Origin of the sequence: Kribbella catacumbae DSM 19601 (assembly GCF_000372465.1) — a bacterium.
Classification (GTDB): domain Bacteria; phylum Actinomycetota; class Actinomycetes; order Propionibacteriales; family Kribbellaceae; genus Kribbella; species Kribbella catacumbae.
The window spans coordinates 1-56,982 of the sequence record NZ_AQUZ01000022.1; the positions used below are offsets into that span (position 1 = coordinate 1).

At 67.8% G+C, this 56,982-nt stretch carries 52 protein-coding genes, 1 tRNA gene and 1 rRNA gene (1 of these 54 only partly in view); 18 read left to right on the forward strand and 36 right to left on the reverse strand.

Annotation, left to right across the window (positions count from 1 at the left end):
* From A3ES_RS0122295 to rpmG, 3 genes are all read right to left on the reverse strand, one after another.
* Positions 1 to 173 (reverse strand): 16S ribosomal RNA (locus A3ES_RS0122295); the annotation flags it as partial.
* 563 nt (positions 174 to 736) lie between these two features.
* Entirely contained in the window at positions 737 to 1,042 is a 306-nt protein-coding gene (gene rpsN / locus A3ES_RS0122300; protein WP_020389062.1) for a 30S ribosomal protein S14, read from the reverse strand.
* Between the two features lie 3 nt (positions 1,043 to 1,045).
* Entirely contained in the window at positions 1,046 to 1,213 is a 168-nt protein-coding gene (gene rpmG, locus A3ES_RS0122305; RefSeq protein WP_020389063.1) for a 50S ribosomal protein L33, read from the reverse strand.
* A 55-nt stretch (positions 1,214 to 1,268) separates the two neighbouring features.
* On the opposite strand from rpmG, the gene A3ES_RS0122310 reads away from it, so the two are divergent.
* The 3 genes from A3ES_RS0122310 (at position 1,269) to A3ES_RS0122320 (ending at position 4,276) form a co-directional block, all read left to right on the forward strand.
* Positions 1,269 to 2,408, forward strand: a complete 1,140-nt coding sequence (locus A3ES_RS0122310; protein WP_020389064.1) for a CobW family GTP-binding protein — start codon at positions 1,269 to 1,271, stop codon at positions 2,406 to 2,408.
* Positions 2,405 to 2,650, forward strand: a complete 246-nt coding sequence (locus tag A3ES_RS0122315; RefSeq protein WP_020389065.1) for a type B 50S ribosomal protein L31 — start codon at positions 2,405 to 2,407, stop codon at positions 2,648 to 2,650. The genes A3ES_RS0122310 and A3ES_RS0122315 overlap by 4 nt, the downstream gene beginning before the upstream one ends.
* A 204-nt stretch (positions 2,651 to 2,854) precedes the next feature.
* Positions 2,855 to 4,276: an aromatic amino acid ammonia-lyase gene (locus tag A3ES_RS0122320; RefSeq protein WP_237745026.1), complete on the forward strand. Its 1,422-nt coding sequence runs from the start codon at positions 2,855 to 2,857 to the stop codon at positions 4,274 to 4,276.
* On the opposite strand, the gene A3ES_RS0122325 is transcribed toward A3ES_RS0122320, so the two are convergent.
* Complete coding sequence (locus tag A3ES_RS0122325) at positions 4,273 to 5,247, reverse strand: NADP-dependent oxidoreductase (RefSeq protein ID WP_202806559.1); 975 nt, start codon at positions 5,245 to 5,247, stop codon at positions 4,273 to 4,275. The genes A3ES_RS0122320 and A3ES_RS0122325 overlap by 4 nt on opposite strands.
* Positions 5,248 to 5,304: 57 nt before the next feature.
* On the opposite strand from A3ES_RS0122325, the gene A3ES_RS0122330 reads away from it, so the two are divergent.
* Positions 5,305 to 6,285: a DUF5937 family protein gene (locus A3ES_RS0122330; protein ID WP_020389068.1), complete on the forward strand. Its 981-nt coding sequence runs from the start codon at positions 5,305 to 5,307 to the stop codon at positions 6,283 to 6,285.
* Here A3ES_RS0122330 and A3ES_RS0122335 read toward each other — a convergent pair.
* From A3ES_RS0122335 to kdpF, 9 genes are all read right to left on the reverse strand, one after another.
* On the reverse strand, positions 6,261 to 7,112 hold the full coding sequence (locus tag A3ES_RS0122335) for a prenyltransferase/squalene oxidase repeat-containing protein (protein WP_020389069.1): 852 nt from the start codon (positions 7,110 to 7,112) through the stop codon (positions 6,261 to 6,263). The genes A3ES_RS0122330 and A3ES_RS0122335 overlap by 25 nt on opposite strands.
* A gap of 134 nt (positions 7,113 to 7,246) precedes the next feature.
* On the reverse strand, positions 7,247 to 7,579 hold the full coding sequence (locus tag A3ES_RS0122340; protein ID WP_020389070.1) for an SAM-dependent methyltransferase: 333 nt from the start codon (positions 7,577 to 7,579) through the stop codon (positions 7,247 to 7,249).
* Positions 7,580 to 7,625: 46 nt separating this feature from the next.
* Complete coding sequence (locus A3ES_RS0122345) at positions 7,626 to 8,642, reverse strand: magnesium and cobalt transport protein CorA (protein WP_020389071.1); 1,017 nt, start codon at positions 8,640 to 8,642, stop codon at positions 7,626 to 7,628.
* A 13-nt stretch (positions 8,643 to 8,655) separates the two neighbouring features.
* Positions 8,656 to 9,333: a response regulator gene (locus A3ES_RS0122350; protein WP_020389072.1), complete on the reverse strand. Its 678-nt coding sequence runs from the start codon at positions 9,331 to 9,333 to the stop codon at positions 8,656 to 8,658.
* A gap of 13 nt (positions 9,334 to 9,346) precedes the next feature.
* Positions 9,347 to 11,932 (reverse strand): sensor histidine kinase, encoded by a 2,586-nt coding sequence (locus A3ES_RS0122355; RefSeq protein WP_020389073.1) that lies wholly within the window; start codon positions 11,930 to 11,932, stop codon positions 9,347 to 9,349.
* Positions 11,933 to 11,948: 16 nt separating this feature from the next.
* Positions 11,949 to 12,536 (reverse strand): potassium-transporting ATPase subunit KdpC, encoded by a 588-nt coding sequence (gene kdpC, locus A3ES_RS0122360; RefSeq protein ID WP_020389074.1) that lies wholly within the window; start codon positions 12,534 to 12,536, stop codon positions 11,949 to 11,951.
* Positions 12,537 to 12,551: 15 nt separating this feature from the next.
* A complete protein-coding gene (gene kdpB, locus A3ES_RS0122365; RefSeq protein ID WP_202806562.1) occupies positions 12,552 to 14,555 on the reverse strand; it encodes a potassium-transporting ATPase subunit KdpB in 2,004 nt (667 codons plus the stop codon).
* Positions 14,556 to 14,632: 77 nt separating this feature from the next.
* Positions 14,633 to 16,294: a potassium-transporting ATPase subunit KdpA gene (kdpA, locus tag A3ES_RS0122370; RefSeq protein WP_020389076.1), complete on the reverse strand. Its 1,662-nt coding sequence runs from the start codon at positions 16,292 to 16,294 to the stop codon at positions 14,633 to 14,635.
* Complete coding sequence (kdpF, locus tag A3ES_RS52200; RefSeq protein ID WP_020389077.1) at positions 16,294 to 16,383, reverse strand: K(+)-transporting ATPase subunit F; 90 nt, start codon at positions 16,381 to 16,383, stop codon at positions 16,294 to 16,296. Before kdpF ends, kdpA begins: the two co-directional genes overlap by 1 nt.
* Before the next feature lie 298 nt (positions 16,384 to 16,681).
* Here kdpF and A3ES_RS0122385 point away from each other — a divergent pair, with 298 nt between their 5' ends.
* Positions 16,682 to 17,320, forward strand: coding sequence for a hypothetical protein (locus A3ES_RS0122385; protein ID WP_020389078.1), 639 nt, complete (start codon positions 16,682 to 16,684; stop codon positions 17,318 to 17,320).
* Here the strand turns inward: A3ES_RS0122385 and A3ES_RS0122390 are convergent.
* Positions 17,317 to 18,198: a PhzF family phenazine biosynthesis protein gene (locus A3ES_RS0122390; protein ID WP_020389079.1), complete on the reverse strand. Its 882-nt coding sequence runs from the start codon at positions 18,196 to 18,198 to the stop codon at positions 17,317 to 17,319. The two genes, A3ES_RS0122385 and A3ES_RS0122390, sit on opposite strands and share 4 nt — an antisense overlap.
* Positions 18,199 to 18,315: 117 nt before the next feature.
* On the reverse strand, positions 18,316 to 18,711 hold the full coding sequence (locus tag A3ES_RS0122395; protein WP_020389080.1) for a RidA family protein: 396 nt from the start codon (positions 18,709 to 18,711) through the stop codon (positions 18,316 to 18,318).
* A 114-nt stretch (positions 18,712 to 18,825) separates the two neighbouring features.
* On the opposite strand from A3ES_RS0122395, the gene A3ES_RS0122400 reads away from it, so the two are divergent.
* A complete protein-coding gene (locus A3ES_RS0122400) occupies positions 18,826 to 19,947 on the forward strand; it encodes a TIGR03118 family protein (RefSeq protein ID WP_020389081.1) in 1,122 nt (373 codons plus the stop codon).
* Between the two features lie 32 nt (positions 19,948 to 19,979).
* On the opposite strand, the gene A3ES_RS0122405 is transcribed toward A3ES_RS0122400, so the two are convergent.
* The 5 genes from A3ES_RS0122405 to A3ES_RS0122425 form a co-directional block, all read right to left on the reverse strand.
* The gene (locus A3ES_RS0122405; protein WP_040455259.1) at positions 19,980 to 20,858 is read right to left on the reverse strand and encodes a MarR family winged helix-turn-helix transcriptional regulator; all 879 of its coding nucleotides are present in this window, start codon (positions 20,856 to 20,858) and stop codon (positions 19,980 to 19,982) included.
* 13 nt (positions 20,859 to 20,871) lie between these two features.
* Positions 20,872 to 21,468, reverse strand: a complete 597-nt coding sequence (locus A3ES_RS0122410) for a hypothetical protein (protein ID WP_020389083.1) — start codon at positions 21,466 to 21,468, stop codon at positions 20,872 to 20,874.
* Positions 21,461 to 22,273: a class I SAM-dependent methyltransferase gene (locus A3ES_RS0122415; RefSeq protein ID WP_020389084.1), complete on the reverse strand. Its 813-nt coding sequence runs from the start codon at positions 22,271 to 22,273 to the stop codon at positions 21,461 to 21,463. Before A3ES_RS0122415 ends, A3ES_RS0122410 begins: the two co-directional genes overlap by 8 nt.
* 724 nt (positions 22,274 to 22,997) lie before the next feature.
* Positions 22,998 to 23,561, reverse strand: coding sequence for a cysteine dioxygenase (locus tag A3ES_RS0122420; RefSeq protein ID WP_020389085.1), 564 nt, complete (start codon positions 23,559 to 23,561; stop codon positions 22,998 to 23,000).
* A complete protein-coding gene (locus A3ES_RS0122425) occupies positions 23,558 to 24,463 on the reverse strand; it encodes an amidohydrolase family protein (RefSeq protein ID WP_020389086.1) in 906 nt (301 codons plus the stop codon). The genes A3ES_RS0122420 and A3ES_RS0122425 overlap by 4 nt, the downstream gene beginning before the upstream one ends.
* Before the next feature lie 145 nt (positions 24,464 to 24,608).
* Between A3ES_RS0122425 and A3ES_RS0122430 the strand changes: the two genes are divergently transcribed.
* Complete coding sequence (locus A3ES_RS0122430) at positions 24,609 to 25,622, forward strand: LacI family DNA-binding transcriptional regulator (RefSeq protein WP_020389087.1); 1,014 nt, start codon at positions 24,609 to 24,611, stop codon at positions 25,620 to 25,622.
* A gap of 96 nt (positions 25,623 to 25,718) precedes the next feature.
* Here the strand turns inward: A3ES_RS0122430 and A3ES_RS0122435 are convergent, their stop codons facing one another.
* On the reverse strand, positions 25,719 to 27,167 hold the full coding sequence (locus A3ES_RS0122435) for a GAF domain-containing protein (RefSeq protein ID WP_020389088.1): 1,449 nt from the start codon (positions 27,165 to 27,167) through the stop codon (positions 25,719 to 25,721).
* A 114-nt stretch (positions 27,168 to 27,281) separates the two neighbouring features.
* Between A3ES_RS0122435 and adh the strand changes: the two genes are divergently transcribed.
* The 4 genes from adh to A3ES_RS0122455 all read left to right on the forward strand — a co-directional run bounded on the left by adh (position 27,282) and on the right by A3ES_RS0122455 (position 33,341).
* A complete protein-coding gene (gene adh, locus A3ES_RS0122440) occupies positions 27,282 to 28,805 on the forward strand; it encodes an aldehyde dehydrogenase (protein WP_020389089.1) in 1,524 nt (507 codons plus the stop codon).
* Positions 28,806 to 28,825: 20 nt separating this feature from the next.
* On the forward strand, positions 28,826 to 29,203 hold the full coding sequence (locus tag A3ES_RS0122445) for a DUF779 domain-containing protein (RefSeq protein ID WP_020389090.1): 378 nt from the start codon (positions 28,826 to 28,828) through the stop codon (positions 29,201 to 29,203).
* A 142-nt stretch (positions 29,204 to 29,345) separates the two neighbouring features.
* Positions 29,346 to 30,353 (forward strand): hypothetical protein, encoded by a 1,008-nt coding sequence (locus A3ES_RS0122450; protein WP_020389091.1) that lies wholly within the window; start codon positions 29,346 to 29,348, stop codon positions 30,351 to 30,353.
* A 117-nt stretch (positions 30,354 to 30,470) separates the two neighbouring features.
* Positions 30,471 to 33,341: a M36 family metallopeptidase gene (locus A3ES_RS0122455; protein ID WP_237745027.1), complete on the forward strand. Its 2,871-nt coding sequence runs from the start codon at positions 30,471 to 30,473 to the stop codon at positions 33,339 to 33,341.
* Positions 33,342 to 33,403: 62 nt separating this feature from the next.
* Here A3ES_RS0122455 and A3ES_RS0122460 read toward each other — a convergent pair whose 3' ends face one another.
* Complete coding sequence (locus A3ES_RS0122460; protein WP_020389093.1) at positions 33,404 to 34,066, reverse strand: winged helix-turn-helix transcriptional regulator; 663 nt, start codon at positions 34,064 to 34,066, stop codon at positions 33,404 to 33,406.
* Between the two features lie 64 nt (positions 34,067 to 34,130).
* On the opposite strand from A3ES_RS0122460, the gene A3ES_RS0122465 reads away from it, so the two are divergent.
* Positions 34,131 to 34,964, forward strand: coding sequence for an alpha/beta fold hydrolase (locus tag A3ES_RS0122465; RefSeq protein WP_020389094.1), 834 nt, complete (start codon positions 34,131 to 34,133; stop codon positions 34,962 to 34,964).
* Positions 34,965 to 35,269: 305 nt separating this feature from the next.
* Here A3ES_RS0122465 and A3ES_RS0122475 read toward each other — a convergent pair.
* Positions 35,270 to 35,343: transfer RNA gene (locus A3ES_RS0122475), tRNA-Gly, on the reverse strand.
* A gap of 234 nt (positions 35,344 to 35,577) precedes the next feature.
* Here A3ES_RS0122475 and A3ES_RS0122480 point away from each other — a divergent pair.
* Together A3ES_RS0122480 and dcd are read left to right on the forward strand one after the other, a co-directional pair.
* Complete coding sequence (locus A3ES_RS0122480; protein WP_020389096.1) at positions 35,578 to 36,018, forward strand: MarR family winged helix-turn-helix transcriptional regulator; 441 nt, start codon at positions 35,578 to 35,580, stop codon at positions 36,016 to 36,018.
* A 119-nt stretch (positions 36,019 to 36,137) separates the two neighbouring features.
* Positions 36,138 to 36,713 carry a dCTP deaminase gene (gene dcd, locus A3ES_RS0122485; protein ID WP_020389097.1) on the forward strand — a complete coding sequence of 192 codons (576 nt, stop codon included), beginning with the start codon at positions 36,138 to 36,140 and terminating at the stop codon, positions 36,711 to 36,713.
* A gap of 66 nt (positions 36,714 to 36,779) precedes the next feature.
* Here the strand turns inward: dcd and A3ES_RS0122490 are convergent, their stop codons facing one another.
* From A3ES_RS0122490 to A3ES_RS0122505, 4 genes are all read right to left on the reverse strand, one after another.
* A complete protein-coding gene (locus A3ES_RS0122490; protein WP_020389098.1) occupies positions 36,780 to 38,294 on the reverse strand; it encodes a hypothetical protein in 1,515 nt (504 codons plus the stop codon).
* Positions 38,295 to 38,418: 124 nt separating this feature from the next.
* Positions 38,419 to 38,637 carry a hypothetical protein gene (locus A3ES_RS0122495; protein WP_020389099.1) on the reverse strand — a complete coding sequence of 73 codons (219 nt, stop codon included), beginning with the start codon at positions 38,635 to 38,637 and terminating at the stop codon, positions 38,419 to 38,421.
* 46 nt (positions 38,638 to 38,683) lie between these two features.
* The gene (locus tag A3ES_RS0122500; protein ID WP_020389100.1) at positions 38,684 to 39,511 is read right to left on the reverse strand and encodes a DUF4097 family beta strand repeat-containing protein; all 828 of its coding nucleotides are present in this window, start codon (positions 39,509 to 39,511) and stop codon (positions 38,684 to 38,686) included.
* Positions 39,508 to 40,263 carry a hypothetical protein gene (locus A3ES_RS0122505; RefSeq protein WP_020389101.1) on the reverse strand — a complete coding sequence of 252 codons (756 nt, stop codon included), beginning with the start codon at positions 40,261 to 40,263 and terminating at the stop codon, positions 39,508 to 39,510. The genes A3ES_RS0122500 and A3ES_RS0122505 overlap by 4 nt, the downstream gene beginning before the upstream one ends.
* Before the next feature lie 110 nt (positions 40,264 to 40,373).
* Between A3ES_RS0122505 and A3ES_RS0122510 the strand changes: the two genes are divergently transcribed.
* Complete coding sequence (locus tag A3ES_RS0122510) at positions 40,374 to 41,168, forward strand: SDR family NAD(P)-dependent oxidoreductase (protein ID WP_040455262.1); 795 nt, start codon at positions 40,374 to 40,376, stop codon at positions 41,166 to 41,168.
* Between the two features lie 787 nt (positions 41,169 to 41,955).
* Here the strand turns inward: A3ES_RS0122510 and A3ES_RS0122520 are convergent.
* Together A3ES_RS0122520 and A3ES_RS0122525 are read right to left on the reverse strand one after the other, a co-directional pair.
* Positions 41,956 to 42,753 carry a hypothetical protein gene (locus A3ES_RS0122520; protein ID WP_157630679.1) on the reverse strand — a complete coding sequence of 266 codons (798 nt, stop codon included), beginning with the start codon at positions 42,751 to 42,753 and terminating at the stop codon, positions 41,956 to 41,958.
* Between the two features lie 86 nt (positions 42,754 to 42,839).
* Complete coding sequence (locus A3ES_RS0122525; protein WP_020389105.1) at positions 42,840 to 45,002, reverse strand: (Fe-S)-binding protein; 2,163 nt, start codon at positions 45,000 to 45,002, stop codon at positions 42,840 to 42,842.
* A gap of 304 nt (positions 45,003 to 45,306) precedes the next feature.
* On the opposite strand from A3ES_RS0122525, the gene A3ES_RS0122530 reads away from it, so the two are divergent.
* Positions 45,307 to 47,811, forward strand: a complete 2,505-nt coding sequence (locus A3ES_RS0122530; RefSeq protein WP_020389106.1) for a polysaccharide lyase family 8 super-sandwich domain-containing protein — start codon at positions 45,307 to 45,309, stop codon at positions 47,809 to 47,811.
* Positions 47,812 to 47,815: 4 nt separating this feature from the next.
* On the opposite strand, the gene A3ES_RS0122535 is transcribed toward A3ES_RS0122530, so the two are convergent.
* From A3ES_RS0122535 to A3ES_RS0122550, 4 genes are all read right to left on the reverse strand, one after another.
* Entirely contained in the window at positions 47,816 to 49,471 is a 1,656-nt protein-coding gene (locus A3ES_RS0122535; protein ID WP_026163109.1) for a DUF8094 domain-containing protein, read from the reverse strand.
* Positions 49,472 to 49,699: 228 nt separating this feature from the next.
* Positions 49,700 to 49,993: a hypothetical protein gene (locus A3ES_RS0122540; protein ID WP_157630680.1), complete on the reverse strand. Its 294-nt coding sequence runs from the start codon at positions 49,991 to 49,993 to the stop codon at positions 49,700 to 49,702.
* A 69-nt stretch (positions 49,994 to 50,062) separates the two neighbouring features.
* Entirely contained in the window at positions 50,063 to 51,250 is a 1,188-nt protein-coding gene (locus tag A3ES_RS48010) for an MFS transporter (protein ID WP_020389108.1), read from the reverse strand.
* On the reverse strand, positions 51,247 to 52,293 hold the full coding sequence (locus A3ES_RS0122550; protein ID WP_020389109.1) for a DNA polymerase III subunit beta family protein: 1,047 nt from the start codon (positions 52,291 to 52,293) through the stop codon (positions 51,247 to 51,249). Before A3ES_RS0122550 ends, A3ES_RS48010 begins: the two co-directional genes overlap by 4 nt.
* Positions 52,294 to 52,380: 87 nt before the next feature.
* On the opposite strand from A3ES_RS0122550, the gene A3ES_RS0122555 reads away from it, so the two are divergent.
* The gene (locus tag A3ES_RS0122555; protein WP_237745028.1) at positions 52,381 to 52,854 is read left to right on the forward strand and encodes an AAA family ATPase; all 474 of its coding nucleotides are present in this window, start codon (positions 52,381 to 52,383) and stop codon (positions 52,852 to 52,854) included.
* Between the two features lie 5 nt (positions 52,855 to 52,859).
* Here A3ES_RS0122555 and A3ES_RS0122560 read toward each other — a convergent pair whose 3' ends face one another.
* Entirely contained in the window at positions 52,860 to 54,044 is a 1,185-nt protein-coding gene (locus A3ES_RS0122560) for an anhydro-N-acetylmuramic acid kinase (protein WP_020389111.1), read from the reverse strand.
* 1 nt (position 54,045) lies between these two features.
* A complete protein-coding gene (locus tag A3ES_RS0122565) occupies positions 54,046 to 55,344 on the reverse strand; it encodes an MFS transporter (RefSeq protein ID WP_020389112.1) in 1,299 nt (432 codons plus the stop codon).
* A gap of 258 nt (positions 55,345 to 55,602) precedes the next feature.
* On the opposite strand from A3ES_RS0122565, the gene A3ES_RS0122570 reads away from it, so the two are divergent.
* Positions 55,603 to 56,523 carry an endo-beta-N-acetylglucosaminidase H gene (locus A3ES_RS0122570; protein WP_020389113.1) on the forward strand — a complete coding sequence of 307 codons (921 nt, stop codon included), beginning with the start codon at positions 55,603 to 55,605 and terminating at the stop codon, positions 56,521 to 56,523.
* 1 nt (position 56,524) lies between these two features.
* On the opposite strand, the gene A3ES_RS0122575 is transcribed toward A3ES_RS0122570, so the two are convergent.
* Positions 56,525 to 56,982: the 3' portion of a histidine phosphatase family protein gene (locus A3ES_RS0122575; protein WP_020389114.1), read on the reverse strand. The gene runs 64 nt beyond the window's last position; 458 of the gene's 522 nt are visible here — the last part of the coding sequence; its start codon lies beyond the right edge, outside the window; the stop codon is at positions 56,525 to 56,527.

Consider the following 56,982-nt stretch of genomic DNA (forward strand, 5'->3'; position numbering starts at 1 on the left):
ATCCGGTATTAGACCCCGTTTCCGAGGCTTATCCCGAAGTTGAGGGTAGGTTGCTCACGTGTTACTCACCCGTTCGCCGCTCGTGTACCCCCGAAGGGGCCTTACCGCTCGACTTGCATGTGTTAAGCACGCCGCCAGCGTTCGTCCTGAGCCAGGATCAAACTCTCCGTTGAAATCCATATGTCAACCACACACAAAGGCGTGGATAACAGACTACTTCGAGTGATCCTTTGATATCTCAGAAACAATCAAACTGACTTGAATCATAATTTCTCAAAGGAATCCGAACACGAACAACAGACAACCCAACACCCAAAATCCCGAAGGGACCAGGGCGGACAGGATCATCCAATGCCGTGAAACGGGTTAATGCTAAATTTCGGCATTGACTTTCGGCACGCTGTTGAGTTCTCAAGAATCGGACGCACACCGCGCCTGATTCTTCCGAACCAAGCTCCGGGGCAACCCGCCGAACATTACTGTTTCGTGCTGAGCCAGTCAAATCGGCTCTTTCCGAACCAGCCTCCCCACAAAACGCAGTGACCGAAACCCGCACGAGGCGTGCTTCAGCTCCTGGGACCTTCAGGGAGTTCGGAGCACCCGGCCGCTTTCGCGTCCCGCACTCGCTCCGACAAAGAGAACAATACACGCTCCGGAGAGTGCTTCTGCACGGGGGTACCTACGACAGCGCGGCGCCGGCCGGAACCACCTGATCCCGGCCGGCGCCGTGCTCGGATCACCAAGACGATTTGGTGATCCCCGGCAGTTCCCCACGGTGGGCCATCGTGCGGAACCGGACTCGGGAGATGCCCGCCTTGCGGAGGAAGCCGCGGGGGCGGCCATCGGCCACGTCGCGGTTGCGGACCCGGATCGGGCTCGCGTCCCTGGGCAGCTTCTGCAGCCGCAGTTGCGCGGCGCCGCGCTCCTCGACGCTCGACGCCGGGTCGGCGATGATCCGCTTCAGCTCGGCGCGGCGTTCGGCGTACAGGGCGACCGTTCGCTTGCGCTGTTCGTTCTTCGCGATCTTGCTCGTCTTCGCCATGGTTTACCGCTCTTCGGAGAAGTCGACGTGCCGGCGGACCTTCGGGTCGTACTTGCGCATCACCAGCCGGTCGGGATCGTTGCGGCGGTTCTTCCGGGTCACATAGGTGAACCCGGTCCCCGCGGTACTCCGCAGCTTGACGATCGGGCGGACATCGTTGCGCTTAGCCATGCCGGGGAGTGTACTCTGTACTGGTTATCATTTTCAATAACCATTGAGGGGTGCCATGCCGAGCCACCTGCCGATCACCCTGCTGACCGGCGTCGACGAGTCGTCCCGCGCCTCTGTCGCAGCCGAGTTGCTGGCAGCGCACGGCCGCGCCGTCCTGGTCGAGTACGACGTCGGCGCACTAGCAGGCGGGTCCGTACTGCGTATCGCCCGGACCGCCGGCGGCGTGATCGACCATGAGGTGATCCGGATGGGCCACCCGTGTGTGTCGTGTGCGATGCGCGGCACGCTCGTCCCGTTGCTGGTCAGCATCGCCGCGACCGAGAAGTACAACGCGGCGATCGTCTCGGTCCCCGGCGCAGGCGACACCCAGGCATTGGCCGAGGAGATCGCCCGCGATGCCGGCGACGAGCTCCGAGTGGACGCCGTACTGGCTGTGCTCGACTCGGCCACTTTCGCCGAGGATGTGAGCGGTGAGGATCTGATCCAGGACCGCGGCATTCCGACCGCCGCCGAAGACGGCCGGGCGATCGCGGAGGTACTGATACGGCAGGTCGAGTACGCGAACGCCGTGATCCTCAGCAGCGCGGATGCCGCTGAGGAATCCATCGCCACCACGCGCGCATTGGCCCTGGCACTGAATCCGCAGGCGCTGGTCCGGACTGCCGCGGCGGCGCGGGAGCTGTTCGGAGTACGGCTGCATGATCCGGATGCGGCTGAGGCGTGGATGGAGCCCGGCTCGATCAGTGCTCCGCTGCAGATCGACGAGCGGGCGCAGACCCTGGTCTGGCAGTCGGACCGGCCGTTCCATCCGGAGCGGCTGTACGACGTACTCGAGGAACTGGTCGTCGGATCGGTTCGCGGCAAGGGAACGGTCTGGCTCGCGTCGCAGCCACACGCGCGCCTGGGCTGGGACAGCTTCGGTGCCAACATCGCTCTCGGCGTTCTCGGTCCGTGGCTCGCCGATCTCCCGGTGGAGCGGTGGTCCGAGGTCGGCCAGACCCATCAGGCCCGGTCGGCCCTGGAGTGGCATCCCGAGCACGGCGACCGCGCGTCGTACCTGTCGATCACCGGTGTCGAGCTGGACGTCGGGGAATTAGCCAGGCTCCTCGATGGTTGTGTCCTTCGTGCGGGTGAGTCGGCCAAGAAGCTGACGGACCCGTTCGCCCCTTACCTGGAAGGAAGTACCGCAGCATGAAGAACGACATCCACCCCGACTACCGCCGGGTCGTCTTCCGGGACAAGTCCGGCGACTTCAGCTTCCTGACCGGCTCGACGCGCCAGAGCACCGAGACCATCGAGTGGCACGACGGGAACACCTACCCGGTCGTCGACGTCGAGATCTCGTCCGCCAGCCACCCGTTCTACACGGGCCAGCAGCGCGTGATGGACACCCAGGGCCGCGTGGAGAAGTTCAAGAAGCGCTACGGCCAGTCCTGACCCACTAAAACCTCCCCAAGCCCGCCGATCCCACCGGATCGGCGGGCTTTTTTCGTCCCCTTCAGCCGACCTTGAGCACCGGCCAGCCACCTACCCGCCAGTAGGCCGGCTGGCCGGTGCTCAAAGTGGTGGTGTCTCGGGTTTCAGACGGGCGCGGGCGTTGCGGGGCTCCGCGGGAGAGTGGGCGGGGGCCACACTGGGCGGGTGGAGCCCGTGGAGATTGTCGGGGTGGGGTTGTCGCCCCTGGATGCGGTGGCGCTGGGTCAGCGGCGGACGGCCGTGCGGCTCGGGCACGACGCGCGCAAGCGGATGGCCGAGTCCGCCGAGGCGGTCGCCGAGATCGCGTTGCATCGGCCGGTCTACGGGCGGACCACGGGCGTGGGCGCCAACCGGGACGTGCTCACCGCCGACCCCGAGCACGGCGCCCGGTTGCTGGCATCGCACTCGACGACGGGGACGACCTCGTACCCGAAGGACGTCGTGCGGCTGGGGCTGCTGATCCGGGTCAACCAGCTGGCCTCCGGGGGTTCCGGACTCGCGCCCGAGGTGGCCGACGCGATCGTTGCCCTGCTCAACGATGACGAGCTGCCCGATCTGCATCGCGGTGGCGCGATCGGCACCGGCGACCTGGGTTCACTGGCCGAACTCGGCCTGGCCCTGGGCGATGTCATCGACGGCACCAGCGCCCTCCCCCTGCTGTCTAGCAACGCGATCACGCTGGCCGAGTGCTGCCTCGCCTTTGTCGAAGCCGCGACGCTGATCAACGTCGTACCGCTCGTCGGCGGGCTCTCCCACGTCGCCCTGCGCGGCAACGCCGAGGTGTACGACGAACGCGTCCACGCGGCCCGCCCGCAACCCGGCCAGGTCCGGGTGGCCCGGCGGATGCGCGGGCTCCTCGACGACCTGCCGACCCCGCCGGCTCGCGTGCAGGACCCGTTCGGTCTGCGCGCTTTCGCCCAGGTGCTCGGCCCGGCCGTCGACCATGTCGATGCCTTGGGCAACGCTCTGGCGATCGACATCAACGCCTCGGCGGAGAACCCGCTGGTGGCCCGCGACACCGTGCTGCACAACGGCAACTGGCACGCGATGCCGATCGCGCTCGCGCTGGACTCGCTCCGGCTCAGCCTGCACTCGGTCGCGACGCTGTCCACCTCCCGGGTGGCGAACCTGGTCGATCCCGACTTCACCGGCCTGAGCCGCTTCCTGGCCAGCGGTTCGGAGGCGAGCTCGGGCGTGATGATGATCGAGTACGTCGCCCACGACGCCCTCGCCTCCGTCCGCTCGACGGCCCAGCCGGCCACACTCGGCACTGCGACGCTCTCCCGGGGCGCCGAGCATCACGCGAGCTTCGCGCCACAGGCCGCAGTACTGACTGGGCAGTTGCTGGACGCATTGCGGGATGTCTTGGCCTGCGAACTCGTAACGGCCGTACGCGCTGTGCGATTGGCCCGGCTGGATCCGGAGAAGCTCGCGCCGGCCGCGATCGGGCCGTGGCTCGCCGATGCGCTGGGCGCGCTCCCCGACGTGCTGACCGACCGCTCACTGCGCGACGACCTGGAGATCGCCCGAGGTCTCCTCACCCAGTGGGGCGACCGCCAAGTAGCCCACCCAGCCGAGGCGGATTAGAGCTCCACGAGCATCTTGCCGACGTTCTCACCGCGGAGCATGGCGAGGAAGGTCTCGACCATCGAGTCGAAACCGGGCACGATCGTCTCGTCCGAGATCACCTCGCCGGATCGCAGGTAGGGCGTCAGGAAGTCGTAGAGCTCCGGTCGCGCGTCCAGGTGTTCGCGGACCAGGAAGCCTTCCAGCCTGAGCTCTTTGCCGACGATCTCAAACAAGTTGCTGGGGGCAACTGGCGCCTGATGGTTGTACGACGAGACGGCTCCACACCATGCGATCCGGCCGCGCGGACGCAGTACGTCGATCGCCGCGGCCAGGTGCTCACCGCCAACGTTGTCGAAGCAGACGTCGATGCCGTCGGGAGCAGCCTCGGCGAGCAGCTCGCCGATCGACCCCGACCGGTAGGAGAAGGCCGCGTCGAAGCTGGCTTCTTCGGTGAGGTACTTCGCCTTCTCGGTCGTGCCGGTACTCCCGATCACCCGGCCGGCGCCGAGCAACTTGGCGATCCGGCCGGCCGCGGTACCGACTCCGCCGGCCGCGGCCGTGATGAAGATCGTCTCGCCGGGCTGGAGCGTCGCGATCCGGGTCAGGCCGACATACGCGCTCAGCCCGGTGCCGCCGAGGATGCCGAGGTGGGCGGACAGCGGTACGCCTGGGATCTCCTCGATCTTGCGGCTCTCTGCCGGCGTCACCAGAGCATGCGTGCGCCAGCTCTTGCGGTGGAAGACGATGTCGCCGGGCGCGAGGTCCGGCGTACCGGACTCGATCACCCGGGCGATCGCGCGTCCCTCCAGGCCCGCGTTGAGCTCCCAGTCGTCATCCATGCACTCGCGCATGTAGGGGTCGACGGACAGCAGCAGGTTCTCCACCAGCGCGGTACCCGGCTGAACCGACGGCGGCTCGATGTCGACGAAGGCGAACAGGTCAGCGGTGGGGACGCCGGACGGACGCCGTACGAGCTGGATCTCAGTCATGCCCATGATGAGAACCGGACGCCCTACGCCGGAGCCAGAGAGTTAGCCTGGAGCTAAATGATCAGCTACCGGCTCGGCGTCGACGATCTCGCGGACATGCGCTTCGCCTGCTCGCCGTTGCTGGAGACCGCGACGAGTTTGTGGGCCCTGTACGAGCCGTCGGCGCATGTTCTGCATCTGCCCTGGATCCGGCAGACCAAAGCGCTGCTCCAGGACTGGCCGGATCGTGAGCTGCTGATGTCGCTGGTCGCGCCGCAGGTCCAATGGCTGCCCGACTTCCTCACCCCACGACCGACCTCACCGCTACCGGACGTCGACGACGAACTCCGACGCGTCCGGTCGACGCCTCCTCGCCGGGCGGTCGCGGACGTCCGCAGCGCGTACTCCGGCCGCCCGCTGCCCGTCGAGTTGGAGCGGCTCTGCGCCCGGCCCCGCTTGTTGCGGGATCGGCTCGCGGATCTCCTCACGTCGTACTGGACTTCGGCGGTGGAGCCGCACTGGCCGCGTATGCGCGCAGTACTCGAGGCCGACATGGTCTATCGCGCCCGGCTGCTCGCGCGCGATGGTGCCGGCGCAGTACTGACCGGGCTCGACCCGAGTGCCCAATGGTCAGACGGAGTACTGCGGCTCCGCGTCTCGTCGTACGAGCTGGACTACGACGCGGAGGTGCAGGGGCGCGGGTTCTGGCTGGTGCCGACGGTGTTCGCCAAGCACGCGATCAGCCCGGTAGGCGCGGACGAGCCGCCCACTGTCGCGTACCCCGCCCGCGGCATAGGCACGCTCTGGGAACAAAGGCCATCCGAGCCGGGCGCGCTGGACAGCCTGATCGGACCGGCGCGCGCTGCGCTGCTGATCGCACTGGAGTGTCCTGCCTCCACGCTCGAACTGGCTCGTCGACGGCAGGTGACGCCGGGCGCGATCTCACAGCAACTGGCGACCTTGCTGACCAATGGCCTGGTCAGCAAGGCCCGCGCCGGCCGGGTCGTGCTCTACGCCCGCACCGAGCTAGCGGATCAGTTGATCGGCAAGCGGCCGTAGGCCTTGAGGGTGCGCAGCGCGTTGACTGTCAGGATTCCGCGGTATTCGAGGGTTGCGGCGGTGCCCGGGGGCTCCCAGGTGATCGCCCAGCCGCCGTCGTCCTGCTGATCGGCGATCAGGCGGTCCAGGTGGCCGTTGATCTGGTCGTCGTCGAACAGTTGCCGCCAGAAGCTGTCCGGGGTCGAAGCGAAGTGCAGCGGCGTCACGCCGTACGACGGGTCGGCGGCGTCAGCGCGGTAGTGGCTGAGCTTCGGCAGCCAGTCCCTCACCTTCGCCACGTCCGCTTGCTCAGTGTGCTCGAGGAACACCATCGACTCGTGCATCGCGTGGGCATCCTCGGGAAAGCCCTCGGTCAGGGCCGTCTTGCACCAGGCTTCGGCCTGGTCGCGCCACGGGTGCTCGACGCCCAAGTCGTACAGCCGCCCGACCAGACCGGCGGTCGGGTTGAGCCCCGGGACGTAGGTCCACTCGGCCACGTGCTCGGCTCGCGGGTAGCCCTCGATCACCGGCGAGGTCAGCGAGACGGCGCCCTCGGGTGTCGCGACCGACTGCAGCCAGTCGCAGGCCCGGCGTACCATCTCGTCGTCCCGGGCGCCGGCGGCGAGCAGGGTGTCGAACGCGGTCTCCACATCCAGCGCCACGCTGTCCGGGCACCGCTTGTCGGGCTCCAGCCCGTGGCCGAACCCACCATCGGCGTTCTGATAACCGCGCAACGCGTCCACCACTCCGGCCGGATCAGCGCCCTCGAACACGGTCGCGAACAAGCGGCGCTCCACCAGCCGCGCCTCGGTCCGGACGAATTCACGTGCAGCATCAAAAATCTCCATACGCCCACCATGCCCCGCTCCGGCCGGTCACGTCTTGAAGAAATCGGACATGCACCTGACTGCCGGCCACTTCGAGCCATGCCTGCGCGAGGGCGACATTCTCGACGAGCTGCTCAGCCGCTAGTACGCCGGCCTCAAGGCTTGACGGCCAGCACTGCGCCGATCAATCTTCCCCAGGCGGTCAGCTCTTCGGGCGCCCCCACGGGCCGCCATGCGTTGGCCGGGACCAGCCCCGGCGGAAGGACCGTGACGCCGTCCGGGAGGAGGGCGAGAATCTCCTCGTCGGTGCGCCAGCGACCTCGACCGATCGACTGCTGGACGACCTCCTGCAGCCGGGCGCTGCGAGCGTCGTCCGCGCTGCGGAAGTGGCTGACGAAGAAGTAGCTGCCGGAGGGGACGCGGTCGTACCAGAAGCGGACCAGGTCGGCCGGGTTCTCGTCTTGTCCCTCCGGTCCCTTGGCGTGCAACTGCAGTCACTCTATGTCGAGCACGGCACCAACCGCACTAGACGCACTAGAGCCAGCCGCGCTTCTTGAAGACGGTGTAGAGGCCGAGGCTGACGAGCAGCATCAGTAGTAGGGCGAAGGGGTAGCCGACCCGCCAGTGCAGCTCGGGCATGTCGGTGAAGTTCATCCCGTAGACGGTGCCGACCAGTGTCGGGGCGAACAGGATCGCGGCCCAGGACGAGATCCGCTTGACCTCCTCGTTCTGCCGCAGACTCAGCTCGGACAGCCGCTGGGTCTCTTCGTTCTGGCGCTGGGCGACCATGGTGGCGTTGACCCCGATCAGGTTGATCAGCAGCACCTTGAACGCGGCGGCCTGCTCCACCACCCGCTCGACGTGATCGGCGACGTCGCGCAGGTAGCGCTGCAGTTCCAGCTCGACGCCGTACTTCTCGAAGCCGGAGCGCAGATCGGCGAGCATGGCCGGCATCGGCTGGGTCGCGCGGAGGAACTTGACCACCTCCCGGAGCAGTTCGTAGATCCGCCGCGACACCTCGGGATCGGCGCCGAACACCTCGTCCTCGATCTCGTCGATGTCGCCCTGCAGCCCCTCGATCACCGGCTGGTACTCGTCGACCACCTGGTCGAGGATCGCGTAGAGCACCGCCTCGGGCCCCAGCTTCAGCAGCTCGGGCGAGGTCTCGAGGCGCTTGCGGACCAGGCCGAGATCCGGCGACTCGGCGTGCCGGACCGTGACGACGAATTCCTTGCCGGTGAAGATGTGCAGCTCACCGAACTCGACCCGTTCGAGGTCGTCGCGGTAGCGGGCGGAGCGCAGCACGGTGAAAAGCACCTCGCCGTAGCGCTCCAGCTTGGGTCGCTGGTGCGCGGAGATCGTGTCGTCGACCGCCAGCCGGTGGAAGCCGAACTCGTCACCGACCGACTCGATCTCCAGCGGGTCGGGCCGGTACAGGCCGATCCAGGCCATCCCCTGCCGCGCGCGGATCTGCCGGTAGGTGTCCTCGAGCGTGTCGGGTTCGGAGACCCGCCGGCCGCCGACATAGATGGCGTTGTCGATCACCGTCACGGCCAAGCCCCCTCTACGGTTCGAAGCGGTAGCCCATGCCGGGCTCGGTGAGCAGGTGAACAGGTCTGGCCGGGTCGGCTTCGAGCTTGCGGCGCAGCTGCCCCATGTAGAAGCGCAGGTTGCCGCTCGCCGTCTCGTACCCCGGCCCCCAGACCTCGGTGAGCAGCTGCCGCTGGGACATCAACTTGCCGGGGTGCCTGACCAGCACCTCCAGCAGGTGCCACTCGGTCGGTGTCAGGCGAACGTCCTCTCCTGACTCCAGTGTTACTCGCTTCGCCGACAGATCCACCTGAGCACCGCCGACCGTCACGATCGGCTGGTCCTGCGCGAGGTTGCTGCGCCGCAGTACCGCGCGCATCCGCGCCAGCAGCTCGTCGATGCCGAACGGCTTGGTCACATAGTCGTCCGCGCCCGCGTCGAGCGCCTCGACCTTGTCCGTACTGTCGGTGCGCCCGGACAGCACCAGGATCGGCGCCTCGGTCCAGCCGCGCAGCCCGCGGATCACGTCGATGCCGTCGAAGTCGGGCAGCCCGAGGTCGAGAATGACCAGGTCAGGCGGGTACTGCGCCGCCACCTTGAGCGCCGCCGTACCGCTGCCCGCGACATGCACCTCGTACCGCCGGGCCTTCAGGTTGATCTGCAGCGCCCGCACGATCTGCGGTTCGTCGTCGACCACCAGGACTCTGGTCATCCCCGCACCTCGGTCATCCCTGCGCCTCCGGTCCGGACGCGGAACGCTCCCGGCTGCCCGGTACCGGCGCGTCATCCGGCCTCAAGGTTGCCACTGGCAATGAAACGACCATCGTGAGGCCGCCACCCGGCGTGTCCTCCGGTTGCAGTGACCCGTTCATCGCCTCGGCCAGTCCACGGGCCAGTGCGAGTCCGAGCCCGACGCCGGTCGTGTTGTCGGTGTCCCCCAGCCGCTGGAACGGCGCGAACACCCGGTCGCGGTGCTCCTTCGGAATGCCCGGGCCCCGGTCGATCACCCGTACTTCGACGATGTCGCCGAGCGAACTCCCCGTCACCAACGGCGGCCGCCCAGCCGGCGAATAGCGGACCGCGTTGGCCAGCAGATTCGCGAGCACCCGCTCCAGCAGAGCCGGGTCGGCCTCGACGAGCGGCAGCGTGTGCGGGATGTCCACGGTGACGTCGCCGTTGCCCTCGCCCAGCTCGGCCAGCGCACCCGGCATGATCTCGTCGAGCGCCATCGGCCGCGGGAAAACAGGCAGTACTCCGGCCTGCAGGCGACTCAGGTCGAGCAGGTTGTCCACCAGGCGCGTCAGCCGGTCGAGGGATTCGTCGGCCGTCTCCAGCAACTCGTCGCGCTCGTCGTCGGTCCAGTCGACATCCGAGCTGCGCAGGCTGGTCACAGATGCCTTGGCCGATGCCAGCGGCGAGCGCAGATCGTGGCCGACCGCGCGAAGGAGCGCAGTACGGAGCTTGTCCGCCTCGGCGAGCGGCTTGGCCTCCGCGGCTGCCTCGCTCAACCGGGCCTTGTCCACCAGAGCCGCCGCGTGGGCCGCGAAGGCACCGACCAGTCGACGTTCGTCCGCCGCGAGTGACCGTCCTTGCAGGACGAGCACCAGGCCGTCCCTGCCCGGGATCTCCGCGTCGCCATCCTCCGGCCGCCGGCAGGTCGGCGTACCGGCTGAGGCCAGTGGGCGCCAGGTCTCGGTCAGCTCATCGGTGTCGATGCGTTCCATCAGGCACGCGCTCGTCATCCCGAACGCCTCGCGGACCCGCTCGAGCAGCGCGGCCAGGGCGGTTTCGCCGCGTAGTACGGAGCCGGCGAGGGTCGCCAGCGTCTCGGACTCGGCCGCCGACCGCGCCGCCTGCCTGGTACGCCGGGCCGCCCGGTCGACCACCGAGGAGACCAGCGCGGCGACTCCGACGAAGATGCCCAGGGCCAGCACGTTGTTCGGCTCGGCGATCGTGAAGGTCCTGGTCGGTGGCGTGAAGAAGTAGTTCAGCACCAGGGTGCCGGCGATCGCCATCACCAGGGCCGGCCACAGACCGCCGACCAGAGCGACAACCACCACGGCGAAGAGGAACGCCAGAACGTTGCTGGTCAGGTTCAGCGTGTCGCCGCCGAGGTCGAGCAGCAGCGCCAGGAGCGGGGGCAGTACCACCGCGAGTGCGAAGCCGTAGCCGAGCCGGCGCCGGGACAAGCTGCCCTGTCCACGCGGAAGCCGGCCGCGACCCATCTCCGAGTGCGTAACGATGTGGACGTCGATGTCGCCGGAGTCGCGGATCGAGCTGGCCCCGATGCCTGGACCGGTGAGCAGCGCGGCCAGCCGGGAGCGGCGGCTGCCGCCGAGGACCAACTGGGTGGCGTTCTCGGCGCGGGCGAAGGACAGCAGCGCGTCGGGGATGTTCTCGCCGACGACCTGGTGATAGCTGCCACCGAGGCTCTCGACCAGCCGGCGTTGCTGAGCCAACGCGGTCGGATTGGCGCCGGTCAGTCCGTCGGACCGGGTGATGTGGACCGCGAGCAGATCCCCTCCGGAGGAGCGGGCGGCGATGCGGGCGGCACGCCGGATCAGGGTCTCGCCTTCGGGTCCGCCGGTGAGCGCGACGACGACCCGCTCGCGCGCCTCCCAGGTGGAGTCGATGTCATGTTGGGAACGGTACTGCTGCAGGCCGGCGTCGACCCGGTCGGCGAGCCAGAGCAGCGCGAGTTCGCGCAGGGCGGACAGGTTGCCGACCCGGAAGTAGTTGCCCAGGGCAGCGTCGATCTTGTCCGCCGCGTAGACGTTGCCGTGTGCCATTCGCCGGCGCAGCGCCTCGGGCGTCATGTCGACCAACTCGATCTGGTCCGCGGCCCGGACCACCCGGTCGGGCACGGTCTCCTGCTGCGGTACGCCGGTGATCTTCTCGACGACGTCGTTGATCGACTCCAGGTGCTGGATGTTGACCGCCGAGATGACGTCGATGCCGGCCGTCAGCAACGCGTCGATGTCCTCCCAGCGCTTCGCGTTCCGGCTGCCCGGAACGTTGCTGTGGGCAAGCTCATCGACGAGTGCGACCTCGGGCCGGCGGGCGAGGACGGCGTCGAGGTCCATCTCGGTGAAGCTGCTACCGCGGTAGTCGATGATCCTGCGCGGCACCACTTCGAGGCCGTCGAGCATGGCGGCGGTGTGCTCACGGCCGTGGGGCTCGATATAGCCGACCACCACGTCCGTACCGCGCTCATGCCGGCGCTGCGCCTCGCCCAGCATCTTGTAGGTCTTGCCGACGCCGGGCGCGGCACCCAGGTAGACCCGCAGGTGCCCGCGACCGCTTGTGCTCATAGGTTCATCGTCTCAGTTAGTTCATGGCGGCAAGGTCGGCGTTCAGGGTGACCACGTTCACGCGCGGTTCGCCGAGGAAGCCGAGGGTGCGGCCTTGGGTGTTCTCCTTGACCAACTGTTGCACCTTCGCCACGTCCAGGCCGCGCTCCCGGGCCACTCGGTTGACCTGCAGAGCGGCGTACGCCGGGCTGATGGCCGGGTCGAGCCCGCTGCCACTGGCCGTGAGCGCGTCGGCCGGCACCTGCGACGGGTCCACACCCTCGAGCTTGGCGACAGCCGCGCGGCGCTTGGCGATCAGGTCTTCCAGTTCCTTGTTGTTCGGCCCGTACTGCGAAGCGGCGCTGCCCGCGGCGTCGTAGTCGACCGCCGATGGCCGGGTCTGGAACAAGGAAGGATCCTTCGAGTAGTCCTGGCCGATCAGGTCGGACGCCACGTCCTTGCCGTCGACCTGGATGACCGAGCCGTTCGCGTTGTCGTGGAACAGCACCTGCGCGGCACCGGTCATCGCCAGTGGGTAGATGACGCCCAAGGCGAGCGTGAAGATTGCGATTGCCCGCGTAGCGACCCCGAACTGACGGAAGGTCGCGGGAAGTCTGCTGGACATTTGTCTCTAAGCCCTTCAGCCGATGCCCGGGATGAGCGAGATCAGCAGATCGATGAGTTTGATGCCGATGAACGGGCTGACCAGCCCGCCGACGCCGTAGATCAGCAGGTTGCGCCGCAGCATCGCCGACGCCGAGGACGGCTTGTACTGCACGCCCCGCAGCGCCAGCGGTACCAGCGCGATGATCACCAGCGCGTTGAAGATGACCGCGGACAGGATCGCCGACTCGGCCGAGTCCAGCCGCATGATGTTGAGCTTGTCCAGCCCCGGATAGGCCGTCGCGAACAGGGCCGGCAGGATCGCGAAGTACTTGGCCACGTCGTTCGCGATCGAGAACGTGGTCAGCGATCCGCGGGTGATCAGCAACTGCTTGCCGATCTCAACGATCTCGATCAGCTTGGTCGGGTTGGAGTCGAGGTCGACCATGTTGCCGGCCTCCTTGGCGGCCGACGTACCGCTGTTCATCGCGACACCGACATCGGCCTGCGCGAGCGCGGGAGCATCGTTGGTGCCGTCACCGGTCATCGCGACGAGCCGGCCACCCTCCTGCTCCTGCTTGATCAGCGCCATCTTGTCCTCGGGCGTCGCCTCGGCCAGGAAGTCGTCGACCCCGGCCTCCTCGGCGATCGCCTTCGCGGTCAAGCGGTTGTCACCGGTGATCATCACGGTCCGGATGCCCATCGCGCGCATCTGGTCGAAGCGCTCGCGCATCCCTTCCTTGACGACGTCCTTGAGGTGGATGACACCCAGCGGGCGAGCCACCCCTTCTTTGCTGATGGCAACGACCAGCGGAGTACCACCGGAGGCGGAGATGCCGTCGACGAGCTCGCCGAGCTCGGCGACCACCGTGCCGCCCTGATCGTGGATCCAGGCGGTGATCGCGCCGGCCGCGCCCTTGCGGATCTGCCGGCCGTCCACGTCCACGCCGCTCATCCGCGTCTGCGCGGTGAACTCGACGAACGTTGCGTGCGGCAACTCTCCGGTGTGCCGCTCCCGCAGCTCGTACCTCGTCTTCGCCAGGACGACGATCGAGCGGCCCTCCGGCGTCTCGTCGGCCAGGCTGGACAGCTGGGCCGCGTCGGCCAGCTCCGTCTCGGTGACCCCGGCGAGCGGGATGAACTCGGACGCCTGCCGGTTGCCCAACGTGATCGTGCCGGTCTTGTCGAGCAGCAGCGTGTTGACGTCACCCGCTGCCTCGACCGCCCGGCCGGACATCGCCAGTACGTTGCGCTGGACCAGCCGATCCATCCCCGCGATCCCGATCGCCGACAGCAGCGCGCCGATCGTGGTCGGGATCAGGCAGACCAGCAACGCGACCAGCACGACGATGCTCAGGTCGATTCCGGCGTACTCGGCGAACGGCGGCAGCGTCACGGTGGCCATCAGGAACACGATGGTCAGGCTGGCGAGCAGGATGTTCAGCGCGATCTCGTTCGGCGTCTTCTGCCGGGAGGCACCCTCGACCAGCGCGATCATCCGGTCGATGAAGCTCTCCCCCGGTTTGGTGGTGATCTTCACGACGATCCGGTCCGACAGCACCTTCGTACCGCCGGTGACGGCGCTCCGGTCACCGCCGGACTCCCGGATCACGGGAGCCGACTCACCGGTGATGGCCGACTCGTCGACGCTGGCGACGCCTTCGACCACATCGCCGTCGCCAGGGATGATCTGACCGGCCTCGACGACCACGAGATCGCCGAGTTGCAGCGAGGCGGCCGGGACCTCCTGCTCGCTGAGGCGATCCGCGGACAGCTTGCGCGCGGACGTCTCGGTCTTCGCCCGGCGCAGCGTGGCCGCCTGGGCCTTGCCACGTCCCTCGGCAACGGCTTCGGCGAGGTTGGCGAACAGCACGGTCAGCCACAGCCAGACCACGATCCACCAGACGAACACCGAGGAGTCGGTGAAGGCGAGGATCGTGGTCGCGAACGCGCCCACCTCGACCACGAACATCACCGGGTTCTTCACCATCACCCGCGGATCGAGCTTGCGCAGCGCGTCCGGCAGCGAGGTCAGCAGCATCTTCGGGTCGAACAGACCGGAGGCTGCCTTCTTGGGGGTTACCGCCGCCTTGGGTGCGGGCGGCTTCGTCAGGGTGGTCACAGTCCCTCCGCGAGGGGTCCGAGAGTCAGTACAGGGAAGTAGGTGAGGCCGGTGACGATCAGGACGACGCCGACCAGCATCGCCACGAACAAGGCCTTGTGGGTGGGCAGCGTGCCCTCGTTCACCGGTACCGGCTGCTGCCTGGCGAACGAGCCGGCCAGGGCGAGCACGATGACGATCGGGACGAACCGCCCGAGCAGCATCACCAGCCCGAGAGTGGTGTTGAAGAAGGGCGTGTTGGCACTGAGGCCGCCGAACGCGCTGCCGTTGTTGTTACCGGCCGACGTGAACGCGTAGAGCACCTCGGAGAACCCGTGCGGGCTGTCCGCGTTGAAGATCGAGGCTCTGGCACCGGCCAGTCCCATCGCGATCGCCGAACCGGCGAGCACCAGGCTCGGGGTGCTGAGGATGTAGAGCGAGACGAGTTTCATCTCGCGCGCGGTGATCTTCTTCTTCAGGTACTCCGGGGTCCGGCCGACCATCAACCCGGCCACGAAGACCGCCAGCACGGCGAGCACGAGCATGCCGTACAAGCCGGTACCGGTACCGCCCGGGCTGACCTCGCCGAGCATCATGTGGAACAGCGCCGTGCCGCCACCCAACGGGGTGAACGAGTCGTGCGCGGAGTTCACCGCGCCGGTCGACGTACCGGTCGTCGAGGTCGCGAAGAGCGCCGACGCCCATTCGCCGAACCGGGTCTCCTTGCCCTCCATGGCGGCGCCGGCCGCTTGCGTCGCAGTACCGGCGCCCTGGTTCTCGAACAGGGTCGCCGCGAAGGTGAACGCCGCCCAGAGCGTGCCCATCACGCCGAGGATCGCGTACCCCTGCCGCTTGTCCTTGACCATCAGGCCGAACGTCCGGGTCAGGCTGACCGGGATGAGCAGCAGCAGGAAGATCTCGAACAGGTTCGACAGCGGGTTCGGGTTCTCGAACGGGTGGCCGGAGTTGGCGTTGTAGAAGCCACCACCGTTCGTACCGAGCTCCTTGATGACTTCCTGGCTGGCGACCGGGCCGCCGGGCAGGTGCTGGGTCTGGCCTACCAGCGAGGTCACCTCGTGGCCGCCGGACAGGTTCTGGACGACGCCCATCGCGACCAGGACCAAGGTGCCCAGGACCGCGATCGGCAGCAGTACGCGGAACACCGTCCGGGTCAGGTCGACCCAGAAGTTGCCCAGCCGATCCGTCTTGGACCGGGCGAAGCCGCGGATCAGCGCGATCGCCACGGTGATGCCGGCCGCGGCGGAGAGGAAATTCTGCACGGCCAGGCCGGCGAACTGGACCAGGTGACCCATCGTCGCCTCGGGCGAGTAGGACTGCCAGTTCGTGTTCGACACGAACGACGCGGCCGTGTTGAAGGCCAGCCCCTGCTCGACGTTCGGCAGCCCCAGCGACAACGGCAGGTGCGACTGGAGCCGCTGGACCAGGTACAGGACGATCAGGCTGACGGCCGAGAAGGCCAGCACCGACCGGGCGTAGGTCGCCCAGGTCTGGTCGGCCTTGGAGTCGACTCCCAGCAGTTTGTAGGTACCGCGCTCGATCCGGGCGTCCTTGTCGGACGTGTAGACCCGGGCCATGTAGCCGCCCAGCGGGCGGTAGACGGCGGCCAGCAGCGCGACCAGCAGGCCGACCTGGAGCAGGCCGGCGGCGGTGTCGGACATCAGAACCTCTCGGGGAAGATCAGCGCGGCGATCAGGTAGAGGACCAGGCCCGCGGCCACCACGAGGCCGGCGATGTTCTCGGCGCTCACAGCTTCTCCACCCCTCGCAGTGCGAACCAGACGGTCGCGAAGGTGGCTACACACAGGGCGAGGTACAGCACGTCCTTCACGGCCGGTCCAGCCTTTCGGCAAAAGTACTCATGAGTTCACTGAACTGCGCTAATTGCTGCGTCAGGGGTCTTCTCGCAGGCCTCTCACACCTGCTGGGATACCTCTCACGCGCCTCTCATGGCGGCTGTTCCTGGACCCGACTTCGCGCCGCCGCTCCGAATGCGCATACTTACGCCTGGCAATGAGCAGCCCCCGACCAGAGTTAGGGACGACCGCAGTGACTGAAGTGGACAACCAGGAGTTCTCCGCCACCGGGGAGCAGTTCTTCTCCGAGGAGAGCCGCAAGGCGCTGGCCGAGGCCAGCCGCCAGCTGGCCGAACGCCTGCAGGCCCACACCGAGGCCCTGCTGGCGATGACCGGTGACGAGGACCAGAACAGCCTCTACGAGCAGAACTCGGCGCTGGAAGAGCTCGTCGAGGGCTGGAACGACGCCGTCTTCGAGCACACCGGGACCGCGCCGCTGCTGCTGGACGACGAGGTCGGCGAGGACGAGGACGAAGAAGAGGCCGAGGAGCAGGACCAGGTGATCAGCGTGGTGTCGCGGTTCGACCTGCGCGTGGTCGACCTGGAGGCGCTGCTCGAGGCCGGACGGGCCGCGCAGGAGCGGCACCCGGCCGAGCTCGACGAGACCGGCGAGCGCGAGCCGGTCGAGTCAGCCGAGCAGGCGATCTACGAGATCAGCCGCGAGGTCGGCGAGGCGTGGTTCGAGCTGCCCGGTGTCGACCTGGTCGCCGGCGCCCGCGCGTACGTCGTACCGGAGTGGCCGTTCGAGCCGCTGGAGGCGGACGCCGAGGACGTGCTGACCGAACTGGGTGCGCCGAACGGTGCGATCACCCACGCGGAGACCTGGGCCTAGACCTTCAGCTCTCCGTCGATGACGGTGACGGCGTGGCCGGTGAGATGAACGCGATCACCGGCCAGCCGGACCCGCACGAGCCCGCCGCGAGCAGAAGCCTGGAACCCCACCAGTTGCTCCCGCCCGAGCCGCCCCGCCCAGTACGGCGCCAGCCCGGTATGCGCGCTACCGGTCACCGGGTCCTCGGGAATCCCGTGCGCCGGAGCAAAGAACCGCGAGACAAAGTCGTACGCCGCTGGCGCGCCCGCTTCCGCGGCGGCCGCAGGCTCGCCGGGCTCGGGGGCGGCACCACCTTCCCCCTGCCCCTCCGCTCTTGCGGTGAGGATTGCGCCTCGGAAGGCGTGTTGTTCGGTGAGCTTGGCCAGGGCGTTCAGGTCCGGCGTGGCTGAGCGGACGGTTGCTTCGTCCGCCAGGACGACCAGCAGATCGCCGAGTGGCTCGGTGCGGTAGGTCTCCTTCGGCTGCACGCCGAGCGCTTCGGACAGGCCGGCCGGTACTGCGATCTCCGTCGGCGGCGACGCCGGGAAGTCGAGCGTGATCGTCTCGCCTTCGACCGATGCGACCAGCACCCCACTCAGGCTGTTGAACCGGACCGGCCCGGCCAGCAACCCGTCGGATGACAGCGCGTGGGTGGTCGCGAGGGTGGCGTGGCCGCACATCTTCGCCTCGACCTTCGGCGTGAACCAGCGCAGCTCCCAGTCCGCGTCCGGGTCGCCGGGCAGCGGACGGGCGAACGCGGTCTCAGACAGATTCACCTCCGCGGCGATCTGCAGCATCCGGCTGTCCGCCGGCCAGGGACCGGCTTCCAGCAGGCACACTCCGGCCGGGTTCCCGGCGAACGGCTGGTCGGTGAACGCGTCGACGATTCTGATCCGCATGCCTCGACGCTAGGTGCACGAGCGGCAAGGGATCCATAACCAATCGGCGACGAGTGGCCCGCGGTTCGCAGTACGAGGTGCGGCGACCGCAGTACGGACGGCAGGTCGCAGTACGGGTCAGGCGGCGGCGACGGCCTCGATCTCGAGCAGCCATTCCTCGGCGTAGATGTCGCAGATGATGATCGTCAGCGCCGGCGCGTGCTCACCGAGGATCTCCTCGCGGATCTTCGAGTTGAGCGCCCGGTACTGCCGGTCGGACAGATAGGTGGTCACCTTGACCAGGTTCTGAACGCCGAGCCCGCCCTCGGCCAGGACGGCGAGCACGTTGCGCCACACCATCCGGCACTGCTCCTCGAACGAGTCCGGGACCTTGCCCTGCGCATCACCCCACGGCACCTGACCACTGACGAAGACGAGCCGCCCGGCGCCGTCCACCTGGACGCCGTGCGTGTAGTTCCCCGTCGCCGCCGGCAGGATCTGCGGGTTCAGCGGCTGGATCGAGAGCTGTGGCATCGGGTTCTTCCCTACGTTCGCGGTTTGCCCATGTCTATCGCGCGAACGGCTGAACCGGCCAGCCGATTCGGCCGTATGGACAGTGTTCGCCTCCTCAATCGATAGGGAAGTGTCATGTCGCTTCGCTTCAAGGGACGCCCACTCACCGCCGCCACCGCTCTCGTCGGCGGACTGGCACTGGTCGCCCCCAGCATCGCCAGCGCACACCAGTCCTACGGTCCCGACTCGCGCGACAGCCTCGCCGTACACCAGGTGAACCTGGTCTCGGACGTACCGGGCAAGGCGGCGCTGCTCGATCCCGACCTGGTCAACCCGTGGGGCCTCGCCCTCGGCGCGACCTCTCCGCTCTGGGTCTCCAACCAGGGGACCTCCTCGTCGACGCTGTACTCCTCGGCCCCGGGCGCGACGACCGCGACCAAGGTGCCGACCGTGCGCGTCACCGTCCCGGCCCCGACCGGCCAGGTCGCGAACACCGGTACCGGCTTCGTGCTCACCAACGCCACCGCCAGCACGCCGGCCCGCTTCATCTTCTCCACCCTGACCGGCCAGATCGCCGCCTGGGGACCGCCCGCGACGCCGCTGATCGGCGCCGCCCAGCTCAAGGCGACCGTGCCCGGCGCGGTCTACACCGGCCTGGCCATCGCGACCGCGGCGACGGGCGACCAGCTGTACGCCGCCAACTTCGCGCAGGGGCGAATCGACGTCTTCGACTCGGCTTTCGCGAAGGTCGAACAGCCGGCATGGGCCTTCCGGGACGCGCGCCTGCCGAAGGGGTACAGCCCGTTCAACGTGCAGACGCTGAGCGGCCGCATCTTCGTCGCCTACGCGAAGGTCGACCCGCAGACTGGCCGCAGCGTCAGCGGTCGCGGGCTGGGCTTCGTCGACGAGTACACGGTGGACGGCAAGCTGGTCGACCGGATCGTCTCCCGGGACACGTTGAACGCGCCTTGGGGTCTCGCGCTAGCGCCTGCTTCGTGGGGTAAGCAGGCCGGTGCGCTGCTCGTCGGCAACTTCGGCGACGGCAGGGTCAACGTGGTCGAGGCCAAGAACCACGGCCGCTTCCAGCACAAGGTCGCCAGCCAGCTCCGCGACGCGGCGACCGGCCGCACGGTGGTCATCCCCGGGCTGTGGGCGCTGACCAGCGGTACGGCCACAACGGGCGGTACCGACGCCATCTGGTTCTCTGCCGGCATCGATGACGAGAGCCACGGGCTGCTCGGCGTACTGCGCAAGTAGTAGCGATAGAGCTGAGGATGCAAGGGGGATCCTCAGCTCTTCAGCTGCTTCTCGAACCAGTGGTGGGCGTAGGGCTCGTCGTTGAAAGCCGGTACTTCGGCGTAGCCCGCGGCTCGGTACAGGGCGATGGCCTCGGTGAGATTGCGGTTGGTCTCCAGGCGCAGTACTGCGGAGCCGTTGGCGGCGGCATGTTTCTCCAGCTCCGTAAGCAGGCGGCGGCCGAGCCCGAGGCCGCGGACGTCGCGGGACACCCACATGCGCTTGACCTCGGCCGGTGCGTCGTCGTGGAACTTGAGCGCGCCACAGCCGACCGGCTCCGAATGCAGTGTCGCGAGGAGGAGCAGTCCGGTGGGTGGCGTCAGCTCGTCCACGCCGGCCGAGATGCTGCGAGCGTGTTCGAAGCCGCCGTCGAAGCGTTCGGCCAGCTCGTCGAAGTACGACTGCACGCAGAACTGTGCGTCCTGGTGCCGCGGATCGGCGATGCTGACGTCGACTGTCGACGCGATCAGCAGGCGTTCGACCTCACCCATCGCGGCGATGAGCCGGGCGCGTTGCCGCTCGCTGAGCGGTTCGAGAATCGACGCGGCGAGGTCGTCGGAGCGGCGGTCCAGGACGGCCCGTTCCGCCAGGCCCCGGGCGGTGAGACGAGCCGTGCGCACCCGGCCGTCGTCACCGCTCTGCTCGACCTCCACCAGGCCGTCGCCTTCGAGTGTCCTCAGCAGTCGGCTCAGATACCCGGAGTCGAGATCGAGCCTGCTCCGCAGCAACCGCACGTCGCAGCCGTCCGGCCCGATCTCCCACAGCACCCTCGCCTGCCCGAGCGGCCGGTCGCGCGCCATGTAGCTGTCACTGAGCGCGCCGATCCGCTGGGTCACCGTCCGGTTGAATCTTCTGACATCTCCTATCCCCATTCTCTGACTATAGTCAGAGAAATATCTGATCGATCGGATCCCGGCGTTGATACGGCTGCCACCCGGTCAGATAAGGCTGCACGAGCCACCGGATCCGCCCGGTCTCCTCCAGCCACGTCCCCGGCGCCGGCACCCAATCGCCTTCCCCAGAACGCAGTACGCCGCCCGCGGCCAGCACCTGCTCGCGCGGAACCGATCCGCGGTTGACGAAGAACCACCAACGCCGCCGGGCCGGCGCCATCGCGGTTGGACAGGTCGCCTTCAGCTGATGATTCAAGAGCGCCCCGTACTCCGGCGGCAACTCCATCACGTCAAACCACTCCGCCATCAACGCGATCCCCAACCCGCTCGCGCCGCCCGCTGCCGCCTTCCGGGTGCCCCGGCCAGTCGCCAGCTCCCGGCTGTCCGCAGTACGGCCTAGGTCGGCCCAGACCTCGGCTGCGCGGTAGCCGTCGCGGACCACCTCACCCACGAGATGCGGGTCCACACATCCCTTGCCACACGGGCAGACTCCGCGATTCGGTACTGCGAGCGGCGCGACCGGCCAGCCGTTGGCGGCGTACCGGATGGCTTCCTCGTAGACCTGGCGCCGGCGACGCCGCTCAAACACACTGACCGACCGCGAACAGCAGCGAGCTCGACGGAACCAGCTCCGGGTGCCGATCAGCAAGCCGCGAACATTCCAGCGCCGTCTCCATCGGATCCGGCTCGCTGAGTGTGTCCGGCAACTCGATCTCGTGGAAGTGCCGATCGATCGCGACCGTCAGCCAACCACCCGGCCCGGTCAGCCCGTGCAGCGTCACGGATCGCAGTCCGACGTTGGTCAGCTCGGTCCGCAACTGATGGGTGGTGTGGTAGGTCGTCTCCGCCATCCGCTCGTTGTCCGCACTGAACCCGGTCTCGAGAATGTCCGACACCACCCGCTGCCGTCCCAGCAACGTGTTGGCCAGCGTCGACCCGATCAGATTGGCCGCCCGATTGATCGCCACCACCGCGATGAACCCACCCGGCCGCACCACCCGGATGGCCTCCCGCAACGCCAGCCGCCGATCCGACGCCTCGGTGAGGTGATAGATCGGCCCGGCCAGCAGCGCCGCGTCGAAGTAGTCGTTGTCCCACGGCAACCGCCGCGCATCTCCTTGTACTGCGCTGATCCCGGCCGCCGTCGCCTGCTGCACATGCCGCTCGACTGGATCCAGCAACTCGACCGCGTAGCCGCGTTCCTTCAACCAGCGCGCGTGAATCCCCGGCCCGCCACCGATGTCCGCCACGTCAGCAGGGGCCTCCGGCAAGTACCTGCCCAGCAGGTCCTGCATCCGCGCCAGCTCGAACCGCCCGCGCAAAGTCGAACTGAGCCGAACCTCCTCGTCATGCAGAGAGGTGTAGTGAGTCTCAACATCAACCTGAACCGTCATACCAGCCGAGTCTGCTGATCCCGACACCCCAGCCACAGGCCAGATCGCGGGGCAACCAAGGGCAACCTGGGGCAGCTGCCCACCACCTCCCTCTACCCACAGCCTCGACCCGCCTGGGCACAACTTGACCGATTCCGGCCGTGCGCGAATCCCCTTACAAACAAGACCTTCCAGCCGTCGAAGCTGTCGGCGCCCCCGCCCGCCTACTACGCCCACCCGGTACCCAAGTCGGCCGCCTCAGCCGCCTTGCGCACCGGCTTGCCACCCAACAGCTACCCAACGCCAAAGCCAGTTAAGGTTTGTGTGCTGTCCCGACCGACAGGACATAGTCGGCCGTTCGACCGGGCACCACGCTTACGGCAGCGGCAACCGGCCCCAATACGAGGACTATGTCCTGTCGGTCGGGACAACCAGCCCAGCCGAGACGGCGTGCCCAGCAACCAGCCTGCCCCGACTGGCCGCCGCCTTCCAGCGACCATTCGGTGTACTCCGCCCCGCCCGACAGGCATCACCCCCTGGCAGAGCAGTGGGCTAACCCCACAACGAGAAGCGAACCCCTCCGAAGTACCGCCAACCCCACACAGCCCAGGCACCCAAGCCCCAGGTTGCGGAGGGAAATGTCCCGAACAGGGGGCAAAGTCCTCCGCGAGTCCAGAGAAAATCCTCCCCAACCCCGCCAGTGGCCGCCCTGCAGCGCTGACCACACGACCGAGAGGTGGTGTGGTCAGTCCAGGGGGCGGAGTTCGTCGGCGTAGGAGACGGAGACTCGGCTTAGGACGCCGTCTTTGACGGAGTACTGGCCCATTCGCCACAGCGGTGGGCTGTAGGCGTGGATGGTGACGCTGCCCTTGTCCAGGCCTACGACGCGGTGGATGTGTTCGGGGCCGAAGCCGTAGACGTCGCCGGCCTCGATCTCTGTCTCGATCGATTCCGTGCCGATCGCCAGGTTGTGTTCGACCAGTTTGCCGCGGGCGACTGCTACGGCGCCTGAGGAGACGTCGTGGTCGTGCCAGCCGGTGTCGTTGACCGGGGTCCAGCAGATCAGCCAGATGTCGACGTTGGCGTCGCGGTGCAGGGAGGCGAAGACGCGTTCGTCGTCGCTGTAGGCGACCTTGTCGTCCCACAGGTGCGGCTGGGCGGCGAGGCTGCCGGCGAGCTCGGCCAGTTCGGTGGGGGTGAGATCACGTCCCGGAAGGTTGTCGAGCGACCGACAGTTGTTGAGCTCCACGAGCCGGCTGGCCTGGCGCGCGGGTACGACGGGTGCGTCGGAAACGGGCTGAGCAGTCACTGCACTCCCCTCTCAGGAGGTGGCACCGGTCCGAACAGGAGCCGGTGCGGGTTGTCGTGGCGGATCACCGCGGTCGCGGCGTCGCCTTGCCGGAGGTCGACGGTCCCGGCGTACGGCCGGTCGGTGCCGTGCACGAGCTGGTCGATGCCGAGGACCCGGGCGACCGCGTCGATGCCCTGCGGGCCGTAGCTCGAGGTGTCGACGTACAGGTTGGGGTCGATGGTGCCGAGGCGGCCGCCGCGGGCGGTCAGCCGCTCGTGGTGCACGGGGGCCAGGCCGGCCGCCGCGACGAAACAGAGCCGCAGCCGCGGGTACGTCGTACGGCCGCCGAATGCGTGCCAGGCCCACCATGCGGCCTGCAGCTGGAGCGTGTAGTCGACCACTGGCGGCCACCACCCGGGCAGCTCTTCACTAGGCGGCGCAGGCGTCCCGGGATGGACCAGGATCGGCCTGTTCAACCGCTCCGCGAGTGCCAGCAGCGAGCCGACGGCGGCCCAGCCGGCCGGAGTACCGATCACTTGGGCAGGCAGCTGCAATCCCAGGAATCCCTGTGACAGCAGGCTTTCCAGCCCATCGAGATCCGGCTCCAGCAGGTTGACGCTGGCCCAAGCTTCGAAGGGAGCAGGCAATGACGCAGTACCGGCGTGCCACGCATCCAGAAGAGCGAGATCGCCGAGGTGCTCGATCCCGAGCGGGCTCGACAGCGACAGACCGACCAGCGAAGTCCCTTCGTCGAGCTCCTGGGCGACGCGCTTGTCGACGGCGTGCGCCGCCGGGTCCACGTCGTACGGCGCTTCGCCGGTCGTGTGCAGGGTCCAGCCAGTCAGGTACGGCGGCTCGGTGCGAGCCCGGAGGCGGTCGACGAATTCGGCTGGCCAGAGGTGCTGATGTACGTCGATCACGAGCTTCCCTCCTCCGCCAGCCGATCTTTGAAGCGCTTCAAGACACCTGTAGTGAAGCGCTTCAAAGATCTCTTTGTCAAGCGGCATCTCAGCGAAAAGCCCCAAGGGCGACTTTTTGTCCCACCCGTGCCCTAGGGTCGATCCCATGTCTGGAACCGGCCGCAGGCCGACCCTCAAGGACATCGCGGCCGAGACCGGCCTTTCGATGGCGGCCGTCTCCTACGCGTTGCGAGGTCTGCAAGGAACGCCGGAAACACAGGCGCGAGTCCAGGAAGCCGCCGAGCGCCTCGGCTACCAGGCCGACCCCGTGGCCCGCGCGCTCGCGTCCGGCCGGAGCGGTTCGGTCGGCGTCCTGTGCGCCTCTCTCGAAGACCTGTGGCAGCAACGCCTGGCCGCCGCACTCGGCCGCGAACTGCTCGCCCCGGACCGCAACGCCTGGATCATCGACTCCGCCGGCGACGCCGACCGGCAGCTCCAGCTGGCCCAGCATCTGGTCGACCACCGCGCCGACGCGATCGTGGTGATCCCGATCGACCCGGCCGCCAAGGGCTGGGCCGCGATTGCCCAGCAGGCCCCGGTGATCGCGATCGGCGACGCACTGCCGGCCGCGAAGGCGAAGTCCGAGGTGCTGTTCGACAACGAGACCGGAGTCAGTACTGCGCTGCGCCGGCTGGCCGACGCGGGCCACCGCAACGTCGCAGTACTGAGCCCGTCGCGCAGGTTCGAGGTCGAGCGGCCGGCCGAAGAGATCGCCCAGCGGGTCGCGTCGGGACTGAAGCTGAAGGTGCGGATCGTCCCCTGCCCGCACGACCTGGCGGGCGCGACCGAGGTCGCGCGTGAGCTGCTGACCTCGAGCAACCGGCCGACCGGCATCCTGGCGCTCGCCGACTCGATGGCCTTCGGTGTGTACGCCGCCTGCAAGGAGCTCGGCATCCAGGTCCCCGACGACCTGTCCCTGCTCGGGTACGACGATCAGCCGATGTCCCAGCTGCTCAGCCCGCCGTTGTCCACCTTCCACTGGCCACTCGACGACCTGGTCGCCGACGTGGTGAGCCGGGTGACCTCCGCCGTCGACACCAACCGGCGCGTCCGCCGGACCACGGTCGAGCCGACCCTGATCGAACGCGGCTCGGTCGCCGCCCCGCCCGCGAAGGCGTGACGACGACGCTGAGTCACCCACGACGGCCACACCGGCGAAACTAGACTAATTCACTGCACTTAAAATCCATTGTCCACGATGTGAAACTGTGCGCCACTAGCCGGTCAGGCGGTCCAGGCGAGCCGTGACGGCCGGGCGGCGGTGGTCGGTGGCAGGCAGGTCCCGCTCCAGAACCTCGAACACCTCGAGGTCCTCGGCTCCCGTGGAGGTCTGCGCAAAGCGCCAGAGCAGGTCATGATCAGACGAGTCCAGTACTGCGCGCCGCAGCGTCGCGTCGAGCTCGTCCCGCTCCATGCGCAGCGCCGGCGCATCCGACCGCCCGAGCAGCGAACCGGAGTACAGGTCCATCGCCTTGGCCAGCGCACCGATCCGCAACGCATCCTGTACGTCGGTGACGTCGCCCGACACGTCGGCGATGATCCGGTACGGCTTGGTGTCGAGCACGCCTTGACCCAGCAAATTCCGCAGCCGGTGCATCTCCGCGCGGACCGTCGTCGGATTCCCCTCGTCGCCATAGAGCTGCAGCATCAACTGCTCGGCCGTGAGCCCAGCCGGATGCAGGAGCAGCAACGCGAGCACCTCTGCCCGGCGCAACGTCAAGGTGAGCTCCCGCCCGCCCACGATCGCAAACGGCTGCCCTGAGCCCAGCAGCTTCAGCCGCAGCGACGGGCGGCGACGGCGTACCGGGCCTGGGATGCGTAGCAGGTAGCCCTCGTCCAACGGCTCGACCACGGCTTCGCGGCCGTCGCCGAGCTCGATCCGGTCGGCGCCCGCGGAGACGTCGAGGCGATCGGGAAGCCAGGCCAGCGGTTGAACGGCCAGTACCCGGCCGGTCGGAGTGAGCAGTGCGCCGGGAGCATCGCCCAGCGCAACGAGGTGGCGCATGTTGCGTGCACGGAGTTGCTCGTCGGCGGCGGCCATCCGGACCCGGAGCTGCCCCTCGGCCAGCTGAGCCGCGGCGGTCACCAGCGCCATCATGGCCGGGTGGATCGTGCGCAGCGGACCACTCACGTCGACGGCGCCGATCAGCTTGCCGGTGTCCGGATCGTGCACCGGCGCGGCAGCACAGGTCCACGCATGAATCCGGCGGACCAGGTGTTCGGCCGAGTGGATCTGGACGGGCTGGTCGGCGGCGAGCGCAGTACCCATGCCGTTGGTGCCGATCGCATCCTCGGACCAGATCGCTCCTTCGGACAACGCGATGCGGTCGGCCTGCCGGCGTACGTCGGCGGCGCCCTCGCGCCAGAGGATCAGTCCCTGCGCGTCGGTGACGATCATGATGTGCGACGCCTCGTCCGCGAACGTCGTCAGCGTCTGGCGCAGGATCGGCAGTACTGCGCGCAGCGGGTGATCCTCACGCAACGACTCGAGCACGTCAGCCGGGACCACCACCGGCGGGGCGTCCAGCTCGGGGTCGACCAGTGCCGCCAGCGAACGTTCCCAGGACGCGGCGACCAGCGGGCGCGGCACACCCGGCACCCGGCCACCACCGAGCACCTCGTCGTACAGCTCACTGAGCCGGCGCGCCTTCTCCGGTGCGTCCACGCCCAAGCCTCACCCGGAACCCGCACCGCAGACAAGAGCGCGACGCGATGCAACGTCGATGCAACGTCGCGGGATCTAGCTTGCTGTCAACCGCTCTTGACGCAGGAGGACCCAATGACGATCTATGCGGCTCCCGGACAGGATGGCAGTCCGGTCGAGTACAAAGCGCGCTACGACCACTTCATCGGCGGCGAGTGGGTACCGCCGGCCAAGGGCGGCTACTTCGAGAACCCGACGCCGGTCACCGGCGAGAACTTCACCGAGATCGCGCGGGGCACCGCCGACGACGTCGAGCGCGCGCTGGACGCCGCCCACGGCGCAGCGCCGGGCTGGGGCCGGACGTCCTCGGCCGAGCGCGCCAACATCCTCAACAAGATCGCCGACCGGATCGAGGACAACCTCGAACTGCTCGCCGTCGCCGAGACCTGGGACAACGGCAAGGCGGTCCGCGAGACGCTGGCCGCCGACCTGCCGCTGGCGGTCGACCACTTCCGGTACTTCGCCGGGGCGCTGCGCGCCCAGGAGGGCTCGATCTCGCAGGTCGACGACGACACCGTCGCCTACCACTTCCACGAGCCGCTCGGCGTGGTCGCCCAGATCATCCCGTGGAACTTCCCGATCCTGATGGCGACCTGGAAGCTGGCTCCGGCGCTCGCGGCGGGCAACGCCGTAGTACTGAAGCCGGCCGAGCAGACGCCGGCCTCGATCCACGTGCTGATGGAACTGATCGCGGACCTGATCCCGCCAGGGGTCCTGAACATCGTCAACGGGTTCGGCGTGGAGGCCGGCAAACCGCTTGCCTCTAGCAACAGAGTGGCCAAGGTCGCGTTCACTGGTGAGACCACGACCGGCCGGCTGATCATGCAGTACGCCTCGGAGAACATCATCCCGGTGACGCTCGAGCTCGGCGGCAAGAGCCCGAACATCTTCTTCGACGACGTCGCGGCGGCCCGGGACGACTTCTACGACAAGGCGCTCGAGGGTTTCACGATGTTCGCGCTGAACCAGGGCGAGGTCTGCACCTGCCCGTCCCGCGCGTTGATCCAGGCCGGCATCTACGACTCGTTCCTCGCCGACGCGACCGCGCGGACCCAGGCGGTCAAGCAGGGCGACCCGCTGGACACCGACACGATGATGGGCGCGCAGGCGAGCAACGACCAGTACGAGAAGATTCTGTCCTACATCGACATCGGCAAGGCCGAGGGCGCCAAGGTGGTCACCGGCGGCGAGAAGGCCGACCTCGGTGGTGCCCTGAGCGGCGGCTACTACATCCAGCCGACGATCTTCGAGGGCGACAACAAGATGCGGATCTTCCAGGAGGAGATCTTCGGTCCGGTCGTCTCGGTGACCAGGTTCGACGACTATGCCGACGCGATGAAGATCGCCAACGACACCCTGTACGGGCTGGGCGCGGGGGTCTGGTCGCGCGACATCAATACGGCGTACCGGGCGGGCCGCGAGATCCAGGCGGGCCGGGTCTGGACGAACTGCTACCACGCCTACCCGGCGCACGCGGCCTTCGGCGGGTACAAGAACTCGGGCATCGGGCGCGAGAACCACAAGATGATGCTCGACCACTACCAGCAGACCAAGAACCTGCTGATCAGCTACAGCCCGAACAAGCTCGGATTCTTCTAACGGTCATGATCGAGAGGCCAATGGCAGAAAGGGTTTCGTACACGGAGGAGGCGGCGGAGTTGCTCCGCCGGCTCACCGAGCTGCACGGCCCGCTGATGTTCCACCAGTCCGGCGGGTGCTGCGACGGGAGCTCCCCGATGTGCTACCCGGATGGCGAGTTCCGCACCGGCGCGGCGGACATCCACCTGGGTGACCTCGCCGTCGACGGGCTGGCCGAACCGGTCTCGTTCTGGATGTCCAGGAACCAGTACGAGTACTGGAAGCACACCCACCTGACCGTCGACGTCGTCAAAGGCCGCGGCAGCGGCTTCTCCGTCGAGGCCCCCGAAGGCGTCCGCTTCCTGATCCGCTCCCGCCTCTTCACCGACCAGGAGTCCGCCACCCTCGGCCTCCTCTGAAGCGAGTGCCGACCGTCCGGTGGCGTTGCCGGACGGCCGGCACTCTTATCTGTTCTTTCCGGGTCAGGGTAGGTCCAGGTCCACCATCGGGTGGGGGGCTGCTGCTCCTGTGCTGGGAGGGGGAAATCTCGACGATCGATGCATGACCACGATGACCGGGATTCACCCCGTAGTACCGGCTCTGCCTGGCAGGCCGCGGCGGCTGCATCGGCCCTTGATGATCGTCACGATCGCGTTGACCGTGCTGGCCCTGGTCGGCATCGCCGGGGCGTTGATCGACGATCGGCAGTTGCTCGGCCATCCCATCTGGATGAAGCCGCTCAAGTTCACGATCAGCTTCGCGGCGTACTGCGCGACGCTCGCCTGGCTGCTGTCCCTGCAGACCAAGGCCCGCCGGCTCGGCTGGTGGATGGGCACCGTGGTGGCCGCCGGGATCGCGGCGGAGATGGTGCTGATCGTCGGCCAGGTCGTCGTCCGCGGCCGGCAACTGCACTTCAACCAGTCCACCCCGGCCGACGAGATGATCCACAACATCATGGCGCTGACGATCTACATCGTCTGGACCGCCGTGCTGGTGATCGCGATCCAGCTGCTCTTCGACAAGCCGGGCGACAAGGCGTTGCGCTGGAGCATCCGGCTCGCCCTCGGCACCACGCTCGGCGGCATGCTGCTCGGCAACCTGATGTTCCGTCCCAGCCCGGCCCAGGAGCAGGCGATCGAGGCGACCGGCCGGCAGGACTTCCTCGGCGGGCACTCGGTCGGCGTCGAGGACGGCGGGGCGGGCATGCCGATCACCGGCTGGAGTACCGAAGGCGGCGACCTGCGGATCGGTCACTTCCTCGGCATCCACGCGCTGCAGCTCATCCCATTGGTTGCCCTCGGCCTCCTTCTGCTCGCCCGCCGCTTCCCGGTACTGCGCCCCGAGGGCCCGCGGACCGCGCTCGTCGGGATCACCGCGGCGGCGTACGGCGGGCTGATCTGGCTGGTCACCTGGCAGGCCGATCGCGGCGAATCCCTGGTCCACCCGGGCCGAACGACGCTCTTCGCGGCCGGATTGTTGCTCACCGCGACGATTGTGGCGTTGCTCGCAGTACTGGGCCGTGCACGAAGGACAACCCTCGCATCCGCGGGAATCTCTTCCCGGAGCTGACGGCCAGCCTTAGGGTCAGCCCGGACGGGTCGTGGAGGGCGATCCGCATCGAACACTTCCTGGAGCATTGCTGTGAAACTTTCTGGCAAGGGACGGGGGCTCCTGGCAATCACTGCCGTGGGCGCCACCACTGTCCTGGCTGTGACGGCCGGCGGTGGAGCGGTGGCAGCCACCAGCGCCACCCCGGACCCCAAGGCACCGGCCGAAGCGACCAAGTCGGTCACGTCGAAGGAACGTAAGGGCAACTTCGACGCCCGGACGCCGAACGCCCGCGCGACCTACGCCCGCGCCGCCAAGGCGGTCGGCAAGGAGACCAAGGCATCGGAGAAGTTCCGTACCTCGCTGGGCAGCCAGGGTGTGGTGTCGGTCGACCCGAACACCGGCACCCCGGAGCAGGTGACCAAGCTCAACGGCTTCCTCACCGGCAAGAGCACCAAGAAGGCCACCGAGATCGCGCTGGCCTACGTCAAGGCGCACCCCGAGGTCTTCAAGCTGTCCGAGTCCGACCTCGGTACCCTCAAGCTGCGCAAGGACTACGTCGACGACCTCGGCACCCACCACATCTCCTGGGTCCAGGTGGTCGACGGCATCGAGGTGTTCAGCAACGGCCTGAAGGCCAACGTCACCAAGGCCGGCCAGCTGATCTCGCTGCAAGGCGCCCCGATCGCCGGGCTCACCTCACAGGCACAGGCCCGCAAGGCCGCTCCCGCCGTCACCGCCGAAGAGGCCCGGGCCGCGGCTGCCACGGACATCGAGGCCAAGCTCCGTACCGCCAAGGCGACCAAGTCCGGCGCGGTCACCAAGTGGAGCGACGGCGGCACCGCCAAGCAGGTCTGGTTCCACACCGCGGACGGGCTGCGCAAGGGCTGGCTGACCTACGTCAACGCCGGCGGCTCGAAGAGCTACAGCCACGTCATCGACGCCCAGACCGGCGGTCTGCTGTACCGCCGCGACCTGATCAACGAGGGCAACGGCGACGCGCTGGTCCAGGACAACTACCCGGGTGCTCCCAAGGGTGGCACGCAGCGCATCGAGAACCTGATCTACAACAAGTGGCTGCCGAAGAACGCCAAGACGCTGCTCGAGGGCACCTCGGTGTCGGCGTACGCGGATGTCAACGACGACAACGAGCCGAACGCGGGTGAGACGGTCAAGGTGCCCGGCACCAAGACCACCGCGGAGTACAAGCTGGTCCCCTTCCAGTCCAGCTCGTACTGCGCGGCGACCTTCGTCTGCAGCTGGGACCCGGCCAAGCCGGACTCCTGGAAGACGAACATGAACCAGGACGTCACGAACGGGTTCTACCTGGCCAGCAACTTCCACGACTGGCTGGCCAAGCCGCCGATCAGCTTCACCCCGGCGGCCGGTAGCTTCGACGCTGCCGGTGGCGACCCGGTCCTGCTGAACGCGCTGGACGGCGCGGCCACCGGCGCGGACGGCGGCCCCGACGGCAACCACGTCAACAACGCGAACATGAACACCCCGCCGGACGGCACCCCGCCGGTCATGCAGATGTACCTGTTCCACGCACCGGGCGCGAGTGACGAGCAGGACGGCTACGTGCCGAGCAGCTCGAGCAACGACGCGAGCATCCTGTACCACGAGTACACCCACGGCCTGTCGAACCGCCTGGTCGTCGACGCGACCGGCAACTCGACGCTGAACAGCATCCAGGCCGGCGCGATGGGTGAGGCGTGGAGCGACTTCTACGCGATGGACTACCTGGTGGCACACGGCCTGGAGAAGGACACCAAGGCTCCCGGTGAGGTGCTCGAGGGCAAGTACGTCAGCCACGGCCAACTGTTCCGCACCCAGGCGATCGACTGCCGCGTGAAGGCCGTCAGCGACAACTGCGTCGGTCTCGACGGCTCGAAGGGCGGCTACACCTACGGCGACTTCCCGACGATCGGTGGCGCCCCCCAGGTACACGCCTCCGGTGAGCTGTGGGCCCAGACGATGTGGGACCTGAGGGAGCGCTTCGGCCGTACGTACGCGCTGAGCCTCATCACCCGCGCGATGGAGCTGTCCGCCTCCGACCCGACGATGCTGGACATGCGTAACGCGATCGTCCAGGTCGATCTGGTCGCCACCGGCGGCAAGAACGCCGGCATCCTGTGGCAGGTCTTCGCCAACCGGGGCATGGGCTGGTTCGCCGGCGCGCTCGACGGCGGCGACTCGCGTCCGGTCGAGGACTTCCACATCCCGCCGACCGGTGCCACCACGACCATCTCCGGCACCGTGACCGACAAGGACACCGGTACTCCGGTGGCCGGCGCGCTCGTCTTCATCGGCGGGCACGCCTCCGGCTACGCGGGTGACTACTCCGCCGTGACCGGCGCCGACGGCAAGTACACGATCACCGGCGTCCTGCCGGGCACCTACGGCAAGTTCGTCGTCTCCGGCGCCGGCTACGAGGTGCTGGGCAACGCCCTGGCAGTCAAGGCCGGTGGCACCACCGCCAACTTCGCCTCGCGGCGCAACTGGGCCGCGGCTTCCGGCGGTGGCGCGATCAAGGCCTTCACCGGACCGGACTTCTCGCCGCAGTGTGGTCCCGGCTACGCGATCGATTCCAGCCAGGGCACCGGCTGGGGCAGCACCACCGGCGACGACAACGGCACCCCGACCAACGTGATGATCCCGAAGAACCTCGACATCGCGCTGCCGGCCGCCGTGAACCTGACCAAGTTGTCGATCGACCCGTCCAACACCTGTGGCGACCCGGGCAGCGCCTCGACCGGCAAGTACCGGATCGAGACGTCGGCCGACGGCACCACCTGGGCGACCGCGCTGGAGGGCGAGTTCACCGCCGCCAACCGCAACCAGTTCAACGAGGTGACGCCGACGGCCAACACCACCGGCGTGAAGTTCGTCCGGTTCGTGATGCTCAGCCCGCAGGTCCCGGACTTCGCCACGAACTGCCCGAACGGCGGCTACGGCGGCTGCCAGTTCACCGACCTGACCGAGATCCAGGTCTTCGGCACCAAGTAGTCCCCAAGCTCCACCCCGAGGGCCGGCCGAGTACCCACTCGGCCGGCCCTCCGCCTTCTTGCCTAGGGCAACAGATTGGCGATACGGCGGTGGTCGTTGAAGGTGTTGAGGAAGCGTCGTAGTACGGCTTTGTCGCCTGCTGCGGTTGCGTCGCCGGCTCGGATGGCGTCGTCTAGCTTGCGTCCGTCGAACACGAGGTCCTGGATCGTGCGTACCCCGGCGGTGAGTACGGCGTCGGCGTCGGCCTCGCCCCGAACGGCGTTGAGCCTCCCGTTGTTCACCGTGAGGTGGAACGCGTCACCAGGTAGCTCAAGCTGGACGGAGCCGTGCAGGTCGTCCGCGGCGATCGGGTCGAACGTGGTCCGCAGGGCGACCACCAGCGCGTCCGGGCTCAGCTCCATCGCCGATTCCGGAACCGGCGGCAGCGGGCTGCCCCACTGCCCCAGCGCCAACAGCACTGGTTCAAGCGCTCGTCCACGATCGGACAGTTCGTAGACCTGCCCGGCGCCTGGCGGGAGTGCGCGCCGGCGGGTGAGTACGCCGGAGTCCTCCAGTTCACGCAGCCGTTGCGTCAGCACGTTCTGGCTCATGCCGGGTAGCCCGCGATGCAGGTCAGCGAAACGCTTGGGCCCGAACAGGAGTTCGCGGACCACCAGCAAGGCCCACCGCTCGCCCACGAGGTCAAGGGCACGGGCGATGCCGCACAAATCCCGATAGCTGCGCATCACACACTTCCCATCAAGGACTGATTACTCCTAAAGTAGGAGCACTCTACCTGAGGAGACGATCATGCCGCACGTGACCTCGGCTGATGGCACGACCATCGGCTACGACCGCCTGAGTAGCGATGGACCCGCGCTGGTACTCGTCGGCGGCGGCCTCGACGACGGCGCCGAGAACGTTCCGCTGGGTGAGTGGTTGGCCGACACCTTCGCCGTGGTCAACTACCGGCGACGCGGCCGTGGCGACAGCGGCGACACCTCGCCGTACGCCGTGGAACGCGAGCTCGAGGACCTCGCAGCAGTCATCGAGGTGGCCGGCGGCAGGGCACATGTGTTCGGTGCGTCCTCCGGCGGCGCGCTCACGCTGGAGGCAGCCGCCGCCGGGTTGCCCATCGACAGGATCGCAGTTCACGAGGTGCCCTACCTGTTGGGCGACGAGATGCTCGCGGGCTGGCGAAGTTACGTCGATGACCTCACCGCCGCGCTGAACGACGGCGACCGCGATCAGGCGCTACGCCTTTTCATGCGACTGGCCGGCTCCTCGGACGACGACATCGCGGGCGCAGAAGCAGCCCCGGTCTGGCCCGCGCTGGTCGCGCTCGCACCAACACTCCGGTACGACGCCGCCTGCCTCGGCGACGGCCCACCACCCGCAGACCGATTGGCGAAGGTAGCGCAGCCGGTACTGCTGACCACCGGCGCAACTGTCGACCCGCACTCAGCCGGGCTGCCGTTCGACTTCTTCGGCGCTGCTGCCGATACGGCTGCCAATTACCTGCCGGACGGCCACCGGCTCACCATCGAAGTCGCCGGGCACATCGCTGATCCGGCACTCCTGGGCCCGCACCTGTCCCGGTTCTACACCGGCCAAGAACCACGGAATGCCAGCACTGTTCCGTAGTGGTGTTCCGGGCCTCGACATTCGGCGCGCGAAGCAAGAAGGCTGTCGAGGCAACGAAGGCCATGCGGAAATTGAATAGCAGGCCGGGCGAGTTCGAGGGTCGACCTGGCATCGATGGCAGGTCAGGCCGCGACCAGAGTGACGGCACGAGAGATCAGGACGGCGGCGAGGGTGCGGCCGACGTCCAGGTGAGAGTCGGCTGATGGGCGGGTCAATGGCACGCTACCCGCGGTGACGGCATGGCAAACAGAAAGCCCAGGTCCGGGAACATCCCCCTGACCTGGGCTTTTGCCATGTTCAGACAATGGAGCGGGTGACGAGAATCGAACTCGCACTGTCAGCTTGGGAAGCTGATGTTCTGCCATTGAACTACACCCGCGGACCCACCGGCTGACCGGCGGACTTGGAGATCATACCTGGTCGCCCGGGCGGTTTGCACGGGGGGTTATCGGGCAGTTTTCCACAAAGGGCACGCCCAGGACTGGTTAGCCCGGTGATCTTCTGGCAGATTAGAACGCGTTGCCGGGGGCAACATTCGACGCAACGTGAGGATGCGGTCCCGACTGGGACCGGACAAGATGGTTGCGGGGCAACTGAAAAGAAGGGGTGAACGGTGGCAACTGACACTAACGACGCGCTGGAAAACCTGGAGAAGGAACTCGTCACGCTCGCACGCCGGCTGCGTGGTCTGCAGCGGGCGCTGTCCGACGAGGCGCATCCGGACCTGGAGCCGGCGCAGTACGCGCTGCTGAACCATGTCGAGGAGCTCGCTCCGGTGCGGATGGCCGACCTGGTCTCGGCACTCGAGGTGGACAAGGGTCCGGTCAGCCGGGCCTGCGCGCGCCTGGAGGAAGAAGGTCTGCTGAAGCGGGCCGCCGACAAGTCGGACGCCCGGGCGACCCTGCTGACGCTGACGGCGAACGGCAAGCGCAAGCTCGCCGCGGCCCGCAAGAAGCGGCACAAGGTGATCGAGGACCTGCTGAAGGACTGGTCGCCGGCTCAGGTGAAGACGTTCGCCGGTCAGGTCTCCAAGTTCAACAAGCTGGCCAACTGAGCCGTTGCCGAGGGCCCGTAGCCGCGACGGCGCTCCGGGGAGCTGAGGGCTCCGGATCAGGTCGCATCACAGGGCACTGGATGAGGCGGAGTTGCAGCACGCTGCGGTAGGTTGCGTTCGTGCTGCTCTCCGACCGTGACATCTTGGCCGAGCTCGACGCGAAGCGGGTCCAGCTGGATCCGTTCGATGCTGCGATGGTGCAGCCGTCGAGCGTCGACGTACGGCTGGACCGTTTTTTCCGGGTGTTCGAGAACCATCGCTACCCGCACATCGATCCGGCCGAGGAACAGCCCGACCTGACCCGTCAGGTCGAGCCGGAGGGCGGCGAGCCCTTCATCCTGCATCCGGGCGAGTTCGTGCTCGGGTCCACCTACGAGCTGGTGACGCTGCCCGACGACGTGGCGGCGCGGCTGGAGGGTAAATCCTCGCTGGGCCGGCTCGGGTTGCTCACCCACTCCACCGCCGGGTTCATCGATCCCGGCTTCTCCGGCCACGTGACGCTGGAGCTGTCCAACGTCGCGACGCTGCCGATCAAGCTGTGGCCGGGCATGAAGATCGGCCAGCTCTGCTTCTTCAAGCTGTCGTCCCCGGCCGAGCACCCGTACGGCTCCGAGAAGTACGGCTCGCGCTACCAAGGCCAGCGCGGCCCGACGCCGTCCCGCTCACACCTGAACTTCCACCGCAGCGACATCTGACCCCGGTACGTCGAAGGCCCCCGGCAAGCATCTCTGCCGGGGGCCTTCGTGGGGTACTACGGAGGCTCAGCCGATCGCCTTCTGGACGACGAGGATCTTCTCGGTGCCCATCGGCGCCTTGTCACCCGGGTCCAGCAGATAGGTGCTGCCGTACTTCGAGACCATCTCCGGCGACCTTGGCTCGCCGTAGATCAGCGACGTGTCACCCCAGCCGGCCGAACCGGCTCCCGGTGTCTCTCCGCCGCCGGCCGACGGCGTGTCACCAGCAGTTGGCGAGCCGCTGTCGGTCGGGGTCGAGCCGGTCCCGGGAGTCGGCGCCGGCACCGGAACGTCCTCGCCGGTCTTGGCGTCAAGTACGGCGGGCAGCGTCTCGGCCTGGCCGTACACGTACCCGTTGTAGATGGTGGTGATCCCCGGAACCACCCGGCTGCCGGTCGCGGACGTGTAGCCCCAGGTCTTCTTGCCGGTCGTGTCGTCGAAGCCCACGATCTCGTCGATCTTCTTGCCGTCGGCAGCTGTGGTGGAGCGGTTGCAGACCACGGACGCGACGTGGTCGGAGAAGCAGGTGTGGCTGTCCTCGCGCTTCGCGCTCTTTGGCAGTTTCGTCTCGGCCATGGTGCCGGCGGCGAGGTCAATGACGTAGAGCGAGCTGATGTAGTGGCCGTCGCGGCCCGACACGTAGCTGCTGCTCTCCAGGTAGGCGTGCTTGCCACCGGCGCCGATCGGGAGGAGGTAGTTCATCGTCGGCACTGGGAAGTTCTTCTTGATCGCTCCGGTGGCACCGTCGGCCACCACGATCGACAGGTCCTTGGCGCCCTCGTGTCCGTCCCCCTTGGCACCGGCGACGGTGCCGTTGAGCACACCCGCGACCCGGACGTCCGGGACCAGGCCGCCCTTCTTGGTCTTCGGGTCCGCGTACACCGTGACGTTGTTGGCCTTGGCGGTGTTGTCACCCGAGCTGACGGCCAGGCCGACCGCGACCTGACCGGTCGCGGCGTCGTACGCCTGGCTCAGCAGCGAGCCGCCGACGTTGCCGACACCGATCGCCGGAGTGAGGTCGACGGCGACGGTGGACAGCACCTTGCCGTCGTCAGGATCGATCCACTGGAAGTTGACCTGTCCGTGGGCCTTCTGCGTCCCACCTGCCTCGACCAGCTGGACGTACGCGGTCGCGATCACCTCTTTGCCGTCCAGCTGGACGGCCATCGGTGCGGCGAAGTCGGTGGTCCTGGTGGACTCGATCTCCTTGGCCGGCACCTGCCAGCTCCGGCCGCCATCGATCCAGACGCCGTTGAGGGCTGTCTTGTTGCCGTAGAGCGTGGTCTTGCCGACCATGCCGGCCTTGCCGGGCTTGATGCTGTAGGGCTCCGTCTGGGGCCGGCTGTGGGCGACGGCGCTTTGCGCAGCGAACGCCTTGGGCGGGTCGAAGGACGGAACCTCCGGAGTGGGCGGTGTGGAAGGCGCGGACGAACTGCTGTCGCCGCCTCCCGGTTCGGACCCGGACTTCTTGTCCTCTCCGCCGTTGCAGCCGGCCAGCAGTACTACTGCGGCAGCCGCGGCGACCAATGGACGCAGCACCATCGTTTCGTTCTCCCCAAGATTCGACCTAGCGTGACGGCCTGAACCTAGCAGCGCCGGCGGTCCGGAGCGGTTACCAAACCGATGCGTTGCAGCAAGCTGCAAAGTGCCTGACCAGTCATCGATCTCACCGCACGACCGAGAGCCCGGTACGCCGGTGCCGCGGCTGCGGTTCGAGCCGGTCGGCCAGCCTCCGCAGTACTCCGGCCAGCTCGTGCCGGGGGCCACTGCCGTGACCCTCGGCTCGCAGGGTTTCTCTGTACTCGTTGCGCTGGGCCCTTAATTCGGCGGCCCGGATCTGCTCGGCAACCCGTTGGCGGGCGACCTCTTCGTGCTGGCTGATCATGATCCTGCTCCCCTCAGTGATCCCCGTTGACGAATGGTGTGCTGGTTCAGACCCGGACGACGGTGATGTCGCCGGAGACGGTGCGGGCCCGCAGCATCAGCGAGCGCTCGCCCTCGGCCGGCTTCTCACCGGGCTCGAGATCGCACCGGATCTGCCCGGTGACCGTCTTGAGATCGAGGTACGTCGGCACCCCGTCCGGTACGCCGATCTGCACGTCACCGCGGGCGGTCTCGGCCCGGACGCTGGGCCCTTCGGCCGACTCGACCCGGACGTCGCCGGAGCCGGAGGTCGCGATCGAGTGGTCCCTGATCCGCTCGATGGTGATGTCACCCGAGCCGACCTTGACCGTGGTCGGTCCGGCCGCGTCACCGAGGCGGACGTCGCCCGAGCCGGTACTCACGCCGACCTGGCCGATCGACTCGCCGATGTCGATGGCGCCCGAGCCGGTCTTGGCCCGGACCGCCTGAGCGGCGGACCCGATCCGGACGTCGCCGCTGCCGGTGGTGGCCGCGAGGTCACCCTCGATCCGCTCGGCGCGGATGTCGCCCGAACCGGTGGACAGCCGGGCCTCGCCCAGTGGCATCCGGGCGGTGATGTCACCCGCACCGGTCTGGATCCGGGCGTCCAGGGTGGCCGGGGTGTCGATCCGGACCCGGATCTCCGGGCCGCGGCGCGACTTCTTCGGGCCCTCGACCACCAGTTCGCCGTTCACCACCTCGAACACCACGTCGCCGCCCTCGGCGCCGTCGACGTCCAAAGTGACGATGGTCTTCTCGCCGTCGGCCGGGCGGATCTCCACCAGGCCCGAGCCGATCTCGATCCGGACCCGGTCGATCTCACCGGCTTCGCCGATCAGTTGGTTGCTGTAGCTCACTGTGCCCACCCCTGCATGCGCTGGCCCGGGCCACGTCCACCCCGGCGCTGGTCGCGACCGCGGTCGCGGTCCCGATCGTCACGGCGGTCGCCGCGATCACCGCGGTCACCGCGGCGTCCTTCGCCGAACAAGCCGTCCGGTCCGAACACTCCGTCCGGTCCGAAGACCCCTTCCTTGCCGAAGATGCCCTCCGGGCCGAGCGGTCCCTCCGGACCGAGCGGGCCGTCGGAGGCGAAGATGCCGGGCCGGGGCGGGCGCGGCGGACGGGGCGGGCGGCCGTAGCCACCGCGGCCGCCGGTCAGCGCCGTCATCACGGTGCGCATCAGCCACGCGTTCGAGGAGATGCCCTCGGCCGCGGCGGCTTCGTCCACCTTGTTCTTGACCGACATCGGCAGCCGCAGCGTGATCCGCGCGGTCGGCTCGTCGGCATCCGGGGCGAGCTCGTCGGCCACCGGCTCGGCGGCGGAGTCGTCGTCCAGGTCGTCGTCCGCGCTGTCGGTCAGCTGGCTCGGGGCCTGCGTGACGACGAACTCGGGGCGGCCACCGGCCATCCGGAGCTCCACCGATCCGGGCGACAGCTCACGGCTGATCTCCCCGGCGGCGTCGGACAGGGCTGAGATGAGGGCCAGCCGGCCCGCGTCATCCAGCGTTGCTCCGAGGCGCTGGGCCACCGAGCGAGTTTGGTCGTCGGCCAGCGCGGTGGCGTTCTCCACGCTACGGCGGACCGACTCGAGGTAGTGATCAAGTTCCATGACGCAATCATGACGTCATAGTGACGTCACTGTCAACCAATTCTGATGTCACCGAGCCGCCAGGGTGATGTCAGGGCAGAATGAAGGCAGTCCACGGAGAGGGGAAAGCTGTGTCCAGAGGAGTGCTCGTCACGGGTGCGTCGCGAGGCGTCGGAGCAGAGGTCGCGAAGACGTTCGCCAGGGCCGGCGATCGGGTCGTGCTGCATTGCCGGGGCGCGGTCGACAAGGCGAACGCAGTACTGGCGGAACTGCCGGGAGACGGTCATGCCGTGGTCTCCGGCGACCTCGGCGACCCGGCCGGAATCCCTTTACTTGTTGAGGAATCGACGAAAGCGCTCGGGCGGATCGACGTTCTGGTGAACAACGCCGCACTCTTCGTTGACGATCCAGTCGCGGGATCCCGGCGGATCGGGCATCCGCTGCTGGAGACCTCGTACGACGACTGGGTGGCGGCCTGGCGGCGGACCCTCGCGGTGAACCTGGAAGGGGCGGCTCACCTGACCTGGTGCGTGGCCCGGCAGATGCTCGACATGGCGCCCGCCGATGGCGTCAGAACGGGTGCGATCGTCAACGTCGGGTCGCGGGGTGCCTATCGCGGCGAGCCGGACGTACCGGCGTACGGGGCGAGCAAGGCGGGTTTGCATGCTTTCGGGCAGTCGATGGCGGTCGCGCTGGCGCCACATGACATCACCGTGACGTCAATCGCGCCCGGCTTCATCGCCACAGACATGGCCGCGCAGGGGCTGAATGGACCCGGCGGCGACGCGATCCGCGCGCAGAGCCCGTTCAACCGAGTGGCGACCGCCGCAGAGGTCGCGGCAGCCGTCCACTGGCTGGCCTCCCCCGAGGCCGGTTGGTCCAGCGGCACCATCCTCGACTTCAACGGCGCCTCGTACCTGCGCTAGCGCTTCTTGACGATCTTGCTCGCGGGCGGAGCGGTGATGGGGGCCACTGTGTTGTAGCCGGTCACAGTCACCTGTGTCTGTGAGCCGCCACTGATGGACGTCTGCTTGTAGGTGAGCCGGTCGGCACCGAGCCAGGTCGACATGACCGAAGTCTTCGGCATGCCGGCCGGAGCCTTGATCCCCAGCGCCCGCAACATGGCGGCATTGTTCAAGGTGGCGTCGTACCGGTCGACCTTGCGGAAGCCGATGGTGTCGCTCTTGACGAACTTCACCTTGAGTACGGCCTTACGCATCGCCTTGGCCGACTTGGCCGGGTCCTGACTCTCGAGCAGTTGGGCGAAGACCATCGCCGCCGGGTCCTTGGTTCTCTTCGGGTCGATCTTGAAATACCTGCCGCGCAGCTTGGGATCCGGGATGTACAGGTACATGACGCCCTTGATCAGGATCCCGTGGGCCGCCCCGCCGAACTGCGGACTGCTCAGATCGACCCGCACGGCGGCCGGCTGGTAGGTCTGGGCGATCGTCGCGGTGACGACCTGTCCGCCGGCACTGATCCGCATCACGCCGGTCCAGGACTTCACCTTGGCGTTGGCAGCGAGCGTCACAGGTACGAAAGTGGCCGTCGTGAGCCGGGCGAGTGGCGCGACAGCCTTCTGGGTCGCGGCGGCCGGCTTGGTCGGAACTGTCTTGGGATTGACCGCGGCGTCGTCGGTACATCCGGCGACGCNGAGAGCCAACGGCAGGGTGGCGGCCAGTGCCGCCACCCTGGAACGAAGCTTGATCGCCGTCAGCGCTTCTTGACGATCTTGCTCGCGGGCGGAGCGGTGATGGGGGCCACTGTGTTGTAGCCGGTCATCGTCATCTGCATGTCCACGCCCATCAGGTTGAAGGACAGCTTGTACGGCAGGTTGTCGGTGCCCATCCAGACCGTGTAGGAGACCGTCTTCGGCAGCTTGACCCCGACCGGAATGTCCTCCGCCTTGGCACCCAGCGCGGCCTTCGTGTCCATGGTCACCAGGTAGCGGTCGACCTTGCGCACGCCGAGGGTCTCGCTCTTGACGAACTTGACCTTGAGCCCTGCCTTGTTCCAGCTCTCGAACGTCTTCGCCGGGTCGGCGTTCTCAGCCATCTCGGAAAGCGCCGCCAGTTGCGCGTCCGCGTCCTTGCCGGCGTTCAGCTTCAGGTACTTGCCGGCCGGGAGGTCCGGTGTCGACATGTACATGCCCGTCTTGACCACGATCATCTTCATCAGGCCGTCCGGGGTGGACATGTCCATCTTCATCCCGAACGGCTTGGTCGTGGTGGCGATCTTCATCGAGATCACCTGACCCTCGGCGGTCATCCGGGAGGTCGCCTCCATCGAGGTGACCTTCTTGTTCGCCTTGTTCATCGCGGGCATGAAGCTCGCGTTGGTCAGCCGCACCGGCGGCGCGGCCTTCAGCGGCGCCGCGGTGGCGGTGGTCTTGGTGGCCGGCACCGGCTCCGGCATGCCCCCATTGACCTGGCCGTTGTCACCGCAGGCGGCGACCCCAAGAACCATCGGTAGGGCGACGGCCGCGGCCGCCACCCGAGAACTAAGCCTCACGATTTCCCTCCCATTGGAACAACCAACGGAGTTTATGGTCTGGACCGCTGACTGGGAAGAGAAATTGCAGGAAGTTGCAGCTGCGTTTACTCGCCGCGTCTGACCGAGGCGAGCAGGAGCTGGGCGACGTCGGCGACCTCGACCTCTTCGCGGGCCGAGCCGTCGGCCTGCTTGGCGGTGAGACCGTCGGACAGCATCACCCGGCAGAACGGGCAGCCGGTCGCGATCTTGTCCGCGCCCGTCTCGACCGCCTCGGTGGTCCGGTTCACGTTGATCCGGCTGCCGGTCTTCTCCTCCATCCACATCCGCGCGCCGCCCGCGCCGCAGCAGAACGACTTGGTCTTGTTGCGCGGCATCTCGGCGAACTCGGCGCCCGGGATGATCTCGAGCAGTTCGCGCGGGGCGTCGTACACCTGGTTGTGCCGGCCCAGGTAGCACGGGTCGTGGTAGGTGATCTTCTGCCCGTTGAGCGCGCTGTCGGTCGGTGCGACCGGCGTCAGCTTGCCCTCGCGGACCAGCCGGTTCAGCAGCTGGGTGTGGTGGATGACGTCCAGCTCGACGCCGAGCTGGGAGTACTCGTTCTTCAGCGTGTTGAAGCAGTGCGCGCAGGTGGAGACGACCTTCTTCACGCCGGTCTCCTTGAACACCTCGGCGTTCTGCATCGCCAGCTGCTGGAAGACGAACTCGTTACCGGCCCGCCGTGCCGGGTCACCCGTGCACGTCTCCCCATCACCCAGTACCGCGAACGAGACCCCCGCGATGTTCAGCAACTCGGCGACGGCCTGGGTGGTCTTCTTCGCACGATCCTCGAACGCGCCCGCGCACCCGACCCAGAACAGGTACTCGACCTCGGCCAGCGTCTCGACGTCCGTACCGACCTGCTTGACCTCGAACGGCAAGCCCTTGGCCCAGTCCATCCGGCCGGACGGGTTCATGTTCCACGGATTGCCCTTGTTCTCCAGGCCCTTGAAGAGCCCGTTCAGCTCGGACGGGAACGACGACTCGATCAGCACCTGGTAGCGGCGCATGTCCATGATCGCGTCCACGTGCTCGATGTCGACCGGGCACTGCTGCACGCACGCACCGCACGAAGTACAGGCCCAGAGGGCTTCCTCGTCGATCACGGCGACGTCGGGTGAGCCGACCAGTGGCCGCTCCTGCTCGGCCAGCACCAGCTCGGGCAGCGACTTGCGGTCGTCGTCGGACGAGGCCAGCAGGTACGGCGCCTTCGCGTAGGCGTGCTCGCGCAGGTTCATCACCACGAGCTTCGGGGAGAGCGGCTTCTCGGTGTTCCAGGCCGGGCACTGCGACTGGCACCGGCCGCACTCGGTACAGGTGGTGAAGTCGAGCAGGCCCTTCCAGGTGAAGTCCTCGACCTTGCCGACGCCCAGCGCGGCGTCCTCGTCGAGCTCCTCGATGTTCTCGAAGTCGATCGGCTCGCCCTTGACCATGATCGGCTGCAGCGCGCCCAATGCCAGACCGCCGCCATCACTGGTAGCAGGCTTGCGCTTGAACCAGATGTTCGGCCAGGCGGTGAACCGGTGCCAGGCGACGCCCATCGTGGCGTTCAGCGAGATGGTGATCATCCAGGCGAACGAGATCAGGATCTTGATCATCGCGACCAGGTAGACCGCGTTCTCCAGCGCGTGCTCGCTCAGCCCGCCGAACAGCGCGTCGCCGACGAAGAACGTGCTCGGGAAGTGGAACTTGCTGCCCGCGCCGAGCTCGTACTCCAGCCCGCGCAGCAGCAGGATGCAGATCAGCACGCCGAGGATCGTGTACTCGACGTAGTACGCCTGCCAGGCGCGCGAGCCGAAGAACCGGCTGTACCGGGCCAGGTGGCCCTTCGGCAGGTTGAGCAGCCGGATCGCCATCAGGCCGACGATCGAGACCAGGCCGGTCCAGGTGAGGAACTCGGTGGCCCACTCGAAGACGAACCAGTGCCCGATCAGCGGCAGCGCGTAGTGGGCGTCGAACAGCTGCCCGAACGCCGTCACCAGGGTCAGGACCAGCCCGAGGAAACCGAACGCGACGAACCAGTGCAGGATGCCGATGTGGCTCCACTGCAGCATCCGGGTGTGGCCCAGCGTCTCCTTGGCCAGCGTGACGCTGCGCTGCCCCGGCTTGTCGGTCCGGCTGACCGGCTGACCGAGCTTGATGACGGACACGATGTGCCCGATCGTCTTGCCGAACAACGCGATACCCACGGCGGCGATCGCGAGCGAGACGACGATGGCGAGGATCTGCATACCAGCGATGTTATTGGTTGGTTACCGGTCAGTCATGTCGGTGTCGGCCTCATCACGCCTGCGTGTTGCGTCTCACTTGTCCTGGCGGTCGAGTCGAGCCACCCCCACTTGATCATTCGCCCCCTTTTCACCCTCCGTGCGCGCTGTCCGGCACTGCGGGCAGGGCGGAGAGGGTGAAAAGGGGGCGAATGATCAAGTGGGGGTGGTGGGTGGCGGATTTCGGTCAGGGTAAGCGGTTGCCGTAAGATAGTTCCGGCTGCTTGACTCCGGGTGTGAGGTTTTTCCCCTTCGCCCGGGAGTACCAGTGGAGATCACCCGTCGCCGCCTGCTGTCTTTTGTTCCCGCCGCCGCCTTGCTGAGCGCGGTCAATCCCGCGCCGGCCGGTGCGGGGCCCAACCGGATCGCCTCCTCGTCGGAAGCAGCGCGGCTGCTGGCCAACGCGGTCGCCGTTTTCGCCGGTACGCCGGAGTCGAACGCGCGTCCCGAGGTCCAGGCCAAGCTCGCCACCCTCGACCAGACCGCACGCACCTGGCTGGCCGCGATGGATCGTGCTCAGCCCGGGCAGCTCTTCGCCGGGCTGCCACTCGGCACGAGCGACCCGAACCTCATCGCGTCGTACCTGCACCTCTACGAGATCGCCCTCGCCACCCGGCGGCCCGGCCCGGCGTCTGAGTTGCAGGGCAATACCGCAGTGCAAGCGCGGGTGCTAGACAAGCTGCGGTGGTTGCACGCGAACTACTACGGCGATCAGTCGAAGGGGTACTACGGCAACTGGTTCAGCTGGGAGATCGGCATCTCGCAGCACGTCGGCAAGACGCTCGCGCTGCTCGACGCGCCGGCCGACCTGATCACGACGTACGTCGCCTCGATGGATGCCTATCTGCGCAACGGCAAGGACGGCGACGTCGACCTCGACTCGCGGTTCCACACCGGCGCGAACCTCGCCGACATCACCGCCAACCGGATCATCCAGGGCGCGTTGCTCGACGACGACGCGCGGATCCGCAAGGCGCTGCAGGACCAGTTCACGGTCTTCGCGACGATCGATCCGTACCATCTCCAGCACGGCGTGACGGACGGGTACTACGCGGACGGCTCCTTCATCCAGCACAGCTCGGTCGCCTACACGGGCTCTTATGGCAAAGGCCTGCTCACCCGCGTCGTCCAGACGGTGAAGACCCTCGAGGGCACCGGTTATGCGCGCAGCGACGACCTGGTGAAGGTCGTCCAGGGGTGGGTCGAGCACGGGTTCGCGCCACTCATCTTCGAGGGCTGGATGATGGAGATCGTCAAGGGCCGGGCGATCTCCCGGCCCGCCACCGGGTACGACGATGTCGCGGTGGTCGTCGAGGCGATCGTCGATCTGGCCGACTACGCGGCTGCCGCCGATGCCGCCCGGTTGCGCGGTTACGTGAAGTTCACCGCGCGCCCGACGCTGAACCCGAACAACTTCGTCTCGCCGGTCAGTGTCGCCCGCTTCGCCGATATCGTTGCTGATAGCAACATCAAGCCGGCTGATCTCAACCCGGCGTCGAGCTCCGTCGCGTTCAACTCGATGGACCGGACGGTGCACCGCCGGCCCGGTTACGCGTTCGCGCTGGCGCGGAACTCCGAGCGGATCAGCAAGTACGAGTACATGAGCGGCGAGAACCTCATGCCGTGGTTCCAGGGCGACGGCGCCTACTACCTCTACCTGAGCGGCCAGGACCAGACCCAGGCGTTCGGTGTCGACTACCTCACCACCGTGTCGCCGTACGGGCTCGCTGGGGTCACTGCGCCAGTGGAGCAACGCAAGTCGATCCCGGAGCTGTACGGGACGGCGTACTACAACAGTCCGCCGGACTTCACGCCGTCGTCGGTGCTGCAGAACAAGTACGTCTACTTCCCCGTCGGCACCAACCAGTACTCCGGCGGCGCCACCCTGGGCCCGTACGGCGTGGCCGGCTGGGTCCAGTCGAGTGATGCGGCCTATGCCGATCGCGACCAGCTCCCGGACGACTTCGTGGTCTACCGCAATGCCGAGTCGACCAAGTCGTGGTTCCTGCTGGATGACGAGATCGTCGTACTCGCTGCAGGCGTTGGCGATCAGGCGGAGCGTGCGGTGACGACCTCGATCGACGCGCGACTGGCGGCGCCTACTGACGCAGTACAGGTCACCGGAGTATTACGGAACGGGCGCGCGTGGTCCGGTACGGGTTCAGCGGACCTCAGCTGGCTCCGCTACGCCAACGCCACGGCAGGCACCTCACTCGGCTACTACTTCCTGCAGCCGAGCCCTGTCACCGTCGGCCTGGAGCAGGTCACCCGCAGCCGCCGGGTGGTCCGCACCGCCAACCCGGACACCGCAGTCACCAAGCAGGTCTTCACTCTTACCCATGAGACCCAGTCGCGCGCTGCACTCGCCTACGCCTTGATCCCCAACGCCACAGAAGCCAGCCTGCGCTCCTACCGCTACGGCCGGCTCCTGCTCCTCTCCAACACCCCACGCCTGCAGGCGATCCACCACCCGACCCTGAACCTGACGGCGGCCAACACCTTCACCCCCGGCCACCACCAGGTCCTCAACTACACAGTCGACGGCCCGGCATCCTTCCTGACGCAGCGCCACCCCGACCGCACCACCACCATCGCCGTGGCCGACCCGACCACCACCCGCGCAACCATCACCGTGACAGTCCGCGGCCGCTGGCTCAACAAGCTCACTGCCGACCCCGGCGTCGCCGTACAGCACACGATCACCGGCACCCGGCTGACCTTCCCCACCCACCAGACCCACGGTCGCACCGTCACCGCCACGTTCCGCGGCTAGGAGCTTAGCTGCCGCCGGCGCCGACCAGCTGGGTGTCCATGGAGAGGACGCGCGGCTTGCCGGCTTTGGGGATGGTGATGGCTACCTGGTGCAGGTAGTCCATGTGGAGGCTCTGGTTGTACTTGACCATGCTGCTGAAGGCGGTGACGCTGCCGGTGGTCCAGTAGGCGTTGGAGCCGGGCTCGATGTTCTCCAGGAGTTGCTCGGTGAAGGTCAGGAAGACCAGGGCGTCACCGTTGGACGCCATGAAGGTGAGCGGCTGGCCGGACACGCGGAAGGTGTCGACGACGGTAGAGATGTAGGCCTTCTTGGTCTCGTCCGCCTTGGTCTTCTCGCGCTGGGTGAGCAGCTTGACCGTGCCGGGCGACGGGATGAAGAGCGCTGCCTGCTTGGCCCTCAAACCGCCCGACAGGTACGCCGCCAGGTTGTTGCCGGCCGCCTGCGGCAGGATCGGAAGCCTGGTCATCTCCGCCTTGGTCGGCATCCGCAGCCCCTCCATCGGCGGCAACGGCATGCCGGCGGGCGGGTAGACCGAATGCGTCAGCAGCCACGGAGTACCGGCGGTCTGCCGTTCCCACACGCCGAGATGGCGGCCGCCGCTCGTGTCGTCCGAGACACCGGTCGAGGCGACGAACCGCATCGGGTAGGCCCCGAACCGCGGCGCGCCGATCTCGGGTTCGGTGTAGGTGAACGGCTTGGCCTTGTCCTTGCCGTCGGGATCGAGCTTGCGATCGATCTGGTAGCCGGCCCGGGTCTGCGCGAGGGTCGGGTCGCCCTCGATCGTCTCGGACAGCTTGGCGTCGCGGGTCAGGTTCGCCTTGTTGTTGAGCTCGTTGTACTTCTTGATCACCGCCTGCCCGTCGGCCAGGGTCACGGCCGGGCGGGTACTCACCTGCTGGCTGGTGTTCTTCGGCGGGATGGCGGCACAACCAGTTGCCACCAGCAACAAAGCGGTCGCCAGCCCGGCGGCGCGGCGTACCTGGGTGTGCTGCTGCGGAGCGGGAGGGCTGTACGGCATCAAGGGCGCGACCACGGGCACCGGCGGCAGCGGGCGCGTGCGGCGCCGGACGAACATCAGTAGCAGTCCGACGGCCAGCAACACCACGCCGGCGCCGAACACCAGCAGGCACGTCCCGAAGGCGCCGTCGAGCTCGATCCCGAAGGTGACCTTGGCATCCACCACGGGCGAACCGTCGGCATTCATCACCACCACGGAGTAGGGGCCGTCCACGATCGGCCACGCGATCGACTGCTCACCTGCGCCGTTCGCCTTGACCGTCCACCAGTCCAGCCCGGCCGGCGGGTTCAGCGCGGCAGGCTCACCCTTCATCCACTGGGTGTCCAACCGGGACGGCAGGTCGAACCGGACGATCCGCGTGTACTGCGAACCGCGCAGGTAGCTGGACACGTCGAGGTCCTGACCGACGCCGACGAAGACCGGCTTGGCCGCCGACGCGGTCACGTGCAGCGTCGGCCCATGCCGGTCGATCAGGTCGGGCGCGGTCATCACCGCCAGCCCCAGGCTCGGCATCGACCGTTCACCGGTGTCGACGGTGTTGTCAGGACCGACCAGCCAGAAGGCGGCGACGCCTCCAACGACCGTGACCAGCAACCCGGCCAGGGCCAGCAGCAAGCCGAAGGCGATGCGGGCGAAACGCATGAAAAGACTCCCCGTAGAGACGAAAGCCGGCCCAGGGCGGAGGGCCGACCGGCACAGACCTTAGCGGGGCCGTGTTACAGCTTCGCTCCGCCCGTCGTAATCGGATAACTGACGGCGCAGCGATCTGTTACGGCGACCTACGGGATTTCACTCTGTCAAGCGTGGCGCTCAGCAGGCCGGCGAGCTCAAGCCGGACGCCGACGTACCGGCCTGGCGCGTCTAGCTGGTCTAGCCGCGGCCGCGCGGGGTGTAGAGGCTGCGGCGCAGGCGGAGCTCGTCGCGGATGGCCGGTGGGATCGGCAGGTTGCGCTCGGTGAGAGCGGCCTCGCAGGCCTCAAGGCTCTGCAGCAGGCGGTCGGCGCGCGGACCGCCGACGGCTCCGATCCTGGGCGCGCCGCGCTCGAGCTGGTTCGCCGACCGGGCGGCGTTCAGCTCGGCGAAGATGACGCCGAGCGTGATGTCGGATGGTCTCAGCCGCAATGGTTCGGCCTGGGCTGACGGCAGGAAGAGCGGGAACGACATCGACATCGCCTCGTCACACCGGAGTCTCCAAGGCGCGCTCGACTTTGAGACGCCACCGACTCCGATATCTCAAGATACTCCTACGTTTGCCATCCGGACGCTTCGACTGCTCAGCAGGCTCGCGCCGGCGAGCGCAGTACCGGCCGCACAAGCCAGTACTGCGAACCGCGGCCCGGCGCTGGCGACGCCGCCCAACAGGTTCATGGAGGCGATCAGCGGAAGCGTCTGAGCGAGGGCCAGCAGCGACTGCAGCCGGGTCAAGTGCGAGCGCGGCGTACTGGCGACGAACAGCGGCGCCAGGTGGGACGTGAACAGGCCGACCCCGACGCCTTGGACGAAGCCGGACAGCACCGCTGCGTAGGCGGCCGATGACAGTGCGAGACCAGCGATGCCTGCAGCAGCCAGTAGGCATCCGGCAGCCGCTGTAGCGCCGGGGAGTGCGACGGTGCCCAGCCGGGCGACGACCAGCGTGACGAGCAGCCCGCCAACCACAGTCGCCCCGACGATCAGCCCAGCCTGCGACGCCGCCCACCCGTTGGTACGGGCGAGCAGTGGGATGCAGAGCGAGGTCACGGGCAAGACGAACGCCGCTGTCAATCCCACGCTCAGCAGCAGAGCCCTGAGCACCGGCTCGGACCAGGCGAGGCGGATGCCGTCCACTGCCTCTTTCACCACCGAGTGCCCGGCAACAACCTCACCGGAGGCCAGTGGAGGCTTGATGACCAGCAAGAGGGCGAAGGCGATCAGGAAGGTGGCACCGTCGACCACCAGAGCTCCGACCAGACCGGCGGTCGCAACTAGGAGTCCGCCGAGAGGCCCGGCTGCCAGAGTCACCACCTGTTGGGTCGACGTGCGCAGGGCCATCGCCTTGGGCAGAGAGGCATCGTCGGCGAAGAGGCGAGGGAAGGCGCCTGCGGCGGGTAGAGCGAAGGCGTCGACCGTTCCGATGGTGGCGGCGGTCAAGAGGAGCAGCACGGCCGTAGTACCGGTCAGCTGGAATGCCGCAGCCAGCAGAAAGGTGAGGAAGGCTAGTAGGAAGTAGCAGGTGAGCAGGACACGGCGTGGGCCCCAACGATCGCCCAGTACGCCGCCTGCGAGTAGCAGGACGGCTCTGGGCAAGGTGTAGCCGGTCAGCACCAGGCCGGCAACGTGCGGACCGAGATCCGCCGCCGCCCAGCCGAGCGCGAAGAACACTGCGGCGTCACCGAACGTCGAGAGTGACGCGCCTGCCAACCAGCCGTAGAAGCCGCGGTTCACCCGTCGAGACGGGTCGGCATCACCAGCGTGGTGAAGGTGCCCTGGTCGGCAGACCGCACCACTACCGGCCGGTCCACGGCACAGAGCTCCAGCAGTACGTCCGGTCCGACACTCACGCTCAGCGCGGCCGCCAGCAGCGAAGCCGAGAACCCGAGCTGCACAGCACCCGACCCGATCCCCTCCAGCTCCCCGAGCTTCTCCCCCGAGTCGACCGCGGTCACCGCGAGCCGGCCAGAGTCGATGTCGAGGGCAACGGTCTCACCGGTCAGCAAGGCGAGCAGCTGCTGACGATCGGCGACCACGCGACAGACCGGCGGAGTCAGCCCGTCCAGGATCGACTGGTACGCCGGGAACTCCTCGTCGACCACCGGGACCGCCCGGGAGTCGCCATCGACGACTAGCGCAGTGCCGGCCGGTCCTGTCTCCAGGCGGACCTCGACCGCGGCACCAACCCATCGCGCGAGCGCAGTCAGCTCGGTCGCCCGGACCAGCAGGTTGCGCGGGTACCCGGCGAATCCGAGCGGCTGCAGCTTCCGCACCGACATCCGGTACCGGTCGGTCGCTACGAGCGCCACCTCGTCCTCACCGAGCTCCAGCAGGACACAGGCGAGCGCGGGGATCTCCTCAGTCGTGGCAGCCGCGGCGGACACCTGGCGGATCGCACTAGCGAGTTCCGCGCCGCCGAGCCTGACCACGCATTCGTACGGCACGGCCGGCAACGAGGCGAGGATCCTCGCCGTGGCCCGCCGGGCTACCTCCGCCTTGCCTTCGACCGTCCGCAAGTGCGCCTGGACGACTGCGACGCCGGCTGCCGCTCCCTCGTCGAGCACGACCCGGACCTCGGCCAGCGGCAGGTCGATCTCGCGCAGGTCGCGCAGCAACGCGGCACGCGCCTGCTGCGACGGGGAGTAGTACCGGTAGCCGTTCTGGTCGTCGACCGACGCCGGGCGGAGCAGTCCGCAGTCGTCGTAGAAGCGCAGCGCGCTCGGGGTCAGCCCGACCTGGCGGGCGAAGGCGCTGATCGTCAGCAGCTCGTCTGTCATGCCGCTGATCCTGGGTCTTCGACCAACTCGAAGGTCAACCTGCCGACCCCGGGAGCGGACGGTGCGGGGGTCGGTGAAAATGGGGGCGTGACGAGGTTGTTCGTGGTGACGGGCGCACCGGGCGCGGGCAAGTCGACGGTGATCCCGGAGCTGCTGCGACTGAGGTCGGGGCAGCTCGTGGTGATGGATATGGACGAGCTGCTCGACGACGATGGCCGGGTGCTCGGGATCGAGATCACCGACACTTCCGCCGCCGCGAACTGGCCCGCATACAACGCGTTGTGGCTGCGTATCACCGAACTCGTCCGCCGCTCCGGTACGCCGATGCTGCTGCTCTCCCCGCTCGTACCCCAAGAGCTGCCCGAAGGCCGCTGGCTGCACCTGGACTGCCCCGACGCCGTACGCCGCCGGCGCCTGGCCGCGCGCGGCTGGTCGGAGGAGCAGATCACCGAGGCACTCGAGGACGCCGCCGAGATGCGCAAACTCGTCCCCCGATCAGTCCCCGGCAACGGTACGCCAGAAGAGTCCGCCCGCCTGATACTCGCCTGGGTCAACGAGTAAACCAGTTACTCAATCCGCAGCCCGCGTGGCGTCCAGGGCGGTGCCGGTGACATAGGAAGCGGGCCATGGCCCGGCGTGATCGACCCGAGCACGCTGCTGTGCCGCGCTCCCGTACAACTCGGCACAGTCCCACCAAGCCCGTTCACAGTCAGGAACCCCAGTACTGCGAACGCGTATGCCTCCTTAGCCGCCGACGGCAACCCTAGGTCGTCAGTACTCCGCAGCGGCACCCCACGAAGCTCCTCGGCCAGCATGTGCATCAGCACCGGGTTGCGGATCCCACCACCGGACGCGATGACCTCAGTACCGCCGTAGCCGTGTACTGCGTCCGCCACCGTCCGCGCGGTCAACGCGGTCACGGTGGCGACCAGGTCATCCGGTGCGATCAGCGGGAGCCCACTCATCGCCTCTGCGAGGTATCCGAGGTGGAACAGCTCCTTGCCGGTGCTCTTGGGCGCCGTCCGCGCGTAGTACGGCTCAGCCAGCAGTCTCTCGAGCAACTCCGGATGAACCCGCCCACGACCGGCCATCACGCCGTCCGCGTCGAAGGTGGACTGTCCGCCGGTGAGATCACGCACCACCGCGTCCCCCAGCGCGTTGGCCGGGCCGGTGTCGAAGGCGATCGGGTCCGCCGTACCGGGTACCACGGTGATGTTGGCGATCCCGCCGAGGTTGAGGGCGACCGGCGTACCGGCTCGGCCGCGCAGCCAGAGGACGTCGACGATGCTGACCAGGGGCGCACCCTGACCGCCGGCCGCGACGTCGCGGGACCGCAGGTCGGAGACGACCGCGATGCCGGTCGCCTCGGCGATCCAAGCGGGTTGCCCGAGTTGCAGCGTGCCGCGCACCTCGCCTTGGTCGACCCAGTGACTCTGCTCGACCCAGTGATAGGCGGTCTGGCCATGCGACACGATCAGCTCGGCATGCCCGCCGCAGAGCTGCTCGACCGCCTGTTCCGCGACCGCGGCGAACGCCTGCCCGATCCCGGTGTCGAGCCGGCAGACCTGCTCGAGCGTTGTAGTTGCCGGCGGCAATGAACGGGCGAGCTGCGCCCGCAACGACTCGGGATAAGCACGACTCAGCATCCCGAGCGGGGTCAGTACCAGCTGGTCGCCCTCGATCCGCAGATCGGCCGCCGCGGCGTCGATCGCGTCGTACGAGGTGCCTGACATCAGGCCGATGACCCGCATGTCAATCCCGCAAGTCGCGTCGGTAGTCGTCGCCTCGCAAGGTCAGCAGGGCGATGACGGAGACCGCGCAGGTGGCGACCACGTAGTACGCGGGGATGTCGACGTTCTTGGTCCGCTTGATCAGTTCGGTGATGATCAGGCCGGCCGAGCCCGAGAAGACGGCGTTCGACAGCGAGTAGGCCAGCCCGAGGCCGGTGTAGCGCGCTCTGGTGGGGAACATCTCTGCCAGCATGGCGGGTCCCGGCCCGGCCATCAACCCGACAACGAGTCCGGCCGCGAAGATCGCGATCCCCTTGGCGGCGTTCGAGCTCTCCTTGTCCTGCAACAGATTCATCAGCGGAAACGCCAGTACTACGACCAGCGCGGCGCCGGTCACCATCACCGGACGGCGGCCGATCCGGTCACTCAGCCAGCCGGCAGGCAGGATCGAGACGGCGAAACCCAGGTTGGCCAGCACGGTCGCGACCAGCGCCTGCTGGAAGGTCGCGTGCAACGTCGCCTGCAAGTACGACGGCATCACGACGAGGAACGTGTACCCGGCCGCGGACCAGCCCATCAGCCGGGCGATGCCGAGGGCGATCGCCTTGGCCACCTCCGCCTTGTCGGCCGGGGGCGCGGCTTCTTGCTGGACCTTGGCGAAGCTCGGCGTCTCGTCCAGCCTCAGCCGCAACCACAACGCGACCAGCCCGAGCGGCAGCGCGAGCAGGAACGGCACCCGCCAGCCCCAGTCGGTCAGTGCCTCCTTGCTCAGCACGGTCGCGAGGATCGCCGCGAGACCGGCGCCGGTGAGCAGGCCGAGCGCGACGGTGAAGGACTGCCAGGCGCCGTACAGGCCGCGCTTGGTCCGCGGGGCGAACTCGGTCATGATCGACACCGCGCCACCGAACTCACCGCCTGCCGACAACCCCTGCAACGCCCGGACCAGGGTCAGCAACCAGGGCGCGGCCGCTCCGACCGCGGCGTACGTCGGCAGAATGCCGATCAGCGTGGTCGACCCGGTCATCAGCAAGAGCACGATGATCAGAGTCGGACGCCGGCCGATCCGGTCGCCGAGCCGGCCGAACACCGCGGCACCGATCGGGCGGAAGAAGAACGCCAGCGCGAACGAGGCGTAGGTCTTGATCAGGCTCTCGGCGTCACTGGTCGAGGTGCTGCTGAAGAAGTTCGCCGCGATCACCGTCGCGAAGAAGCCGTAGGCACCGAACTCGTACCACTCGACGAAGTTGCCGACCGTACCGGCCACCAGCGACCGGCGGGTCCGCCGGGCATCGGCCGTCACCGTACCGGGTGCAATGCTCATGGATCACCTTCCCACTAGCCCCCGTAACTTTCCTCCCGCCAACAAGACCATCTTTGTCTATAACTTCCTCCCGCGCGAGCAGGCGTCTCGCGGATCGGCCCACTGCGCTGAGCGACGACGTCTTGACACAACGTCTACTCCGGTCGAAGATCGGTTCGCTATACCGGTTTATCTGAGCTACCCCCGACTCGCCTTAGCAGGCAGGGAACAGCACTTAACCGGTATAGCGATCACCCCGCCCCGACAAGGAGTTGATCGATGAGTCCCGCATTCATCAGCCGACGGACCCTGCTGTCAGGTCTTGCGGCGACAACCGCCGTCGCCGCGACCGGCGCGGCAGCGATGCCCGCCGAAGCCGCGATGGACCGGCAGTGCCGCGCAGGCAAGACCGGCCCGCTGTCGGTCGTCTACGTGGAGGTGAACGACCACAGCATGCTGAGCGCCGGCAAGTACACCCTCGCCCAGGGTGGTGCCCAGGTGTTCGACATCGCCGTGATCTTCGCCGCCAACATCAACTACGACGGCACGAAGGCGTACCTGCACTTCAACCAGAACGTGCAACGCGTGCTGGACAACGCGGCGACCCAGATCCGGCCGCTACAGCAGAAGGGCATCAAGGTCGTGTTGTCGATCCTCGGCAACCACCAGGGCGCCGGCTTCGCCAACTTCCCGTCGAAGGCAGCCGCCGGGGCGTTCGCCCAGGAGCTGGCCAACGCGGTCACGAAGTACGGACTCGACGGCATCGACTTCGACGACGAGTACGCGGAGTACGGCGTCAACGGCACCGGCCAGCCGAACGCCAGCTCGTTCTTCTACCTGGTCTCCGCACTGCGCCAGAAGCTGCCGAACAAGCTCATCACCCTCTACGACATCGGCCCGTCGGCAGCCCGCCTGAGCTACAACGGCCAGAGCATCGCCAACACCTTCAACTACGCCTGGAACCCGTACTACGGAACGTGGAGCGTGCCGCGCGGTCCGAGCGCCAAGTCCAGACTGTCCCCGGCCGCGGTCTCCTACACCGCCACGAGCTCGTCCACCGCCGCAAGCCTGGCCCAGCGCACGGTCAACGAGGGCTACGGCGTCTTCCTCACCTACAACCTCGGCGAGACGGACACCCACACCTACATCTCCGCCTTCACCAGCAAGCTCTACGGCAGCAGCGCGGTCTACAAGCCCTGACTCAAAGCTCGTACTTCCACCCCGGCTGCCACTCGAAGGGCGCATCCAGCAGTTCCTCGAGTGGCAGCCGGCTGCCGAGCAGGTGGTCGAGACACCACCGGTTCGCCGAGTGGGCGACCACCAGGACCCGCCTTCCGGCGTACCAGCGGCTGATGTCGGCAAGGAACGACTCGGTCAGCCCCAGCACCTCCCGATAGCTCTGCCCGCCGGGGAACGGGACGTCGATCCGATCCCGTCGCGGCCCGAGAGAGTCCGCCGGTGAGCCGTTGAGCTCGCCGTAGTCGCACTCCCGCAGCCGCCAGTCCTGCAGATGCGGCATCTTCAGCCCGGCGACCTCGACCGTCTGCACGGCTCGGCGCAGATCCGAGCTGAAGACGACATCGACATCCCGGCGCCGCTCCCCGAGGCCCACCCCGAGCCGGCGGCCCTCCGCCGACAACTCCCCCGGCAGCCACCCCG

Coding starts and splice junctions, on each gene's coding strand:
- rpsN (WP_020389062.1), bottom strand. CDS start 1,042: ATGGCGAAGACGAGCAAGATCGCGAAGAACGAACAGCGCAAGCGAACG.
- rpmG (WP_020389063.1), bottom strand. CDS start 1,213: ATGGCTAAGCGCAACGATGTCCGCCCGATCGTCAAGCTGCGGAGTACC.
- A3ES_RS0122310 (WP_020389064.1), top strand. CDS start 1,269: ATGCCGAGCCACCTGCCGATCACCCTGCTGACCGGCGTCGACGAGTCG.
- A3ES_RS0122315 (WP_020389065.1), top strand. CDS start 2,405: ATGAAGAACGACATCCACCCCGACTACCGCCGGGTCGTCTTCCGGGAC.
- A3ES_RS0122325 (WP_202806559.1), bottom strand. CDS start 5,247: ATGACTGAGATCCAGCTCGTACGGCGTCCGTCCGGCGTCCCCACCGCT.
- A3ES_RS0122330 (WP_020389068.1), top strand. CDS start 5,305: ATGATCAGCTACCGGCTCGGCGTCGACGATCTCGCGGACATGCGCTTC.
- A3ES_RS0122335 (WP_020389069.1), bottom strand. CDS start 7,112: ATGGAGATTTTTGATGCTGCACGTGAATTCGTCCGGACCGAGGCGCGG.
- A3ES_RS0122350 (WP_020389072.1), bottom strand. CDS start 9,333: ATGACCAGAGTCCTGGTGGTCGACGACGAACCGCAGATCGTGCGGGCG.
- A3ES_RS0122355 (WP_020389073.1), bottom strand. CDS start 11,932: ATGAGCACAAGCGGTCGCGGGCACCTGCGGGTCTACCTGGGTGCCGCG.
- kdpC (WP_020389074.1), bottom strand. CDS start 12,536: ATGTCCAGCAGACTTCCCGCGACCTTCCGTCAGTTCGGGGTCGCTACG.
- kdpB (WP_202806562.1), bottom strand. CDS start 14,555: ATGCTGCTGACCTCGCTGCCGGACGCGCTGCGCAAGCTCGATCCGCGG.
- kdpA (WP_020389076.1), bottom strand. CDS start 16,294: ATGTCCGACACCGCCGCCGGCCTGCTCCAGGTCGGCCTGCTGGTCGCG.
- A3ES_RS0122390 (WP_020389079.1), bottom strand. CDS start 18,198: ATGCGGATCAGAATCGTCGACGCGTTCACCGACCAGCCGTTCGCCGGG.
- A3ES_RS0122395 (WP_020389080.1), bottom strand. CDS start 18,711: ATGCCACAGCTCTCGATCCAGCCGCTGAACCCGCAGATCCTGCCGGCG.
- A3ES_RS0122400 (WP_020389081.1), top strand. CDS start 18,826: ATGTCGCTTCGCTTCAAGGGACGCCCACTCACCGCCGCCACCGCTCTC.
- A3ES_RS0122405 (WP_040455259.1), bottom strand. CDS start 20,858: ATGGGGATAGGAGATGTCAGAAGATTCAACCGGACGGTGACCCAGCGG.
- A3ES_RS0122415 (WP_020389084.1), bottom strand. CDS start 22,273: ATGACGGTTCAGGTTGATGTTGAGACTCACTACACCTCTCTGCATGAC.
- A3ES_RS0122430 (WP_020389087.1), top strand. CDS start 24,609: ATGTCTGGAACCGGCCGCAGGCCGACCCTCAAGGACATCGCGGCCGAG.
- adh (WP_020389089.1), top strand. CDS start 27,282: ATGACGATCTATGCGGCTCCCGGACAGGATGGCAGTCCGGTCGAGTAC.
- A3ES_RS0122445 (WP_020389090.1), top strand. CDS start 28,826: ATGGCAGAAAGGGTTTCGTACACGGAGGAGGCGGCGGAGTTGCTCCGC.
- A3ES_RS0122450 (WP_020389091.1), top strand. CDS start 29,346: ATGACCACGATGACCGGGATTCACCCCGTAGTACCGGCTCTGCCTGGC.
- A3ES_RS0122460 (WP_020389093.1), bottom strand. CDS start 34,066: ATGCGCAGCTATCGGGATTTGTGCGGCATCGCCCGTGCCCTTGACCTC.
- A3ES_RS0122465 (WP_020389094.1), top strand. CDS start 34,131: ATGCCGCACGTGACCTCGGCTGATGGCACGACCATCGGCTACGACCGC.
- A3ES_RS0122490 (WP_020389098.1), bottom strand. CDS start 38,294: ATGGTGCTGCGTCCATTGGTCGCCGCGGCTGCCGCAGTAGTACTGCTG.
- A3ES_RS0122495 (WP_020389099.1), bottom strand. CDS start 38,637: ATGATCAGCCAGCACGAAGAGGTCGCCCGCCAACGGGTTGCCGAGCAG.
- A3ES_RS0122505 (WP_020389101.1), bottom strand. CDS start 40,263: ATGGAACTTGATCACTACCTCGAGTCGGTCCGCCGTAGCGTGGAGAAC.
- A3ES_RS0122525 (WP_020389105.1), bottom strand. CDS start 45,002: ATGCAGATCCTCGCCATCGTCGTCTCGCTCGCGATCGCCGCCGTGGGT.
- A3ES_RS0122535 (WP_026163109.1), bottom strand. CDS start 49,471: ATGCGTTTCGCCCGCATCGCCTTCGGCTTGCTGCTGGCCCTGGCCGGG.
- A3ES_RS0122540 (WP_157630680.1), bottom strand. CDS start 49,993: ATGTCGTTCCCGCTCTTCCTGCCGTCAGCCCAGGCCGAACCATTGCGG.
- A3ES_RS0122550 (WP_020389109.1), bottom strand. CDS start 52,293: ATGACAGACGAGCTGCTGACGATCAGCGCCTTCGCCCGCCAGGTCGGG.
- A3ES_RS0122560 (WP_020389111.1), bottom strand. CDS start 54,044: ATGCGGGTCATCGGCCTGATGTCAGGCACCTCGTACGACGCGATCGAC.
- A3ES_RS0122565 (WP_020389112.1), bottom strand. CDS start 55,344: ATGAGCATTGCACCCGGTACGGTGACGGCCGATGCCCGGCGGACCCGC.
- A3ES_RS0122570 (WP_020389113.1), top strand. CDS start 55,603: ATGAGTCCCGCATTCATCAGCCGACGGACCCTGCTGTCAGGTCTTGCG.